Genomic DNA, 50,197 nt, shown 5'->3' on the forward strand with positions numbered 1-50,197 from the left:
GAAACCATAAGCCGCCATTACCGCAGCAACGGATATGTACTCAATCAAAAAAGCTCAAAGCTCAAAGCCTGAAATGCCCCACCATCCCCTTCAACTCAACCCCCAACTGCGCCAGCTCGATACTCGACGCCGCATTCCCCTGCATCGCTAGTGAAGACTGATCAGCACTGGCCCGAATACTCGTGACACTGCGATTGATCTCCTCGGCCACCGAACTCTGCTCCTCGGCGGCCGCCGCGATCTGCTGGTTCATCTGCTGAATCAACGACACCGCTGCCGCGATACTGCCCAACGCACTCTCGGTCTGCAGCGCATCACTGACCGCCAGTTTCACCAACTCGCCACTGTTCTGGATCTGCTGCACCGACGCCTGCGCCGCCGAGCGCAAGGCGCTGACCAGTCGCTCGATTTCCTCGGTCGATTGTTGAGTCCGTTTGGCCAGCGCCCGCACTTCATCAGCCACCACCGCAAAGCCCCTGCCCTGCTCGCCGGCCCGTGCGGCCTCGATGGCCGCATTGAGCGCCAGCAGGTTGGTTTGTTCTGCGACACTTTTGATCACGCCAAGCACCGTGCCGATGTTCTGGATTTCCGCGCTCAGGCTTTCAATGCTCGAACTGGCCGATGTAGCCGAATCCGCCAGTTGCTCGATCCGCGCCATGCTCTGGCGCACCACATGCTGACCGCTTTCAACCTTGCCATCCGCCGTTTGCGCCGCCACGGCGGCTTCCTCGGCGTTGCGCGCGACATCGTGTACCGTGGCCGTCATCTGGTTCATCGCGGTGGCGACCTGCTCGGTTTCTTCCTTCTGGCTGCTGACTTCGAGGTTGGTCTGTTCAGTCACCGCCGAAAGCGAATGCGCTGAAGTCGCCAGTTGCTCGATGCCCGCCTGCAAGCCGCTGACGATATGGCTCAGCCCCACACCCATCTGTTGCATGGCTTGCATCAACTGACCAATCTCGTCGCGGCGGGTAACTTCGATCGTCCCGCTCAAATCCCCCGAGGCGATCTGTTGCGCGACAGAAATCACACTGCGCAGCGGCCCCACAATCAACCGGGTGATGACCCACGCGGCAATCAGCCCGACCAGCAACGCCAGCGCGGAGGAGCCAATAATCAGCAGCGAATTCTTTTTCAGCTCTGCCTGCATCGACTGGTCTTCAGCGACATAGGCCTGATCCACCCGCTCCACCACCTGGGCAGCGCGTTGATGCAATTGCTGATAGACGGTTTTTTCCTGCTCCAGCAGGCCGGTGTATTCGGTGAGCTTGTCGCTGAAACTGGAGATATGGCCGATCACTTCATTGAGGACGGTCTGGTAGCCCTCATCCTTGACCGTGGTTTTCAGTTGTTCAGCCTGGGTCAGTGCCTGACTGGCCTGCTCGATCTTGCCTTGCCCCGCGCTGTCGTCGCCCTTGCGGCTCTGATCCAGACGCACGCGCGCTTCGTTCATGGCTTGCAGCATCAACCGGGAGACCTGACTGACCTGGTTGGCTTGCTCGACGAATTGCGCGCCGTCCTTGCCCTCGGAATCCTTCAGCGTATAGGTGCCGTCATCGGCAAGCCCGGCCTGCAACACGTCAAGGTTGTTGGCCACGCTGGACACCGACCAACTGGCCATTTCCAGTGCGAGGTCCTTGGCCTGACTGAGCGAAACAAACTCGTCGAATGCCTTGCGATAGGCGCCGAGGGACTGTTCGACATCATTCATCACCGGCACATTCGCCGCAGACGCGGCCTTGAGTTCGTTCGCCAGGGCGATCAAGCCGTCGACACCTTGGTGCAGGGCTTCGACGGTTTTCGGGTTGCCGTGCAAGGCATACTCCTGCTCCAGCAGGCGCACCTTCAGCAGACCGCTGTTGAGCGACGACATCTGCTTGAGCCCGTCGAAACGATGGCTGATGGTTTGCAGGGACCAGACGCCGATGGCCGCCACCAGGGCAGTCAACAACAGCACCAGTAGAAACCCGATACCCATTTTTTTTGCCATACCGAGGTTGGCAAAACGTCCTTGCGCGGCCGAAATCATTGCACTTAGTCCCCTGCCATTATCTGTAGACGCAGATTCGCAACGGGCCTGTGGCAACACAAGTCTCTGGCGTCGGAATAATGGCAAAAAGCTACGCCTGCGTCGTTTTCAGAACGCTTGAGGTCGATCCCGAGCGGTGGCCTGAAAAAATGCCCGCGCTCGCGGATCACAGGCACACGCCACATTGATGCGCAGCCATTCATTGGCCGCGCCGGCGGGATCAAATGCCGTCGCCGATGACAGCTCGACGCCGAACCGTCGGGCCTGTATTCGCACCTGAGCGTAGTCCGACATCCGCGACCGCGCCCAGATGAACAGACCTCCCGTGGGCTTGCCGAAAACCTCCCATTCGGCGTCTTCGAGCTGCTGCAATGCCGCTTGTCGATCGGTGTTCAAGCGCTGCCGCTGGCGCTGCACCAATTTGCGATAGGCGCCATTGGCCAACAGGCAGGCCAGCACTGACTCGCAAAATCTTGAGGCGCCCATGCTGCTGATCATCTTGACCTCGGCCAGTCGCGCGATCACCTCGGTGCTGGCCACCACAAAACCGACTCGCAGGGAGCTGCTGAGGGTTTTGGAATAGCTTCCAACGTAGATCACGCAGTCATCCAGTGCCGCGAGGCGCTTGCCGGGGCCATTGTGCAAGTCTGCATAGACGTCGTCCTCGATCACCAGCACACCGTGCTCTTTCGCCAGTTGCAGCACCTGCTGCGCCACCCCTGCCGTCAGGCTGCAGCCGGTAGGGTTATGGTGGAAGCTATTGATGAACAGTCCGCGCGGCCGGTGCTTCAGCAGCAACGCTGCCAGCGCTGCAACGTCCGGCCCCTGCGGCGTTCGTGGTACTTCGAGCATGCTGACACCGTGCAACCTGAGCAGATCGAACAGCATGGGGTAACCGGGGTTTTCCACCACCACGCTTTCACCCGGTTTGAACAACGCTCGCACGATCAAATCCAGGGCCTGGCTGGCACCCGAGGTCGTCAGGATTTGACTGTCCTCAACGCTGATATCCAGCCGTTTCAGGCGCTTGAGAATTTGCCCGCGCAAGGCAGGCAAACCCAGCGGCGTGCTGTAGTTGAACAGGCCGGCCATGTCGGTGCGACTGACCTGACGGATCGCGTAAGCCAGATCGTCCGTTTCACGCCAGCTTTCGGGCAGCCCTCCACCACCCAGTTGCAACTCACACGAGGACCCGCCCTCCTTGTCTTCAGCGCCTTCGAGCCACACAGCCTCCGTATGCGCAATCGCAGCTGTGGCCGCCACGACAAAACCAGCGCCATGACGCGACGCCAGCACCCCCTGCGCGACAAGACGCTCACAGGCCTCGACGACACAAGACTGACTGAGCAGGTTGATCCGCGCGATTTGTCGTACCGAAGGCAATCGCGCACCCGGCTCCAAACCATTGCAACGGAGCCAACAGGTTAGCGCTTCGACAATTTGCTGTATGACCGGCACGGGGGCCTGTCGATCGATTCTCAATTCCATGAGCAAGAAAACTCCTGTGCATTCTGCGCGAAGCAGTTAATCACAGGAGCGCTCCAAGGGATGTGCGACAACGCCGCCAAAACCCTTGGTTTTAACCATTTGAAACACACTGCCGGGATGCTCAAGGCAAACAAAAAACCTGTGGGAGCGAGCTTGCTCGCGATGACGGCGGCACATCCAACATCGATGTGACAGACATACCGTCATCGCGAGCAAGCTCAGCTCCTACAGGTTTCGTGTTTACTCTGGATTTAGTGTCTCGTTTTAAAACGCCGTCACACCACCATCCACAGCCAGCGAATGCCCCGTGGTGAATGCAGCACCGTCGCTGCACAGGTACAGCACCGCGCTGGCGATTTCCTCGACCTTGCCGATGCGACCCACCGGGTGCATGGCGTTGGCGAATTCGCCTTTCTTCGGGTCGGCTTCATAGGCGCGGCGGAACATGTCGGTGTCGATCACCGCCGGGCATACGGCATTGACGCGGATTTTTTTCTTCGCGTATTCGATGGCGGCGGATTTGGTCAGGCCGATCACCGCATGTTTGGAGGCGGCATAGATGCTCATCTTCGGCGCAGCGCCAAGCCCCGCCACCGAGGCCGTGTTGACGATCGCGCCGCCACCCTGTGCCAGCAGCAACGGCAACTGGTATTTCATGCACAGCCATACACCTTTGACGTTGACGCCCATGATCGCATCGAACTCGTCGACAGTACCCTCGGCCAACTTGCCCTTCTCGATCTCGATGCCGGCATTGTTGAAGGCATAGTCGAGGCGGCCGTAGGTATTGACCACTTCATCCATCAGATTCTTTACATCGCTTTCCAGCGTAACGTTGCAACGCACGAAGGTCGCTTCGCCGCCCGCCGTACGAATCAGCGCCACGGTACCTTCGCCGCCCGCCGTGTCCATGTCGGCCACCACCACTTTCAGACCTTCAGCGGCGAACGCCTGGGCAGTTGCCCGGCCGATACCATTGGCGGCGCCCGTGACTACGGCGACCTGGCCGGAAAACGTCATGCTCATTGTTAAGTCCTCGAAGAGAAGTTTTGCGGGGGATCGCGTTTTTTCCCAGTCTAGCCACAGCTACCCATGACGCGGCAGCACTATCAGAAGGCCGGTTGGGTGCCCATGAGTTGCAGTGATGGAACTGCCGTACCAACTATCACTGCACTGGATCAGCCTGCATTCGCCGCATCAGCCAAACTTGCGGCATCGTCCATGAAGGTCTATCAACAAGGCTTCATTCATCTTGAGTGCCTGCCATGACTTCACAGACCAATCGCCAGTTCCTGCTCGCCAAACGCCCGGTGGGCGCCGCGACCCGCGAGACATTCACTTATCAGGAAGTACCGGTCGGCGAACCGGCGGCAGGTCAGATCCTGGTCAAGAACGAATACCTGTCCCTGGACCCGGCCATGCGTGGCTGGATGAACGAAGGCAAGTCCTACATTCCACCGGTCGGTCTTGGTGAGGTGATGCGCGCGCTGGGTGTAGGCAAAGTCATCGCTTCGAACAATCCGGGCTTCGCGGTCGGCGACTACGTCAACGGCGCCTTGGGTGTGCAGGATTACTTCCTCGGAGAGCCACGCGGTTTCTACAAGGTCGATCCGAAACTGGCACCACTTCCGCGCTATCTGTCCGCACTGGGCATGACCGGCATGACCGCTTACTTCGCCCTGCTCGATGTCGGCGCGCCAAAGGCCGGTGACACCGTGGTGTTGTCGGGTGCAGCCGGTGCGGTGGGCAGCATTGCCGGGCAGATCGCCAAGATCAAAGGATGTCGGGTGGTCGGCATCGCTGGCGGCGCGGACAAATGCAAGTTCCTGATCGACGAACTGGGTTTTGACGGCGTCATCGACTACAAGAACGAAGATGTGATCGCCGGCCTCAAGCGTGAATGCCCGAAAGGTGTCGACGTGTATTTCGATAACGTCGGCGGCGACATTCTCGACGCGGTGCTGAGCCGTCTGAACATGAAGGCGCGAGTAGTGATTTGCGGCGCCATCAGCCAGTACAACAACAAGGAAGCGGTCAAAGGCCCGGCCAACTACCTGTCACTGCTGGTCAACCGCGCGCGCATGGAAGGCTTTGTGGTGATGGACTACGCGGCACAGTTCGCCTCTGCCGGCCAGGAAATGGCTGGCTGGATGGCCAAGGGGCAGCTCAAGAGCAAGGAAGATATCGTCGAAGGCCTGGAGACCTTCCCGGAGACGCTGATGAAATTGTTCAGCGGGGAGAATTTCGGGAAATTGGTGTTGAAGGTTTAAAGCAAAAGATCAAAAGATCGCAGGCTGCGCCAGCTCCTACATGGGATTGGATTCCCCTGTAGGAGCTGGCGCAGCCTGCGATCTTTTTACGCCAGTTCGGCCACCACCGAAGCCAACGCCTTGGCCGGATCGGCCGCCTGGCTGATCGGACGGCCGATCACCAGATAGTCGGAACCGGCGTCCAGCGCCTGACGCGGGGTCAGGATGCGGCGTTGGTCGTCCTGGGCGCTGCCCGCCGGACGAATCCCCGGGGTCACCAGTTGCAGCGACGGGTGCGCCGATTTCAGGGCCTGGGCTTCCAGGGCCGAGCACACCAGACCATCCATCCCGGCTTTTTCCGCCAGTGCGGCCAGGCGCAGCACCTGCTCCTGCGGCTCGATATCCAGGCCGATGCCCGCCAGATCCTCACGCTCCATACTGGTCAGCACGGTCACGCCGATCAGCAACGGCTGCGGGCCGCTGCGCTTGTCCAGCACTTCACGGCAGGCCGCCATCATGCGCAGGCCACCGGAGCAGTGCACGTTGACCATCCACACGCCCATCTCCGCTGCCGCTTTAACGGCCATGGCGGTGGTGTTCGGAATATCGTGGAACTTGAGGTCCAGGAACACTTCGAAACCCTTGTCGCGCAAGGTGCCGACGATTTCCGAGGCGCAGCTGGTGAAGAGTTCTTTACCGACTTTGACCCGGCACAGCTTCGGGTCCAACTGATCGGCCAGCTTCAGTGCGGCGTCACGGGTGGGGAAATCCAGGGCGACGATGATGGGAGTCTGGCAGGCGGACATGAGTGGGCTCTCAGGCAAGTCGAAATCGGCGCGCATTGTAGCGGAACCAAGGGCGCTGCGGGACCCGATGATCGGTAAATCGTCGATAACGCTCAGGCAAGACTAGCCTTTGCAGCAATTGTGTCGAGCTCGGTACATTCCCGACACGCCCACAACACCCTCGCCCGCTACCCTCGCCACCCGCAATACGTCCTTACAACAGCACTTCCCGCCTCCGGGCCGGACGCCTATGCTGAAACCACAACCTCGCAGCCCATCTTTGTGGTTGGCAGCTACCTGGCAGATGAATGCACGCATGCACAACACCCAAGCTCCCGTGAACGACGATCAAAAAGCACTCGGCGACGACAAACGCTGGAGCATTCGCGCCCTGATCGTCGACGATGACGTCCCGATCCGCGAACTGATGATCGACTACCTGGCCCGGTTCAACATCCACGCCAGCGGCGTCACCGATGGCGCCGCCATGCGCCAGGCCATGCAAGCGGAGCATTTCGACGTGGTGGTCCTCGACCTGATGCTGCCTGGCGAAGACGGCCTGTCGCTGTGCCGCTGGCTGCGTGCCGAGTCGGACATCCCGATCCTGATGCTCACCGCCCGCTGCGAACCCACCGACCGGATCATCGGCCTGGAACTGGGCGCCGACGACTACATGGCCAAGCCGTTCGAGCCACGAGAACTGGTGGCGCGTATCCAGACCATCCTGCGCCGAGTGCGCGATGACCGTAGCGAACAACGGGCGAACATCCGTTTCGACAACTGGCGCCTGAACAGCGTGCTGCGCCAATTGATCGCCGCCGATGGCCTGGTGGTACCGCTGTCGAATGCCGAATTCCGCCTGCTCTGGGTGTTCATCGAGCGTCCACGCCGGGTCTTGAGCCGCGAACAATTGCTGGACGCCGCCCGAGGTCGTTCGATCGAAGCCTTCGATCGCAGCATTGACCTGCTGGTGTCGCGCTTGCGGCAGAAACTCGGTGACGATCCGAAAGCACCACAACTGATCAAAACCGTACGCGGTGAAGGCTACCTGTTCGATGCGCGAGACATCGGCTGATGCGCGGGCGCTTCGATACGCTATTCGGTCGCCTGTTTGGCGTGCTGCTGATCGCGATTATCCTGGCGCACCTGCTGGCGTTTGCCTGGTTTCACTATTACGGCCCGCCACCTCCGCCACCACCACCAGAGTTTTCCGAAGAGTTCGACGGACAGCCTCCGCCAGTGGACCCGCGTTTCAAAAACCGTTCACCACGACCGTGGTTTGGCGGTCCGGTGGTGCCGCTGACCTTTCAACTGATCTCGCTGATCATCGCGGCCTGGTACGGCGCCAAACTGCTGAGCCGGCCGATCCAGCGCCTGAGCGACGCCGCCGAACGCCTGAGTGAAAACCTCGACAGCGAACCTCTCGACGAATCCGGCCCGCGGGAGGCGCGGCAGGCGGCCCATACCTTCAACAAGATGCAGCGCCGAATCATCGAGCAGGTCAAGCAACGCTCACGAATGCTCGGCGCGGTGTCCCACGACCTGCGCACGCCGCTGTCACGGTTGAAGCTACGGCTGGAACAGATCGACGACAATAAACTGCAAGGCCAGATGCGCCAGGATCTGGACGACATGATAAGCATGCTCGACGCCACCCTCACCTATCTGCACGAGCAACGCACCAGCGAGGCGCCGCAATGGATGGATGTGCAGGCACTGGTCGAGTCGCTGAGCGAAAACGCCCAGGACCAGGGCGCCGATGTTCAGGCCAGCGGCCATTGTGCGCCCCTGCAAGTGCAACCGATGGCGTTGCGCTCCTGCGTCAACAACCTGCTGGACAATGCCTTGCGCTATGCCGGGCAGGCGCTGATAACGCTGGAAGACCATCGTGAACAATTGATCATCCGGGTCATCGACCACGGACCGGGAATTGCGGCGGAACAACGCGAAGCGGTGTTTGAACCGTTCTTCCGTCTGGAGGGCTCGCGTAATCGAAATTCGGGGGGCGTTGGTCTGGGGATGACCATTGCTCGTGAGGCGGCTGAGCGCTTGGGCGGGCAATTAAGCCTGGAAGATACGCCGGGAGGCGGGCTGACCGCGATCATCCGCCTGCCGCGAACCTGAATATCGCGGCGATCCACTGTAGGAGTGAGCCTGCTCGCGATGGCGTAGTGTCAGCCAACATACATGTTAATGACACACCGCCATCGCGAGCAGGCTCACTCCTACAGGGATCCGCGTAGAGCGCTAACTCAGCGCTTGCGCAGAATCACGCTACCGATCGAATAACCGGCGCCGAACGAACTCAGTACCGCCAGCGAACCGGCAGGCAGGTCGTCCTGGTTCTTGTGGAACGAAATCACCGAACCTGCGGAACTGGTGTTGGCATAAGTGTCGAGAATCACCGGCGCTTCCTGTTCGGTGGCGTCGCGACCGAGCAGTTTCTTGACGATCAGGTGGTTCATGCTGAGGTTGGCCTGGTGCAGCCAGAAACGCTTCACGTCGCTGACGTTGAGCTGGTTTTCTTGCAGATGCTCACCAATCAGCTCGGCCACCATCGGGCAGACTTCCTTGAACACCTTGCGGCCTTCCTGGACGAACAGCTTGTCCTTGGCACCGATGCCCTCTTCCGCAGCGCGGTTGAGGAAGCCGAAGTTGTTGCGGATGTTGTTGGAGAACTTGGTCAGCAGCTTGGTGCTGACGATGTCGAACTGGTACTTGGACGTAGCCAGATCAGCACGTTCAATGATAACGGCGGTGGCCGCATCGCCGAAGATGAAGTGGCTGTCGCGGTCGCGGAAGTTCAGGTGACCGGTGCAGACTTCCGGGTTGACCATCAGGATCGCCCGGGCCTGGCCCAACTGGATGCTGTTGGCGGCGGTCTGGATGCCGAAGGTCGCCGAAGAACAAGCCACGTTCATGTCGAAACCAAAACCCTGGATGCCCAGCGCTTCCTGCACTTCGATGGCAATCGCCGGGTAGGCGCGTTGCAGGTTGGAGCAGGCGACGATCACGCCGTCGATGTCCGCGGCGGTTTTGCCAGCGCGTTGCAAGGCTTGTTCAGCAGCGCCGATAGCCATCTGGCACAGCACCGACCATTCGTCGTTCGAGCGCTCCGGCAGGCGTGGCGCCATGCGTTGCGGGTCGAGGATGCCTTCCTTGTCCATGACAAAGCGGCTCTTGATGCCGGACGCTTTTTCGATGAACGCTGCGCTGGACTCGGTCAATGCTTCGATTTCACCGCTCGCGATGGCTTCGGCGTTATCGGCGTTGAATTGCGCCACATAAGCATTGAAAGACTGCACCAGCTCTTCGTTGGAGATGCTGTTGGCCGGGGTGTACAGGCCGGTGCCACTGATGACGACGTTATGCATGGTCGTGTCTCTAATCTGTTCAGGCAGAAAGCATTGGCACCGACGTACCAACACACAAAGGGTCTATTCCCATCCGGGGGACGCAAACCTGGCATCGCTTTATTCCGACCTGCCCGCGGCGGCGAAGGCTCAAAACCGCGGGGCCGGCGTTTATAGGCGCGAAGTTTGCCATAAACACGGGATTTTGGCGCCTTTTTGCTGGATGAAGCGCTTGCCAAATGCATCACACAAAACCTGTAGGAGCACGGCTTGCCGGCGATGGCGTCCTTGAGACCGCTATCGCGAGCAAACTTTGCTCCTACAGGCTTATGGTTCGACTTGGCTCCACTGCTTGTTCAATCGCTTATCGGAGATCGGCACCTTGGTCCCCAATTGCTGGGCGAACAGCGACACACGATATTCCTCCAGCCACCAGCGATACAGTTCCAGTTGCGGATCGCGCTTGCCTTCCTGGGCATGCTTGCTGGCGCGGGTCTGGTACTGCGTCCACAGGCCGGACAATTCACCACTCCAGACCCGATCCCGTTGCACTTGGGCGCCGATTTTTTCGAAACGCTGCTCGATGGCCTTGAGATAACGCGGCAGTTCCTTGAGCCATTGCATCGGCGTTTCCCGGACAAAGCCCGGATACACCAATTGGCTGAGTTGCTGCTTGATGTCGTTCAGGGCCACGGCTTGCGCCAGATCGATCTTGCCCTTGAAGCGTTTTTGCAGGCCGTGCCAGAGCTTGAGGATTTCCAGTGTCAGCTTGGCTACACGTTCGGCATGTTCGGTCCAGCCGCCACGCTTGCGTTCGGCCAACGACGCCAACCCGGCACCGTCACGGGGCAACGGGTCTTCGCCTTCGAGAATGCAGCTGTCGAGGCTGGCCAGCAGAATGTCTTCCACCAGCGCATCGACGCGGCCCATGTCGCGGTACAGCAGGCCCAGTTCGGTCAGGCCCGGCAATTTGCCGCGCAGGAACTTCGCCGATTCGGCCAATTGCTGCATCAGCAGACGCTGCAAGGCACGGCGATGCTGGAACTCGGCCTCGGCCGGCGTCGAGAAACGTCCTTCCTTGACCGTACCGCCCTCTTCCACCAACGCCGGATAGACCGTCATCGACAACCCGGCTATCTTCTGCTGGGTTTTCTCGGCGACGGCGGCAAATACTTTCGGCTCGACCGGCTGCTGGCTTTTCGCGGTTTGCGGCACGGCCAATGCGGCCTGGCTCGCTTCGGCGAAACGCGCGGTCAGCTCGGCCAGATCACGGCCTTCGCCGAGGAACTTGCCCTGGGCATCGACGATTTCCAGATTCATCCGCAGATGGCTTTCAACCTGCTGCGCCGCCTCGCTCCAAGCTTCGTCACTGACGCGCGCGCCAGTCATGCGCAGCAACTCACGGCCCAATGCCTGAGGCAGCGAGCCCTCGGCAAAGGTCATGCGTTGCAGCGCGGCTTTGACAAAGTCCGGCACCGGCACGAAGTTCTTGCGCAAGGCTTTGGGCAGGTTGCGCACCAACGCAATGCACTTGGCTTCGATGACACCCGGCACCAGCCATTCCAGGCGCTCCGGCGGCAACATCGGCAGCAACGGCGCCGGCACGCGCAACGTCACGCCATCGCGCGGATGGTTCGGTTCGAAGTGGTAGCTCAGGGACAATTCCAGATCGCCGATGTGCAAGGTGTCCGGGTAATGCTGGGCAGTGACTTCGCTGGCTTCGCGGGCCAGCACGTCTTCTTCGCGCATGATCAGCAGTTGCGGATCTTTCTGGCTGTTGATCCGGTACCAACTGTCGAAGGTCGCGGTCTGGTGGATCTCCGCTGGCAATCTTGCGTCGTAGAAGGCGTACAGGGTTTCTTCGTCGGCGAGAATGTCGCGACGGCGAGCCTTGGCTTCCAGTTCGTCGAGCTGTTCCAGCAGTTGTTTGTTGGCTGTCAGGCACTTGGCCTTGGACTGGATTTCGCCACGCACCAGCGCTTCGCGGATGAACAACTCGCGGGACACCACCGGGTCGACCGGGCCGTAATGCACCGGCCGACGACCGACCACAATCAAGCCGAACAGGGTGATCTGCTCGAATGCCACGACCTGCCCGCGCTTCTTCTCCCAATGCGGTTCGAAGTGGTTTTTCTTGATCAGGTGCCCGGCCAGCGGCTCGATCCAGTCGGCATCGATTTTCGCCACCATGCGCGCGTAGAGCTTGGTGGTTTCCACCAGTTCAGCGGCCATCAGCCACTGTGGGCGCTTCTTGCCGATGCCCGACGACGGATGAATCCAGAAGCGCCGCTGACGTGCGCCGAGGTAATCGCCGTCTTCGGTTTTCTGGCCGATCTGGCTGAGCAGGCCGACCAGCACCGCTTTGTGCAGCTTCGGATAATCCGCCGGCTCTTTGTTGAGGCTCAGCTGCATGTCGCGGCAGATCAGGCTCAACTGGCGATGGGAATCACGCCATTCGCGCAGGCGCAGGTAATTCAGGAAATTCTTGCGGCACCAGTTACGCAGCGGACTGGCGGTCAGCGCCTGGCGCTGCTCTTCGAAACCGCGCCACAGATTGACCAGTCCGGCGAAATCCGAGTCGGCATCTTTCCATTGTGCATGGGCTTGATCCGCCGCTTGTTGACGCTCCGGCGGACGCTCGCGCGGGTCCTGGATCGACATGGCGCTGGCGACGATCAGCACTTCCTGCAAGCTGCCCAGTTTGGCCGCTTCCAGCAACATGCGGCCCATGCGCGGGTCCACCGGCAACCGCGCCAGTTGCCGACCGAGCGGGGTCAGCTGGCTGTTGCGATCCACCGCCGAGAGTTCTTGCAGCAGGTTGTAACCGTCGCTGATCGCTTTGCCGTCAGGCGGCTCGATAAACGGGAACGCGGTGACTTCGCCGAGGCGCAGATGCAGCATCTGCAAAATAACGGCGGCGAGGTTGGTGCGGAGGATTTCCGGATCGGTAAATTCTGGACGCCCAAGAAAATCTTCTTCGCTGTAAAGGCGGATGCAGATACCCGGCTCGACCCGCCCGCAGCGGCCTTTACGCTGGTTGGCGCTCGCTTGGGAAACGGCTTCGATCGGCAGGCGCTGAACCTTGGCGCGATAGCTGTAGCGACTGATGCGCGCGGTACCGCTGTCGATCACGTAGCGGATACCCGGAACGGTCAGCGAGGTTTCCGCGACGTTGGTCGCCAGCACCACGCGACGCCCTGGGTGTGACTGGAAAATCCGCTGCTGCTCGGCCGGCGACAAGCGCGCGTACAACGGCAGGATTTCGGTGTGTTTGAGCTGTGCCTTGCGCAGCATGTCGGCCGCATCGCGAATCTCGCGCTCGCCCGGCAGGAACACCAGCACGTCACCGGGACTGCGGCGTTCGCTGCGCTCATAGGCGGCGATTTCGTCGAGGGTGGCGAGAATTGCCTGATCCACGGTCAAGTCGTCCTCGACCCGATTGCCCTCTTCGTCTTGCTCAAGCGTCAGCGGGCGATACCAGGTGTCCACCGGGAAGGTGCGACCGGAGACTTCGACAATCGGCGCATCGTCGAAATGCTTGGAGAAGCGTTCGAGGTCGATGGTCGCCGAAGTGATGATGACCTTCAGGTCCGGACGGCGCGGCAGCAGGGTTTTCAGATAGCCGAGGAGGAAGTCGATATTAAGGCTGCGTTCGTGGGCTTCGTCGACGATGATCGTGTCGTAGCGTTCCAGGTAACGGTCGTTCTGGGTTTCCGCCAGCAGGATGCCGTCGGTCATCAATTTGATCAGCGTGTTGGAATCGCTCTGGTCCTCGAAGCGCACCTGATAGCCGACCAATGCGCCCAGTGGCGTACCGAGTTCTTCAGCGACCCGGGCAGCCACGCTGCGTGCAGCGATTCGCCGTGGTTGGGTGTGGCCGATCAGGCCATGTTGGCCGCGACCGATTTCCAGGCAGATCTTCGGCAACTGGGTGGTTTTACCCGAACCGGTTTCGCCAGCGATGATCAGCACCTGATGCTTTTCCAGCGCCTTCTTGATTTCGTCGCGCTTGGCGGCGATCGGCAGGCTGTCGTCGTAACGAATCACCGGCAGGCTGGCCTTGCGCGCCAGTACCTGATCGCAGGACGCCTGCATGCGCGCCACCCACTGGGCCAGCTTGGCCTCGTCGGGTTTCTTGCGCAGTTCAAGCAACTGCCGCCGCAGCCGGTGGCGGTCGGCGAGCATGGCGTGATCGAGGTTTTTCAGCAGTTTGTCGATGGAGGTCGATTCGTCGGTCATCGGGTACGCAATTCAGTCGTCTAGTGGCGCAGATTGCCGATTGTCGCAGATTTGCCATGGATTGGCTGTTTCTCCTGTAGGAGCTGTCGAGTGAAACGAGGCTGCGATCTTTTGATTTCAAGATCAAAAGATCGCGCCCTTCGGCAGCTCCTACAGGGTCAGTTTTCGGCGCTTTTGCGCCGATACGGAAACACATCAATCACCTTCCCCGCCCGAATCGCTTCCTGCAAGCTCTTCCAGTAATCGGCGTTGTACAACTCGCCATGCAACTGATCGAACAACTTGCGCTGGCCGGAATCGGCAAACAGGAACGGCGGAAATTCTTCCGGGAACACGTCCAGCGGCCCGATCGAGTACCACGGTTCGGAAGCCATTTCGTCTTCCGGCGTGCGCGGTTGCGGGATGTGGCGGAAGTTGGCTTCGGTCAGGAAGCAGATCTCGTCGTAGTCGTAGAACACCACGCGACCGTGACGAGTGACGCCGAAGTTCTTCAGCAGCATGTCGCCGGGAAAAATGTTGGCCGCCGCCAGTTGCTTGATCGCCAGGCCGTAATCTTCAAGGGCTTCGCGCACCTGCGCTTCGTTGGCGTTTTCCAGGTACAGGTTCAGCGGCGTCATTCGGCGCTCAGTCCAGCAGTGACGGATCAACACCGTGTCGCCTTCCACCGAGACCGTGGATGGCGCGACTTCAAGCAGCTCTTCCAGGCATGCCGGATCGAACTTGCTGAGCGGAAAACGGAAGTCGGCGAACTCCTGGGTATCGGCCATGCGCCCGACGCGGTCGACGCTTTTAACCAAGCGGTATTTCTCGATCACCGTCGCGCGGTCGACGTTTTTCGACGGCGAGAAACGGTCCTTGATGATTTTGAAAACGGTGTTGAAGCCCGGCAGAGTAAACACGCTCATGACCATGCCACGCACGCCGGGGGCCATGATGAACTGGTCGTCGGTGTTGGCCAGGTGATTAATCAGCGCCCGGTAGAACTCGGACTTGCCGTGCTTGTAGAAGCCGATCGAGGTGTACAGCTCGGCGATGTGCTTGCCCGGCAGGATTCGCTTGAGGAAACCGATGAACTCCGCCGGCACCGGCACATCCACCATGAAATACGAGCGGGTGAACGAGAAGATGATCGACACGTCCGCCTCGTCGGTAATCAGCGCATCGATCTGGATGCCGCGACCTTCGAGGTGCAGCAGTGGAATCGCCAGCGGCCATTGTTCATCGGCGGTGTAGATGCGGCCCACCAGGTACGCGCCCTTGTTGCGGTACAGCACCGAGGAAAACAGCTCGACGCTCAACTCCGGGTCCTTGCACACCCAGTCCGGCAGATTCTCGCGCAGTTGTGCTTCGAGACGCTTCAGGTCGCCGGGCAAGTCGGCGTATTCCTCGCTGAAACGGTAGTCGCCAAAAATGCTCGCGAGCATGCCGGACAACTGGCCCTGAGGCTTGTAAGTGCGGGTTTGTGCAGCGCGGGCCCGACGCAGGCTCGGCCGGGTGGTGTGGATGAACATGCAACCGTCGCTGATCAGGTCATGGCTGAACAGCCCGCAGAAGATCGAGTTGTACCAGGTCTCGGACAGTTCATCGTCGAAGCGCAGGTCGATCAGGCTGATGTAGGCGCTTTTGACCAGCGGCCAACAGCTGACGTCCAGCGTGTCGGTATCGAACGCGGTGCGCAGGCGCTCCACGGTTTCACTGACTTTTTCTTCGTACAGATTGATCCGCGCCGCCGACGCCGATTGCGTCTCCTGCCACTTGGCCTGTTCGAAACGCGCCCGTGCGCCGTCGGTGATCTGGCGAAAATGCTCGCGGTAATCGTCAAAGCCATCGAGGATCAAGCGGGCGATATCGGCGGCTGGCCATTGCTGCGGCATGGTGAGACCTCTGCGGGAATTCGTGAGCCCTGAGCTTAGCCAGTGAAGCGGGTGCAGGAGAAGTGTAATTTTCCGGGCGCCGCGCCATCGACACCCTGGAGAGTTCAATGCTCGTTTTTCGGTTGCCATCATTCAGGCGCTCGGCAACACTCTCGCTCCCATCAAGGAAGGAAACGCGCTGTGAACCCCGTCGATATTTTCCGTTTACTGTCCCTGGCGGCCATTTGGGGTGCGAGTTTCCTGTTCATGCGCATCATCGCCCCGGTGATTGGCAGCATTCCCACCGCTTTTTTTCGCGTATCTATCGCTGCTGCCGGACTGCTGGTGATTCTTGGGCTGATGCGCATCAGTTGGGATTTCAAGGGCAAACTGAAAACCGTGATGCTGCTCGGGGTGATCAACTCCGGGATTCCGGCAACGCTCTATTCGGTGGCCGCGCAGGTGCTGCCCGCTGGTTATTCATCGATTTTCAATGCCACGACACCTTTGATGGGCGTGCTGATCGGCGGCCTGTTTTTCCATGAAAGGCTCACTGGCGCCAAGCTCGGCGGCGTGTTCCTCGGGCTGTTCGGCGTGGGCGTGCTGACCCGTGCCGGTCCGGTGGCGTTCGATATGGAATTGCTGATGGGTGCCGTCGCCTGCCTGCTCGCGACCACCTGCTACGGGTTTGCCGGGTTTTTGGCCCGCCGCTGGCTCGATCAGGCCGGAGGTCTGGACAGCCGTTTGTCGGCACTGGGCAGCATGCTCGGCGCGACGTTGTTCCTGTTGCCACTGTTCGGTTACAGCGTGATCAGCCAACCACCTGCGAGCTGGGGCGGCTGGAGCGTGTGGCTATCGTTGCTGGGGTTGGGCCTGGGATGCACGGCGTTTGCCTACATTATTTACTTCCGGCTGCTGAGCTCGATTGGTCCGGTGAAATCGATGACCACGACCTTTTTGATCCCGTTGTTCGGGGTGTTGTGGGGTGGGCTGTTTCTCGATGAGCCGCTGTCGATGGCGCATGTGTATGGCGGGGTGTTGATTGCGGTGGCGTTGTGGTTGGTGTTGAAGCCGGCGGTGTTGAAGGTGGCTGAGGTGACTGCCAAGTAGTTCGGTGGTGTTGCTGATGACGCCATCGCTGGCAAGCCAGCTCCCACAGGGTTCGGTGTTGTACGCAAAACATATGTACGACACCCATCACTGTGGGAGCGGGCTTGCCCGCGATGGCGTCCGCTCAGGCACTACAAGGCTGAAGCACTGACCTCCCCATCCACCAACCGCCGAATCCCCAGCGGATTGGCGTTCTGCAACGCCTCGGGCAGCAACGCATCCGGGTAATTCTGGAAACACACCGGCCGCAGGAAACGATCAATCGCCAAGGTACCAACCGACGTACCGCGAGAATCCGACGTCGCCGGATACGGTCCGCCATGCACCATCGCGTCACACACCTCGACCCCGGTCGGATAGCCGTTGAGCAAAATCCGCCCGACTTTCTCCTGCAGTATTTCAGCCAGCCAGCGGTATTCCAGCAACTCTTCGGCCTCGCCAATCAGCGTCGCCGTCAATTGCCCGCGCAGGCCATGCAGCGCCGCCGCCAACTGCGCGCGATCCTCGACTTCGATGACGATAGTGGTCGGCCCGAACACTTCCTCCTGCAACAACTCATCGCCCTTGAGCAACAGGCTGACATCAGCCTTGAACACTTGCGGCTGCGCTTGATTGCCCTGCTGCGGCTTGCCCGCCAAATGAGTCAGCCCCGGATGTTCGTGCAACTCACCCAGGCCTCGGCTGTAGCTGGCCAACGCGCCGGTGTTGAGCATGGTTTGTGGCGGTTGCTGGTTCATGCTCGCGCAGAAGGTTTCCAGGAACGTGCTGAACTGCGGCGAACGCAAACCGATGACCAGCCCGGGATTGGTACAGAACTGACCGCAACCCAACGTCACCGAACCGGCCAGTTGCGCCGCGATCTGCTCGCCGCGCACCACCAATGCTTCGGGCAGCAGGAACACCGGATTGATGCTCGACATCTCGGCAAACACCGGGATGGGTTGTGGTCGGGTCGCGGCCATGTGGCTCAAGGCATTGCCGCCCTTGAGCGAACCGGTGAAGCCCACCGCCTGAATCGCCGGATGCTTGACCAGCCATTCGCCGACGCCACCGCCATAAATCATGTTGAACACACCCGCCGGCATTTCCGTGCGTTCAGCGGCGCGGATGATCGCGTCCGCCACCCACTCGGCGGTCGCCATGTGCCCGCTGTGCGCCTTGAACACCACCGGGCAACCGGCGGCCAGTGCCGAGGCGGTATCGCCACCAGCGGTGGAAAATGCCAACGGAAAATTGCTGGCACCGAACACCGCGACCGGCCCGAGGGCGATGCGGTACTGACGCAGGTCCGGACGTGGCAACGGCTGGCGATCCGGCAATGCCCGGTCGATGCGCGCGCCATAGAAATCACCGCGACGCAGCACCTTGGCGAACAGGCGCAACTGGCCGCTGGTGCGACCGCGCTCACCTTGAATACGCCCGGCAGGCAACGCGGTTTCGCGGCATACGGTGGCGACGAAATCATCGCCTAGCACATCGATTTCATCGGCGATGGCATCGAGAAAGGTTGCGCGCTTTTCTGCGCTCAAGTTTCGGTAGATCGGGTAAGCGGCGGCGGCGGCTTTGGCGGCGGCATCCACTTCGGCTTCCGATGCCTGGACGAAAGTCCCCGGCAATGGCTCACCTGTGGTCGCGTCGAGGCTTTGCAGGCGCAGCGTGCCATTGGCGCTACGACGACCGCCGATGTAGTTGTGTCCAAGTAACGTGGTCATGTGGAGTTCCTTGAGCGTCGGATTCACTGTAGGAGCGAGCCTGCTCGCGAAGGTCGTCAACGATGACGCGCCCATTCTGGTTTAACGCGGTGTCGTTGCATTTTTCGCGAGCAGGCTCGCTCCTACAGGGGGGGCGGGCGGTTAGAGCTGGCGTACGTTACCGATGGCCAGCGGCTGGGCACTCTCGCCGATACCGTTGACCAACGGCGCGCCGAACTCATCGAGGCTGATCTGGAAGCGATCCCCCGGCTGGGTCTTCACACCGTCGGCAAACGACAGCGTCGCGGTGCCGAAGTAATGCACGTGAACATCACCGGGACGCAAAAACTGCGCGTATTTGAAGTGGTGAAATTCGAGGTTGGCCAGGCTATGGCACATGTTGTCTTCGCCGCTGAGAAATTCCTTTTCCCAAATCGTTTCGCCGTTGCGCTTGATGCGGCTGGTGCCGACCAGATGCTTGGGTAACTCTCCGACGCGCAACTCGGGACCGTAGGAGCAACTGCGCAGTTTCGAATGGGCGAGGTACAGGTAGTTGCGCCGTTCCATGACATGGTCGGAGAATTCATTACCCAGTGCATAACCGACGCGGTACGGCTGGCCATCGTCGCCAATCACGTAGAGGCCGGTCAGCTCCGGTTCTTCGCCGGCATCTTCGGCAAATGGTGGCACCGGAAAGTCTGCGCCGGGGCGTACGACGATGCTGCCGTCACCCTTGTAGAACCACTCCGGTTGCGCACCGACCTGCCCCGCCGCAGGTTTGCCACCTTCAAGGCCCCATTTGAAGATGCGCATGGTGTCGGTCATGCCGGCTTCGACCTCACCGTCATGCTGGTGCATTTTGTCCCGTGCCGACGCGCTGCCCAGATGAGTCAGGCCGGTGCCGCTGATCAGGCAATGGGCCGGGTCTTCGTGGTCCAGCGGTGGCAGGACTTTGCCCTGCTGCAATAGCGTCGCGTAATCCGGTCCCGGTTCGGTGCCGCGCAAGGCGACTTCCTCTTGCAGATTGCGTTGCGCACGAATCGCCGCCAGTGCCAGTTCACGGGTGCTACGGGTGTCGCGCACCAGCAGAATCTGCGCCCCGGCGACCAGCCCGACCTGACGCTCGCCCTCAGTGTTTTCAAATTGAATCAGGTGCATGGTGTACCTCCAATCAGTCAACCGAACGCCGCCCGAAGGCGGCGCTTGAGGGTCATTCGATGATGTTGAAATCGCTCAGGTACTCATCGGAGATTTCCAGGCCCAGGCCCGGTTTGTTGTCGTCGAGCTGGATGTAGCCGTTGACCGGTTGTGGCTCGCCCTTGAACACGTAGTAGAAGAGTTCGTTGCCGACTTCGACGTCGAACACCGGGAAGAACTCGGCCATCGGCGAAGCGGTGGTGGACATGGTCAGGTGGTAGTTGTGCATCTGCCCGGCATGCGGGATGACCGGCACCGACCAGGCCTCGGCCATGGCGTTGATCTTGCGCGCGGCGGTGATGCCGCCGACGCGGTTGGTGTCGTACTGGATCACGTCGACGGCGCGGCGTTCCAGCAGGTCTTTGAAGCCGTAGGAGGTGAATTCGTGTTCGCCGCCGGAGATCGGCATGATCCCCATTTTCTTCAGCTCGATGTAGCCTTCAATGTCGTCGGCGATCACCGGTTCTTCGAGCCAGCGCGGCTCGAACTCGGCCAGTTTCGGCAACATGCGGCGCGCATATTCCAGGGTCCAGCCCATGTAGCATTCGAGCATGATGTCGACGTCAGGGCCGGCCAGTTCACGCAGGGCACGCACTTGTTCGATGTTGCGGCGCATGCCCGCCGGGCCGTCTTTCGGACCGTAGCCGAAGCGCATTTTCAGCGCAGTGAAACCTTGGTTCAGATAGCCCTGGGCTTCTTCGAGGAACAGATCGAGATTGTCGTTGGCGTAGAGCTTGGACGCGTAGGTCCAGATCTTTTCCTTGGTGCGCCCGCCGAGCAGTTTGAATACCGGCTTGTTTACCGCTTTGCCCATGATGTCCCAGATGGCGATGTCGATCGCCGAGATCGCCGCCATGCCGATGCCTTTGCGGCCCCAGGCGTGGCTCTGGCGGTACATTTTCTGCCAGATGTATTCGTTGTCGAACGGGTCTTCGCCAATGGCGATCGGTGCCAGGTAAGTGTCGATGATTTCCTTGGCTACACGCGGTGCCAGGGCGCAGTTACCGATGCCGACAAGACCGGTATCGGTCTCGACTTCCACCACCAGCCAGCCGTGGAAACGGAACGAGCCCATGGCGTCGCCGCGTTCGAACAGGATGTCGCTGGCGTTGGTGCAGAAGTGCGCTTGAGGCGGAACGACTTTGCCTTTCCACTCGAAAACGCGGGTACGGATCGCTTTGATTTTCATGAATACAGTTCCTTGGGCTGCCGGATTCTCGTAGTTGTCGGTCGTGTGCGCAGAGCTTGTTTCGGATGGGCTCCTGCATTCGATGGACCGACTTTAGCCAGCGCCCGGGGGCTGCGGATAATCACTTATGCACATCCGTCGATAACCTGGGGTGATAGCAAAAACCGATTAATGCCTTGATCGGGTTATCAGCCGAAAAACAAAAAGATCGCAGCCTCCGGCAGCTCCTACAGAAAAATGCGATCCCCTGTAGGAGCTGCCGAAGGCTGCGATCTTTTGACCCTCAGCGCTTAGTAGCTGTGGGCGCCCATTCGGCAGGCAATCTCGAACGCCTGACGTGTCGCACCGACGTTCGCCTTGCCCTGCCCGGCGATATCGAATGCAGTACCGTGGGCCGGTGTGGTGATCGGGATCGGCAAGCCGCCCTGCACCGTCACGCCACGGGAGAAGCCCATCAGTTTGATCGCGATCTGGCCCTGGTCGTGATACATGGTCACGACCGCGTCAAAGGCACTCGCATCGCCCTGGACCTTGAGGAAAATCGTGTCTCCCGGATACGGTCCTTCCGCAGCAATTCCCAACGCCTGCGCAGAGCGTACAGCCGGGCCGATGATGTCCAGCTCTTCGCGGCCGAACGAGCCGTTGTCACCATTGTGCGGATTCAAGCCGCAGACGCCGATGCGCGGTTTCTCCAGGCCGTTGCGCTTGAGCGCTGTATCGATCAGTTGAATCGCTTCCACCACCCGCTGCTGACTGAGCAGGCCTGAAACTTCGGCCAAGGCCACATGGGAAGTCACCCGTGACGTCCACAAATTGTCGAGCACGTTGAATTCGCAGAACGGCCCGTGGAAACCCAGCAACTCGGCGAACCAGTGCAACTCGTCGTTGTGCGCCATGCCGGCCATGTGCAACGAGGTCTTGTTCAGCGGCCCGAACAGGATTGCATCGGTGGTGCCGGCCTCGGTCAGGCGCAGGGCTTTTTCCAGGGTGTCGAGGCTGTAGCGACCGCCAATCACACTGGCTTCGCTGCGTGGGAATTCACCAACGGTGTCACCACGAAAGTCATAGAACAGCGGTGTGTCATCGGCAAATTCCAGCCCCTCCAAAGAGTCCACGCGCCGATAGGGAAATTCAGCGCCGGCGATGCGCATGCCGCGACGCATTTCCGCCTCGTCGGCGATCAGGATCACGTTGGCCTTGTTGCGCACTTCAGGCTCGGCGAGCAGACGTGCGATCAATTCAGGACCGATGCCCGCAGGGTCACCAAGGACCATGGCGATGGTGGATTTTTTCATGCTTCACTCCTCAAGGGTTCAGGCCACGCCCGGTCAATGGCGCAAGGCTCGCAGCGATAAACGCGCTGCGCGTTGCTGTAGAACAGTCGCTCCTGATCGGCCAGCGGCAGATCGGCGACGATGGATTTGAAACCGCTGTAGATGTCATCGAACGAGCCGCACAGGCTGTCCACCGGAAAGTTGCTGGCAAACATCGCCCGGTCGGCTCCAAACATGGCGATCACTTCGCGCACGATCCAGGCATTGTCTTTGGCGCGCCAGCGTTGGCCGCCCTGCCCCAGTCCGGAAATCTTCACCTGCACGTTCGGCCACTGGGCCAGCCGCGCCATCGCCAGGCGCCAACCGGCCAGGCCTTCGCCGCTGCGGTCGTTGGGCAATCCCGCGTGGTTGATAATCAGGGTGATGCCGGGAAAGTCCCGGGCCAACCGTTCGGCTTCGTGCATGTTCCACCACGGTGTCTGCAAATCGAAATGCAGACCCAAACCTTCAAGTGCGGCGTAACTGCGGCGCCAGTGTTCGTCACTCATCAGACTGCGCAAGCGCCCGACCTGCTCCGGCACGGTCGGGCCGCCGGGCTTGTGGCGAACGCTGCGTACGCACTTGAAACTGGCCTGCTCGGTCAGCACATCGATAGCGTCCGGATGATCGAGCCAGGCTTGCGCGACGATTGCATTCGGCACGCCATAACGGGCAGCCAGTTGCTCGATGAAACGGGTTTCGCCAATCGGGTCCTGCGGGTTCCATTCGGTCTCGACGTACACCGTTTGCACGACGTTGTGGGAACCTGCATCGGCGAAGTAGTCCTCGGGAAAATAGCGACGCTTGATCGCGCTGTAGTCACCGTAGCGAAACGGGATATTGGCTTCGGGGGCGAGCCACGGGTGATCGTTGAGGGTCGGGTCCCAGAAATGATGATGGGCGTCGATGATCGGGCCGCTCCACAACTTAGTCATGACGCACCTCGTCGAGGCTGATAAACAACGTCGCCAGCACGAACACCGCCGAGCATGCCGCGAAGAACCCCAGCACCGGGGCAAAACCACCGGACATTTGCAGGATCACCCCCACCAGGATCGGCACCGCGATGCCGCCGGTGCTGCCGGCCATGTTCATCACACCGCCGATCAAACCGACCCGCGCCGGTGCTGCCAGCAGCGCCGGGAAACTCCAGTAGAGGCTGCCCCACATCAGGAAAAACGCGGTCATGGCCAACAACGCCACTGCCGCAAAAGGATTGCTCAGGGTCGGCAGCAACAGGAACGCGCCGAGCGCTACCAGACCGGAAAACGCCAGCAGGCTCTTGACCGCCACTGCGCGACTCACGCCTTTGCGGATCAAGCCGTCGCAGAGGAAGCCACCGGTCAACGAACCCAGCGCACCGCAGACGAAAATCACAAATGTCGCCGCGCCAATGCCCTTGATATCAAACCCGCGAGCCTGGGACAGATAGCTCGGCCCCCAGGTCAGCAGTCCAAAATACACCATCGCCCAACTGGCCCGCCCGATCAGCAAACCGCTCAAAGAACGGGCGGCAATGCCCAGGCCTTTGACCGGTGCACGTGCGGCTTCGGCGGCGGGCGTGGCACGTCCGGCGTTGATTTTCTCAAGCTCCCGTTCATTCACCTGCGAATGGCTGGCCGGGTCGTCACGCAGATACCGCCGCGCCAGCCACGCCAGCACCAGAGTTGCGATACCGGCAATGACAAAAGCCAACCGCCAGGAGTCCAGCGACGCAATCAGATAAGCAATGATCAACCCGCCCAGCGCCACACCGAGCGGGCTGCCGCTGTCCATCAGCACCGCGCCGCGACTGCGTTCGCCTGGGGCCAGCCATAGCGAAATCAGCTTGCCGCCCGATGGGAACAAAGGCGCTTCGGCGGCGCCCAACGCAACCCGTGCAAACAACAATGACAAGCCGCCGGTGGCAAATGCCGCCAACACCTGGAAAGTGCCCCACAATCCAGTGGACCAACTGATGACGCGGTGCGGACCGAAACGATCGATCATCCAGCCACCGGGAATTTGCAACAGTGCATAGGCCCAAAAAAAGCTACTGAGGATCAGGCCCTGCATGCTCGGTGACAGCGAGAATTCATTGGCGATGGTCGGCATCGCGATGGACAGCGACACCCGGTCGATCAGGTTGACCATGGTCAGCGCGAAAATGATCGCGAAGATCCGCCAACGAACATTGCTGGCCTTGGCGGTTGCAGCCAGCGGTTTCGCCGCCGCTGCGGGCGAAGCATCTGCGCCAGGTAGATGCAGGGAAGCACTGGAACGAGCCATGGTGCGTACCTCGTTTTATTATTTTTGTGGAGACTGCAGCGCCACTTCATCGCGGCGGTTTGTGAGCACTATCGAAGGCTCAGTGATAACCGTCTAATCAAAACTTGAAATCGGGTGATAGCCCCGGGTTATGTCATGCCCAGCTTTCAACATTGCACGCATTTTTTCTGTAGGAGCGAGCTTGCTCGCGATGGTCTTCAACGAATACGCGTGTTTCCTGAATTAGCCCAGCGCCCTTGAGTCCATCGCGAGCAAGCTCGCTCCTACAGTGACGAGGTATAACCCCAGGCTATCGGTGTATGTATTGTTTTGACTAGACGCGGCGACGGCTCGTTCCCACACTCAGGCCAGGCTTGCGGCTTCACAGCGCAGACAAGTCACTCATAACAAATACAAAAAACGAGGCTCTTCCATCATGCGAAATGCATTCGTCCGTCGCACATCCCGTCTGTTTCTTGGCTGCACCCTGATCGCCGCTGGCGCGCTCCCTCTGCTCGCTCAAGCAGCCTGGCAACCGGACAAGAACGTCGAAATCGTCGTAGCCGGCGGCCCCGGTGGCGGCACCGACCAACTCGGTCGGCTGATCCAGTCGATCATCACCACCCACAAGCTGCTCGACGTCAACACCATCGTCCTCAACAAGGGCGGCGGCAACGGCGCCGAAGCCTTTCTCGACATGAAGATGAACAAGGGCGATGCCGAAAAACTGGTGATCGGCACTAACAACATCTACCTGTTGCCGCTGGTGTCCAAGCTCGGTTACCAGTGGCAGGAACTGACGCCGATTGCCGCCGTGGCCGAAGACGACTTCATCCTCTGGAGCTACAAAGGCGCGCCGTGGAAGGACGCAAAAAGCTTCTACGAAGCGGTTAAGACTGACCCGTCGAACCTGCGCATGGGCGGCAGCCAGTCCAAGGATGTCGACCAGACCCTGACCCTGCTGCTCAACCAGACCACCAACAGCAAACTGGTGTACATCCCGTTCAAGAGCGGCAGCGAAGCCGCGACCCAACTGGCCGGCAAACACATCGCCGCCAACGTCAACAACCCCAGCGAAAGCATCAGCCAATGGCGCGGCGACCAGGTCGAACCGCTCTGCGTCTTCAGTAAAGAGCGCATGGCCTACACTGAAAAAGTCGCCGGCGACAAATCCTGGGCCGATGTTCCGACCTGTCATGAACAAGGCCTGGGCATCGATCAATACCGCTTCCCGCGCACTGTGTTCATGCCCGGCGATATCAGCGCCGAACAGCGGGCGTTCTACGTCGAGCTGATGCGCAAAGTCACCCAGACCGATGAGTTCAAGGCCTACGTCAAACAGAACGCGCTAGTGCCAACCTTCCTCGAAGGCGAACCGTTGACCGCTTACATCGAAAAAGACACCGCCCGCGTCACCCCGGTATTCAAAGAAGCCGGCTGGCTGAAAAACTGAAGTTGCCAGGGCCGCTCGCCCAAGGGCGGCCGTCACCTGCTGGAGGTGTTTCATGTCCCATTCTTCGGATTCACCGGCGCTGGTCGGTACCCGTTGGGTCGAACTCGGCCTGGCGCTGTTCACCACCCTGATCGGCGCCGTGGTGATGTTCGGCAGCGTCGAACAAGGCATCGGTTGGGGTGATGCCGGCCCCGAGCCGGGTTACTTCCCCTTTTACATCGGCCTGATGTTGAGCGCCGCGAGCGTAGCCAATGGCGTGCTGACCCTGGTGCGCTGGAAAGCTTTGAGCGTCGCGTTCGTCAGTCGCAGTGCTTTCAAACAAGTGATGTCAGTGTTCGTGCCGATTGCGCTGTTCGTCGGTGCGATGCCGTTCACCGGCATTTACATCGCCTCGGCGGCGTTCATTGCCTGGTTCATGTGGCGTGACAAAGTCCGCGCCAAGCCCTACGGCAAATGGATGATCGGCAGCGTGTCCCTCGGCGCGGTGCTGGCCAGTTACCTGATTTTCGCGTTGTGGTTCAAGGTGCCGCTGGATGCCGGCCCAATGGGCGACTGGATTGCCCTGGCCGGGAGAAATTTCAAATGAGCGAATTCGATTCCCTGTTGCAAGGCATGAACCTGATCCTGACCCCGGGCCATATTGGCCTGATGGTGATCGGCGTGCTGCTGGGCATTCTGGTCGGCGTTTTGCCCGGCCTCGGTGCCCCCAATGGCGTGGCGTTGCTGCTGCCACTGACGTTCACCATGTCGCCGGTGTCGGCGATCATTCTGCTGTCGTGCATGTATTGGGGCGCGCTGTTCGGTGGCTCGATCACCTCGATCCTGTTCAACATTCCCGGTGAACCCTCATCGGTGGCGACCACCTTCGACGGCTATCCGATGGCCCGCGAAGGCCGCGCCGCCGAAGCCCTGACCGCCGCGTTCAGCTCGGCGCTGATCGGTGCCCTGTGCGGCGTATTGTTGCTGACATTCCTGTCGACGAAGATTGCCGCGTTCGCCATGTCGTTCAGTTCGCCGGAGTTCTTCGCGGTGTATCTGTTGGCGTTCTGCACCTTCATCGGCATGAGCAAGAACCCACCGTTGAAAACCGTGGTGGCGATGATGATCGGTTTCGCCATGGCGGCGGTCGGTATGGACACCGTATCGGGCAACCTGCGCCTGACGTTCGACCAACCGATTCTGATGACCGGCATCAGTTTTGAAGTAGCAGTGATCGGCCTGTTCGGCATCGGTGAAATCCTCTGCACCGTGGAGGAAGGCCTGGTGTTCCGTGGCGAACACGCACGCATTACGCCGATGGTGATCTTGCGCACCTGGGCCAAGTTGCCGCGTTACTGGTGGACGATTGTGCGCAGCACGCTGGTCGGTTGCTGGATGGGCATCACGCCTGGCGGGCCGACTGCGGCATCGTTCATGAGCTACAGCCTGGCGCGGCGTTTTTCGAAGAACCGCGAGAACTTCGGCAAAGGCGAAATCGAAGGCGTGATCGCTCCCGAGACTGCCGACCACGCGGCCGGCACCAGCGCCCTGCTGCCGATGCTGACCCTGGGCATTCCAGGTTCGGCCACCGCTGCGGTGATGCTCGGCGGTTTGATGATTTGGGGCCTGCACCCTGGGCCGACGCTGTTCGTCGAGCAACACGATTTTGTCTGGGGCCTGATCGCCAGCATGTACCTGGGCAACGTGGTGAGCCTGATCGTGGTGTTGGCCACCGTGCCGCTGTTTGCCTCGATTCTGCGCATACCGTTCTCGATCATCGCGCCGATCATCATCATGGTGTGCGCCATCGGCGCGTACTCGGTGCACAACTCGTTTTTCGACGTGGTGTTGATGCTCGGTTTCGGCGCACTGGGTTATCTGTTCAAGAAACTCGGTTACCCGATTGCGCCGCTGGTATTGGCGGCGGTGCTGGGCGACAAAGCGGAAGATGCGTTCCGCCAGTCGATGCTGTTCTCGGACGGGCAACTGGGGATTTTCTGGTCCAACCCATTGGTCGGCAGCCTGACCACGGCGGCGCTGCTGATGCTGTTCTGGCCGTTGATTTCCAAGGCGCTGAGCGCGCTGTTGGGCCTGCGTAAATCCCACGTCGCCAAAGCAAAATCGGTGCTGTGACACAGCAATGCTGGCAACGCCTGACAATTGTTGTCAGGCTTGCCGCAGACTTTCTTGCGAGCGCGGCCCATGACCCGAATTCCTGTTGCCAATGTGATCCACAGTCGATTGCGTCTGCGCCAACTGCGGTTGATGCTGGCGTTGCAGGAACTCGGCTCGCTGCGCCGCGCCGCCGATCACATCGGCATGACCCAACCCGCCGCCACCAAAATGCTGCACGAAGCCGAGGACTTGCTCGGTGTCGAACTCTTCGAACGCCTGCCCCGCGGCATGCGCTCTACCCCGTTCGGGGAAACCGTCATCTACTACGCGCGCATGGTCTTCGCCGAACTCAGCGGCATGCGCGAAGAACTGGTGGCGCTTGAATCCGGCAACCTTGGCCGGGTTGCGGTCGGCGCCATTCCGGCACTCGCATCGGGCCTGCTGACCCGCACCATCGCGACCTTGAAACAAAGCCATCCACGGTTGTCCATGAGCATTCAGGTCGATACTAGCGACGTGCTGGTACAGGCGCTTTTACAGGATCAATTGGACATTGTATTGGGGCGGATTCCTCCAGGTGCCCGGGCCGAAGAGTTGCTGTTCGACAGTCTCGGTGAAGAGGCTTTGTGCGTGATTGCAGGGGCACAGCATCCATTGGCTAAAGCCACGCAATTGAGCTGGGCCGAATTGCAGAACATGACCTGGGTACTGCAACAGCATCCGAGCCCGATGCGCGCGATCATCAATCAGGTGTTCCACAACGCGCGGGTCGACATCCCCAGCAGCATCGTCGAAACCACCTCGATCATGACCTTGCTCTCGTTGATTCAGCAGACCGATATGCTCGGCGTCACGCCGGTATCGGTAGTTGAGGATTATCCGGGGCGTGACCTGCTGGCGGTGCTGCCGATCAAGTTCGAGGCTCGATTGCCGCCGTATGGCTTGATCACCCGACGTCATCGCATTCAGTCGTCGGCGATGCAGGCATTCATGAATTCGGTGCGGGCCGAGCATGCGCTGAGCAAATAAAAAAGGCCCGGAGCAATGCTCCGGGCCTTTTCAGGTTTACGCGGTTTTACGAAATACAAACACCAGACCGACGATGATCAACAGCATGCCGAGCATGCTCAGCGTCGCCAATCGGTTGCCGAAAAACACGTAGTCCATCACCGCCGTCACCGCAGGCACCAGGTAAAACAGACTGGTGACATTCACCAGATTGCCCCGCGCAATCAAACGATACAGCAGCAATGTCGCCAAAACTGACACCACCAGCCCCATCCACAACACCGGCACGACAAACCCGATGCTGTGTTCGAAGTGAAACGGCTGGAATGGCACGAAGATCCCGCAGAGCAAAAGCCCGGCGAGGTATTGCACAGGCAGCGTGCCGAGAGGATTGTCGGTGATGCGCTTTTGCATGATCGAGCCGAACGTCATGCTCGCCAGCGCCAGCAAACCAAAGAGCATCCCGGCCAACGACATGCCGGCCAGGCCGATGCCCTGATACACCACCATGATCAACCCGGCCAAACCAAGTGAAAGACCGAACATCCGGCTCCAGGAACGCTGACGCTCCATCAGCACCACAGTGAGGATCGGTTGCACGCCCATGATTGTCGCCATGACACCCGGCGTGACTTTCAGGTCCAGGGCCAGCAGATAGAAAATCTGATAAGCCCCCAGCAACACCACGCCCGTGGCCATCGCATACAGCATCGGCCTGCCGCCCTTGGGCAATTTCAGTTTGAACAACGGCACCAAAAGCACCAGACCGCACAAGGCAATGACGAAGCGAAACAACAGAAACGCAAAGGGTGACGCGTGGGCCAGGCCCCATTTGGAAAAGATCGCCCCGCTGCTCCACAGCAAGACGAACAGGCTCGTGGATGCGGCCGCGAGCGCGGATTTTTTCGAAAGAACAAACATGAATACCACCTGTAGTCAGGCAAAAAGCCAACTCAGCCGAAGCTGAAATTCAGTTGTTTTCAGGTGTGCGCCGGGTTCAGCAGAAAATGCTGATCAGCCCGAAACGCCAACACCCGGCGGCGAGACCACCGCGCAAACCGGCGTGCGACTGACAGGAGGGGGGTAATGACTGATCTGCCCCGGCTGCTGATTCCCGCACGGCACGACGCCAGCGTTGACCGCTGAATCGACTACCGCGTTGATGTGGGATGCAGGCATTGGGCTGATCTTTATTTGGGGGATAAAAAAGTGAGTCCTGAAACTCACTGTGCGCCGACTATAACCAGTGGGCGACACGGTTTGCAATGACTTGGTCAAAGGGCCAGTAACGACAGGCAGGAGGGTGCTGTCTAGGATTGAGATTAACGGCGACACACGGCGAGGTAGACATGGAATGCAAGAGAGCACATGCCAAGGGAACGGACTCATCTTCGATATCAGTTGTACAGGTCACAGGCAAGAAAGCTCGTTGGCGCCAGCATTGCCCAACTACCACTCGAACTGGAACGGGCCGACCCTACCGCTCGCGATTTATCAAACGTGCGTTTTGAACCCATTGACGCCCAAGCGCTGAACGCTTTTGAGCAATGGGAAGATCCACATTTTTCATGGAATGAAGTCATTGGATGGAAAGCACGAGAACCGCTGGCTTTGGATATTGCCATCTGGTTCGGGGAAGAACTGTGTGGGATGTGTATCGCGAACCCGAACAAAAGTAGGCATCGTATTCGGATCGTGCGATTGGAGGGGCGCCCAGGTATGTTTCATCCGTTGAAAAAACGTATTGCCCCTCTGTCCCTATCTGTCATCGAACAATATGCCCAAATAATCGGCAGCAGGATTATCGAGGTTCAGGAACCGTTGGCAGGTGCAGTTTCGACCTATCAACGGCTCGGCTTTGAATTCGATGGCGAAGGCCGACTTGTCAAATCAATGGAGAGCCTAGTATTGTGAAAACTGCTCAAGAAACGACCAATACCGGAGGGAGCATGCGCAAGGTAGCTAAAAAATCCCCCACGCCGAAAAGCTCGTCTTCGGCAAAGAACAGGCTCGCAACCGTTGAACTGACGGCCAGCCAGCGCCACCTGCTCCAACTCATCGTTACAGGCATCGAAGAAGAGCCTGATGGCGTCCTCGCAGGCGCGTCATTCAAATTTTCGCAATAAAAAAAACCGCTCCCTGGGAGCGGTTTTTTCATGTAGACAATCACCCAAACAACCAGTACCCCAACAACGCCAGCACCACCACCGCCAACACCGGCCGCAGCACGCGATAAGCCTTGGGATTACGGCGCTTCCACTGTTTGACGGCACCGCTGATTTTGTCGCTGGAGTTCTTGCTCCACGCATACGCCTGATTGATTCCGCCAACACGTTCGTCATCGAGGTTTTGCGGTGCGGTGGCGCGGCCCAAAAAAGCACTGATCGAACGGTTGATGCGCGTCATCAGGCGATTGCTCAGCGGTCGCTCGATGTCACAAAACAGGATGACCCGGGTCTGGTCGGTTTCGTTCTTGACCCAATGCACATAGGTTTCATCGAACATCACATCTTCACCGTCGCGCCAGGCATACACCTGACCGTCGACAAAAATGCGGCAATCATCGGAATTGGGGGTCGACAGGCCCAGGTGATAACGCAGGGAACCGGCGAACGGATCGCGGTGCGGGTTGAGGTGACTGCCGCCCGGGAGCAGCGCAAACATTGCGCCCTTGATGTTGGGAATGCTGCTGACCAACGCTACGGTTTTCGGGCATAACAGCTCGGCCGATGGCAATGGTTTGTCGTACCACTTGAGGTAGAAACGCTTCCAGCCTTTCTTGAAGAACGAACCGAAACCGGCGTCGTTGTTCTTTTCGGCGGCGCGGATGTAGCCCTCGTCGAACAAGTGCATCGCTTCGTCGCGAATGGCTTCCCAGTTGTTCTTGAGTACATCCAGCTCAGGAAACCGGCTGCGGTCCAGATAAGGCTTGGAGGGCACGCTGGAGAACAGGTACATCAAGGCGTTGTAAGGTGCAAATAGCGCAGAGTGGTTTACGAACTGACGCAGAACCGGCAAACGGGCCTTGCCACGTAAATGCACATAGAGGGTGCTGCCGAGAAACAGCAACAACAACGACGCCTTCGCGGCAAAGGATAAAGTCATCTACGGCTCCTTGGTAACAGACACGTTGCACAACGCCATTTACCCGACGTCGCTGTTGGCATGATAAACACTGCCAACCCAGGGAAAAACCCGTCTAAACCAACATTCAGTGTTAACGATTGCGCAACAACGCATTAGTTAACACAACGCACCTGAACACGGGCTGACGTGAATCAGCCCTGCTGGAGAAGGCATTTACGCCCTTCTCCACCATCGCCCGAAACCTGACCGTTACTGCTGGTTCTCCTGCTCGGTAAACAGATCGCTGAACAGCATGCTCGACAGGTAACGCTCACCGGAATCCGGCAGGATGACCACGATGGTCTTGCCCTGCATTTCCGGTGTCTCGGCCAGCCGCACCGCCACCGCCATCGCCGCCCCGCAGGAGATGCCGCACAGAATTCCTTCCTCCTGCATCAAACGCAGCGCCATGGCCTTGGACTCGTCGTCGCTGACCAGTTCCACCCGATCAACGATAGACAGATCCAGGTTCTTCGGCACGAAACCGGCACCGATACCCTGGATTTTGTGCGGGCTCGGCTTGATTTCTTCACCGGCCAGCGCCTGGGTAATCACCGGCGATACGATCGGCTCCACCGCCACCGAGATGATCGGTTTGCCTTGGGTATTCTTGATATACCGCGAGACGCCGGTAATGGTTCCGCCAGTTCCGACGCCTGCCACCAAAACATCCACTGCGCCGTCCGTATCGTTCCAGATTTCCGGACCAGTGGTTTTTTCGTGGATGGCCGGATTGGCCGGGTTATCGAATTGCGCCGGCATAAAGTATCTGGACGAATCGCTGGCAACGATTTCTCCCGCCTTCTCGATCGCACCCTTCATGCCCTTGGCCGGTTCCGTCAGTACCAGTTCCGCGCCCAGCGCCTTGAGTACCTTGCGTCGCTCGATGCTCATGGAAGAAGGCATGGTCAGCATCAGTTTGTAGCCCCGCGCGGCAGCGACGAAGGCCAGGCCGATGCCGGTATTGCCGGAGGTCGGTTCGACAATGGTCATGCCTGGCTTGAGTTTGCCGGTGCTTTCGGCATCCCAGATCATGTTTGCGCCGATACGGCACTTGACCGAGTAACCGGGGTTGCGCCCTTCGATCTTCGCCAGGATGGTCACACCACGCGGGGCGATGCGGTTGATCTGCACCAGCGGTGTATTGCCGATGGAATGGGCGTTGTCAGCGAAAATACGGCTCATGGCTGGGTCCTTAACGACAGCATTGAAATAGGGCATCAAGGTAAGCCTCTTGCCCTTGGGCGTCCAGTCAGGTCGAACGTCCGGTTACCAGCGCAGTCAATGGCTTTAGATCGCCAGAGATTTGCCACTATGAAACGTCGTTACAGTTGGCCGCTGTGGACCTTCGCCGGCCTCGTTGTGCTGCTGATTGCCCTGCACTTCGCCCTGCCCTACCTGGTGCGCGACTACCTCAATGACAGGCTGGCGGACATGGGCGACTACCGCGGCCAGATCACCGATGTGGACCTGGCCCTGTGGCGCGGCGCCTATAAAATCAATGGCCTGAAAATCGTCAAGGTCGATGGCAAAGTACCGGTGCCGTTCGTCAACGCGCCGTTGATCGACCTTTCCGTCAGTTGGCATTCGCTCTGGTACGACCACGCGGTGGTGGCCGAAGTCCAGTTCATCAATCCCGAAGTGAATTTCGTTGACGGCGGCGCGAATAAACAGAATTCACAAACCGGTCAGGGCACCGACTGGCGCGCGCAACTGGGAAAACTGTTGCCCATCACCCTGAATGAAGTGCGGATAAATGACGGCAAGATCAGCTTTCGCAATTTCAATTCGAAACCGCCGGTGAACATGAACGCCACCAAAATCGACGCGAGCATTTACAACCTGACCAACGTTGTCGACACCGAAGGCAAGCGCGATGCCCGTTTCGAAGGCAAGGCGCTGTTGCTGGGGCATGCGCCACTGGAAAGCACTGCGACGTTTGATCCACTGAGCAACTTCGAAGAATTCGAGTTTCGTCTGCGGGCCAAGGACATCGAGCTCAAACGCATGAACGACTTCGCCTCGGCCTACGGCAAATTCGACTTCAACGCCGGCCACGGCGACGTGGTGATCGAAGCCAAAGCCAATAAGGGGCGACTCACCGGCTACATCAAACCGCTGCTGCGTGATGTGGATGTCTTCAACTGGCAGCAAGATGTGCAAAACGAGAAAAAGGGCTTGTTCCGCTCGGTGTGGGAAGCGCTCGTCGGCGGCACCGAAACCGTGTTGAAAAACCAGGGCAAAAACCAGTTCGCCACACGGGTTGAACTCAGCGGTAGCGTACATCAGCAAAATATCAGCGCGTTCGAAGCGTTTTTGCAGATTTTGCGTAATGGTTTCGTTCAGGCGTTCAATGCGCGGTATGAACGGCCGAAACCGGATGATGGTTAACGTTTGCGCGTGACGGTGTACCGCCCGGTCTCTTCCGCTGCCCTTGGCGAGTTCGCTTGCAGTTGCAGAAAGTCCCAGCCGAGACAGGCCAGAGCCAAGGATCGCGGCACAGCTTCCCGACCGCTGCTGTAGCGAGTGATGCTCCGGGTGCTGACCCCCAACGCCTCGGCGGCCTGATTCAGTGGCAGGCCGGTGCGAGCGCGCCAATCGATGAAGATCCGGGTATTTTCGTCGGACGCGTTTTGCGCGAGTGCATCCAGATACAAGGTGTCGGCGCCGATCTGGATATCCACCTCGGGCCATTCGACGCACCAGCCATCATCACCGAGCTCTGCGACCTCGAAAGCGCTTCCCCGCAATGGTTGTAACCCGGGAAAGGCTTGCAGGTCATGGCTCAAATCAAGGGTCAGTTGTTGGCCGTCAATGAAGGTCAGCGCCAGTCGGTAATCTGGCAATGCCTGCACCGCCGACAACCTTGGTCGCTTCATGGGTAACATCGTTTCCAATCCTCCAGCAATTGCGTCTGATGGGCCCTGACCCATTCCAGCGCTTCCTTGATGATCAGCGGCGGCGGATGATCCTTTTCCCGCAACTGAATGCGATACGTATCTCGAAATCGGTATTTAGTAGACATGTCTCGCAAGCTATCGCCAATATGGCGATAGCTCAATACTGGCCACGCGCCGAGACTGAGTCAAGATGTGACGCTCCATTCAGAGACTGAATAAGCCGTCTGCGTTCACAGTCGACCGGGCAGCGCGTTATAGTCGGGGCTGACCATTTTATTGCGCCCCGCCCTGCCTCGTTCAGGTCGGCGTTACCGTTCGAGGATTAGCAGATGAAGTTCGAAGGCACCCAGGCCTACGTCGCCACCGATGACCTGAAGCTGGCGGTCAACGCCGCCATCACCCTGGAGCGGCCGTTGCTGGTCAAGGGCGAACCGGGCACCGGCAAGACCATGCTCGCCGAGCAACTGGCCGAATCCTTTGGCGCCAAGCTGATTACCTGGCACATCAAATCCACCACCAAGGCCCATCAAGGCCTGTACGAGTACGACGCGGTCAGCCGCCTGCGCGATTCGCAGCTGGGCACGGAAAAGGTCCACGACGTTCGCAACTACCTGAAAAAGGGCAAGCTCTGGGAAGCCTTCGAGTCCGAAGAGCGGGTGATCCTGCTGATCGACGAAATCGACAAGGCCGACATCGAGTTCCCCAACGATCTGCTGCAAGAACTCGACAAGATGGAGTTCTACGTTTACGAGATAGACGAGACCATCAAGGCCAAGAAACGCCCGATCATCATCATTACCTCCAACAACGAGAAAGAGCTGCCGGACGCCTTCCTGCGCCGCTGCTTCTTCCATTACATCGCCTTCCCGGATCGCACCACGATGCAACGGATCGTCGACGTGCACTACCCGAACATCAAGAAAGACCTGGTCAGCGAAGCGCTGGATGTGTTCTTCGACGTGCGCAAGGTGCCGGGCCTGAAGAAGAAGCCATCGACCTCCGAACTGGTGGACTGGCTGAAGCTGCTGATGGCCGACAACATCGGTGAAGCGGTGCTGCGTGAACGCGATCCGACCAAGGCCATCCCGCCGCTGGCCGGTGCGCTGGTGAAAAACGAACAGGACGTGCAACTGCTGGAGCGCCTGGCGTTCATGAGCCGTCGCGGCACCCGCTAAGAGGCTGATGCCATGCTGCTCAACCTGTTCAATGAAATGCGCGCAGCCAAGGTGCCGGTTTCGGTACGCGAGCTGCTGGACCTTATCAACGCGCTGAAACAGCGCGTGACCTTTGCCGACATGGACGAGTTTTACTACCTGTCCCGGGCGATTCTGGTGAAGGACGAAAAGCATTTCGACAAGTTCGACCGAGCCTTCGGTGCCTATTTCAACGGTCTGGAAAAACTCGACGATCATCTTCAGGCGTTAATTCCCGAAGACTGGCTGCGCAAGGAGTTCGAGCGTTCGCTGACCGACGAAGAGCGGGCGGCGATCCAGTCTCTGGGCGGCCTCGACAAGCTGATCGAAGAGTTCAAGAAACGCCTGGAAGAACAGAAGGAACGCCATGCCGGTGGCAACAAATGGATCGGCACCGGTGGCACCAGCCCGTTCGGTTCCGGTGGCTTCAACCCGGAAGGCATTCGGGTTGGCGATGCCGGCAAACGCCAAGGCAAAGCAGTCAAGGTCTGGGATCAGCGCGAGTACAAGAACCTCGACGATTCGGTGGAACTGGGCACGCGCAACATCAAGGTCGCCCTGCGCCGCTTGCGCAAGTTCGCTCGCCAGGGTGCGGCGGAAGAGCTGGACATCGACGGCACCATCGACCACACCGCCAAGGATGCCGGCCTGCTGAACATCCAGATGCGGCCGGAGCGGCGCAACACCGTCAAGCTGTTGCTGCTGTTCGACATCGGCGGTTCGATGGACGCCCACGTGAAGATTTGCGAGGAGTTGTTTTCGGCCTGCAAGACCGAGTTCAAGCATCTGGAGTACTTCTACTTCCACAACTTCATTTATGAATCAGTGTGGAAGAACAACATGCGCCGCACCTCCGAGCGCACCTCGACCATGGACCTGCTGCACAAGTACGGCGCCGATTACAAAGTGATCTTCATTGGTGACGCTGCGATGGCGCCCTACGAAATCACCCAGGCCGGCGGCAGCGTCGAGCACTGGAACGAAGAAGCCGGTTACGTGTGGATGCAACGGTTCAAGGAGAAGTACAAGAAGCTCATCTGGATCAACCCGTATCCGAAGGACACGTGGGGCTATACCTCGTCGACCAATATCGTGAGGGATTTGATCGAGGACCAGATGTATCCGCTGACCCTGCGGGGGTTGGAGGAAGGGATGCGGTTTCTTTCCAAATAAACATGTCGCCCTAAAAGATCGCAGCCTGCGGCAGCTCCTACAGAGATCGGTGTAGGAGCTGCCGCAGGCTGCGATCTTTTGATTTTCACACCTTCAAACAGCGCAAATACTCGACTTGTTCGCGGTGCGCCACATCCTGCACCACCGGCTTCAACCGCACCTGCGCCCCCGGCAGACACTGCGCCAACCGAGCCAACGCCAACGGCGTCAACGCCCCCAATCGCGGATACCCACCAATGGTCTGCCGATCATTGAGCAATACAATCGGCTGCCCGTCCGGTGGCACCTGGACCGCCCCAAGCGGAATGCCCTCGGAAATCATCGGCTTGCCCTGGTACTGCAACGCCGTGCCCAACAGGCGAATGCCCATCCTGTCCGCACGGCTGTCGAGGCTCCAAACGCTGTTGAACGCATCGAACAGACTCTGCCCGCTGAATTCACCGATTTGTGCTCCGAGCACCAGATCCAACGGCGCATCAAGATTCAGATTCGGCCGCTGGTCCGCGGTCAACTCCCGCAACAACATCACTGAGTTGCCTGAGTAGCTCAAACCCGCGCCTTTGCTCAGCGCGCGACCCATGCCATCCAGTCCCCCGAGTTCTTCACGGATCACCGTCGCGCTGCTGCCCAACACCTTCGGCGCATCGAAGCCACCCGGTGCGGCCAGATAAGCGCGTGCGCCAAGCAACGGCTGGGTGAACTGCAAACGCTGACCTTTTTGCAGCCTGAAACTGCGCCACGGCGCCAATGGCTCGCCATCGATGTGTGCGCCAAGGTCCGCGCCGGCCAGCGCCAATACGCAATCTTCCTCGGCCACGACGGTAAACCCACCAAGGGTGATTTCGATCACAGGCGCATCCAATCCGTTGCCCAACAGCCAGTTAGCCCACGACATCGAACGCCAATCGGCCGCGCCGCCCTGGGTCACACCCAGATGACGTACACCGAAACGCCCGGCGTCCTGCAACAGGCAGAGCGGCGTGCTCGCCTCTATCGTCAAACGGCTCATGCCTGGACCTCCAGTGGCGTATCGTCACCGCCCAGGTTGATGAATTCGGCACGGCCGACCGCTTCGAAGCGCACGGTGTCGCCCGGTTGCATCAGGCTGTAGCCGTCACGGTTGCGGTCGAACAATTTGGCCGGTGTGCGACCGATCAGGTTCCAGCCACCCGGCGATACCACCGGATAAGCCGCCGTTTGCCGTTCAGCGATGCCTACACTGCCGGCGGCGACTTTCTTGCGTGGCGTGTTCAGACGTGGCGCGGCCAGCACGTCTTCCACCAACCCCATGAAGGCGAAGCCCGGCGCAAAGCCCAGGGCAAACACCTGATACTCACGCTCGCTGTGACGACGGATCACCTCTTCCACCGCCAGGCCGCTGCGCTGCGACAGCAGGCTCAGCTCGGGCCCGACGCTCAAGTCGTACCACACCGGCAACACATGACAGGTGCCGCGAGTGCGCGCGTTGGGCGACAGATCAATCAGCGCTTGGGCGATTAACTCCCGGGCTTGGGTCGGGCTCAACGCGGTCAGATCGTAATGCACCATCAAGGTTGTGTAGGACGGCACCAGATCGATCAGATGTTCAGCAAACGTCGCCCGTAGACTCTCGCTGGCCGCCAGCATCCACGGCATGTTGGTTTCAGCAATTTCATCGAACAAGCGCACCATCAGACAATCCAGCGCGACCACTTCCACCCGCAGTTTCATGACGCGCTCTGCCGGTTCAAGGCTTCACGGATTCGCTGCACGGCGGCGACCGAACTGGCGTTGTCGCCATGCACGCAGAGGGTGTTGGCCTGCAAATGCAGGGCGCTGCCGTCACTGGCGGTGAGGTTGTCGCCACGGGCGATGGTCAGCGCTTGGTCGATGATTTTTTCCGGATCGTGATGCACCGCGCCCGGTAGTTGCCGCGAGACCAACATGCCGGCGCTGTCGTAGGCGCGATCGGCGAAGACCTCGAACCACAGGGTCACACCGTATTCATCGCCCAACTGCTGCGCCGCGCTGTTGTCTTTGGTCGCCATCAGCATCAACGGCAGGTTGCGGTCATAGGACGCCACCGCTTGCAGCACGGCGCGCAATTGCGCCGGGTTGGCCATCATGTCGTTGTACATCGCACCGTGGGGTTTGACGTAGCTGACCCGCCCGCCCTGGGCCCGGCAGATGCCATCGAGGGCGCCGATCTGGTAATGCAGGATGTCCTGAAGTTCCTGGGTGGCATACGCCATGGAGCGACGGCCGAAACCCACCAGATCCTGATAGGCCGGATGAGCGCCGATCTTCACGCCATGACTGAGGGCCAGGCTGACGGTCTTGCGCATGATGCTCGGGTCGCCGGCGTGAAAACCGCAGGCGATGTTGGCGCAATCGATGAAGGGCATGACTTCCGCGTCCAGACCCATGGTCCAGTTACCGAAACTCTCGCCGATGTCGCAGTTCAATAGCAGGCGGCTCACGATGAACACTCCTGTAGGCTTTATTCTTTTTAGCTGCGGGACATATCTGTAGAACAGCCCCGCAGATTATCAGTTACTGGGCGTCGAGTTGTTTGCCACGGGTTTCCGGCAGGCTCAGGGCCGCGAGGATCACCACGCCGTAGGACACCGCCGCAAAGGCACCGATGCCGACGCTCAGCGGCACGGTCTGGCTGAGCAGGCCGATCAGCAGCGGAAACAACGCCGCCAGCGCCCGGCCGATGTTGTAGCAGAAGCCCTGGCCCGAACCGCGAATACGCGTCGGGAACAACTCGGTCAGGAACGCGCCCATGCCGCTGAAAATCCCCGAGGCGAAGAAGCCCAGCGGAAAGCCCAGCCACAGCATCACGCCGTTGCTGACGGGCAGTTGGGTGTAGAGCAACACGATGGTGAACGAGCCCACCGCGAACAGAATGAAGTTTTTCTTGCGGCCGAGGATGTCAGTCAAATAAGCGCTGATGACATAGCCGACGTAGGAACCGACGATCACCATCGCCAGATAACCGCCAGTACCCAGTACGCTCAAGCCGCGTTCGTTCTTCAGGAAAGTCGGCAGCCAGGAAGTGATCGCGTAGTAACCGCCCAGCGCACCGGTGGTCAGCAACGAAGCGCGAATCGTGGTGAAGAGCATGCCGGGGGCGAAGATCTCGTAAAACTTCGACGGATTGCTCGGCTCTTGCCTGGCTTTGGCTTCGCGGTAGATTTCCGGGTCCTTGACCAGACGGCGGACGAAAATTACAAAAATCGCCGGCACGATGCCGAGAATGAACAGTGCACGCCAGGCATCTTCCGGCGGCATGATCGAGAACAGCAGCGCATACAGAATCGCCGTCAGGCCCCAGCCCAATGCCCAGCCGGATTGCACCATGCCCACGGCCTTGCCGCGGTCCTGGGCACGAATGACTTCACCGATCAGCACCGCACCGGCCGTCCATTCACCACCGAAACCGAAGCCCATCAGGGTGCGGGCGATCAACAGTTGTTCGTAGTTCTGCGCGAAACCGCAGAGGAAGGTGAAGAAGGCGAACCACAATACGGTCAATTGCAGTGTGCGCACCCGGCCAATGCGGTCGGAGAGAATCCCCGCCACCCAGCCACCGATGGCCGAAGCGATCAGCGTGCTGGTGTGTATCAGCCCGGCCTGCCCGGTGGTGATGCCCCACATGGCAATCAGAGTCGGCACCACGAAGCTGAGCATCTGGGTGTCCATGCCGTCCAGGCCATAGCCGATCTTGCAGCTCCAGAAGGTGCGGCGTTCCTGCTGATTGATGTTGCGATACCAGTCGAAAGGTCCCGGGCGAGCCGATGCTTTCGGGATGGCGGTGGTGTCGGGCGCACTCATGGCAAATCTCCGCGCTGATTTTATTGGTATTGTTCTGAGCCCCGACGACGCCTATCGTGGGAACCGGATGCGTCGATTTTTGGTCGCGCCACCCTGTCGCGTCCAACTAATAAAAACCCGTCCTAGCCATAAGAAAAACTTGATCCCATGAACCTGAAGTTTCTCGAGACCTTTGTCTGGGTCGCCCGACTCAAGAGTTTTCGCCTGACCGCCGACAAACTCTTCACCACCCAGGCGTCGATTTCCAGCCGCATTGCCGTGCTTGAAAGCGAGCTCGGCGTGAAGCTTTTCCTGCGTGATTCGCGTGGCGTGAGCCTGACGCCCGAAGGCTTGAAAGTGCTCGATTACGCCGAGCAGATGATGGACACCATGCAGGCGCTCAAGCAGTCGATCGAAACCCGTTCGAGCAAGGCCGGACGTGTGCGCATTGGCGTGATGGACACCGTGATCCACACCTGGCTCAGCCCGCTGGTGGCGCAGATGACCGATCACTATCCGCTCGTGGAAATCGAGTTGGTGGCCGATACCTCGCTGAACCTCTGCGATCAGCTGCAAAAAGGCTTCCTCGATGTGATCCTGCAAACCGACCTGCTGCGCCAGGAAAGTGTGCGCAGCCTGGAACTGGCGAGCCATCCGATGGGCTGGATCGTCGCCAGCAATTCGCTGTACAACCGTGAGTATTCAGGCGTGGTCGATCTGGCGAATGAGCGGATCATCACCTACTCGAAAAACTCCCATCCGCATCAGGAAGTGCTGGCACTGATGCAGGCCAACGGCGTAACGGCGCCGCGACTCAATTGTGTGAATTCGGTGTCGGCGATTACCCGGTTGTTGCGTGACGGCTTCGGCATCGGCGCGTTGCCGCCGGTGCTGGTGGCCGAGGAACTGGCGCGCGGGGAATTGACCTTGCTGGATATCGATCAGCGGCCACCGGACTTGCAGGTGGTGGTGTCGTGGCGGGTGGGCGTTGAGTGGGTCGAGGAGATTGTTGCGTTGTGTCAGCAGGTGTTGGAGGGGTATGCGCAGAAGGTGGGTGAGAATTACATCGTGTTGGCTAATTGACAGTTGGTGGGGACAAATCCGATCCGTAGGAGCAAGGCTTGCCCGCGATGGCGTCCTTGAAGTTGCTATCGCGGGCAAGCCTTGCTCCTACAAAAAGCGCCATCCACAGTGAACAGGAATGGGTCAAAGCCCGCGCAAATCCCGCTCTTCGATCGGCCGGCTCTGGCGCAGGCGTTTGCCGCCCAACACCACCCAATCGATCAAACGGAACAGGCACTCAATCCCGAACGACAACAGCAGCGCGCCGCTCATGCCCCAGATCATCGCTTCCGGGGTCAACAGGATCTGGTAGCTGTAGCCATTCCAGGTTTCCTTGCGAATATCCGGATCCGCCGCCAGCACCACTTGCAGGAAGCGGATGTACCACGGGCCCTGCATCGCCTGGAACTGTTTATCCAGCGCCACCTGACGGGTCAGCAAGTTGCTGAGGCTATCGGCATCACTGCGAAAAATCGGGTCTTCGCTGGCACGGTAATGAGCGACCAGCGCCTGCATATCACCCTTGAAGAACTGATTGGCGGTGTTCTGAAACCCGCTCAAACCGGTTTGCGCCTCAATCAGATGCGCTTCGATCCGCTTGGCGTAATCGTTGATGAACCCCGGCACCTGGACACCGATCAACAGGCCCGCCGCGAATAACACCAGCCGTAGATAACTGAGCAACATGGGGAGCAGATCCTTATTCGGTCATGCCCTGGCTGACGCATTCACCGCGTCGCCACAGGCTCCATTGGCCCGGTTCATAGCGGGTCCAGGTTTCGTTTTCGGTCAGGGGTTCAGTGGCGATCACGGTGACCACGTCGTTGGGCGTGGTTTCGGCCTGGAAGTCGACGATCACATCGACGTCCTTCAAGCGCGCCGGGCCGAACGGGGCGCGACGGGTAATCTGCGCCAGTTTGGTCGAGCAGTAGCAGAACAACCAGTCGCCATCGCTGAGCAAGCAGTTGAACACGCCTTTGTTGCGGTATTCGGCGCAGGCAGCGACCAGTTCCGGCAGCAACTCTTCGACCTCGACCGGCTCGGGAAACGCAGCGCGTACGCGGTTGAGCAAATCGCAAAATGCCGCTTCGCTGTCGGTATCGCCAACCGGGCGATAAAAACTGGCCTTCGGCTGAAAGTCGGCCAATTGGCCGTTATGGGCGAAACACCAATTGCGCCCCCACAACTCTCGGACGAACGGATGGGTATTGGACAGGCAGACCTTGCCGACGTTGGCCTGGCGGATGTGCCCGATCACCACTTCGCTCTTGATCGGATAACGCTGCACCAGGTTCGCGACTTCCGACTCGCAGCTCGCCGCCGGGTCCTGGAACAGTCGCAGCCCGCGACCTTCATAGAAGGCAATACCCCAGCCATCGCGATGCGGACCAGTGCGGCCACCGCGCTGCATCAGCCCGGTAAAGCTGAACACGATATCGGTCGGGACATTGGCGCTCATGCCCAATAACTCACACATGCTCGGACTCTCGCTCAATGGCAGGGGGCAAGGTTACAGACGAGGTTCGACCCGCATGCGCTGGGGATTGCTCGGCAACGGCGGACGGCCGTAGCGATCATCGCCGGCACCGCCGAACGGATGATCCTCTTCCGGTTCGTCGGCACGGGCGGCGGCCTTGGCGGCGGCGGCCTGTTCCTTGCGGGCATTGGCGGCGCGCTCGATGGGGAAGCGGATCGCCACGATCACCAGGTAGATGCCGAAAGCGATCATGCCGTACATGAACAGATCGGAAATCGCCCGCCACGCGTTGTTGCCGACCTTGAACAGCAGGTCCAGGGCGGTAATGGCGATGGCCGGGGCGACCTTTTCCTTTACCGGGTCAATGATGGTCGGGCTGAACAGCAGCACCGCCACCAGCAACCGCAGCGGCTCACGCAGCCAACGCCACATCCAGCGGGTAATGCGCATCCACACCAACAGGCAGCCCAAAGCGGCAAAGGCGTAGAGGCCCCAAGCGATCAGATAGTCGTTCTCGGTCATGGTGTCCATGGCAAGGCAGGCAAAGAGGCGCTTATGATAACGGCTTTTCGCCCGTCAGGCTCCTTCATGTAGGAGCTGGCGAAGGCTGCGATCTTTTGATCTTAAAAAATCAGGATCAAAAGATCGCAGCCTTCGGCAGCTCCTACAGGTTGCCAACCCTTATTCAGTACCTGTCCGAGAGCCCTTCATGCCCCTATCCGCCAACATTTGCGACGCCCCGATCGCCCACAAGGCCGAAGGTTCCGACCCGTATGCCTGGCTGCAGGAGCGCGACACCGCTGCGGTGCTCGACTACCTCAAGGCTGAAAACAGTTATCAGGAAGCACAAACCGCCGATCAGGCCGGACTGCGTGAAACCCTGTTCGAGGAAATCAAGGGCCGTATTCTCGAAACCGACCTGTCCCTGCCTTCACCGTGGGGACCGTATCTGTATTACACGCGCACCACGGCGGGTGACGAATACGCCCGCCACTACCGCTGCCCGCGCCCGGCCGACGACAGCCTGACCCTCGATGAAAGCCAGGAACAACTGCTGCTGGACCCGAATGTGCTGGCCAATGGCGGCTTCTTTTCCCTCGGTGCGTTCAGTATCAGCCCGGACCACCAGCGCCTGGCCTACAGCATCGATTCCACAGGTGACGAGATCTACACGCTGTTCGTGAAGGAATTGTCCGACGGTCGTGTCAGTGAACTGGAATTCCAGGACTGCGACGGCAGCATGACCTGGGCCAATGACAGCCTGACGCTGTTCTTCGGCGAACTGGATGACACCCATCGCCCGCACAAGCTGTACCGCTATCGTCTGGACGGCACCGCGGCCGAGGAAGTGTTCCATGAGCCGGACGGTCGCTTCTTCATGCATTGCTATCGCGCCAGTTCCGAGCAGCAACTGTTGCTGTCCGTGGGCAGCAAGACCACCAGCGAAGTCTGGGTACTCGACGCCAATCAGCCGCAGCAAGCCTTTACCTGTATTGCGCCACGAGTCGAAGACCATGAGTACGACGTCGACCACGGTGCCCTCGACGGCCAGTGGACCTGGTTCATTCGCACCAACCGCGACGGCATCAACTTCGCCCTGTACACCGCTGTCGATACCGGCTCGGCGCCGATCGAAGCCGACTGGCAAAACCTGATCCCCCACAGCGACACGGTGATGATCGATGGCATGAGCTTGAATGCCGGCGCCATGACCCTCAGCCTGCGTGAAGGTGGCCTGCCGATCATCGAAGTCCATCCGCAAGACCTGCCGAGCTACCGGGTGCAATTGCCGGACGCGGCCTACAGCCTGCACGTGCAGAACAGTCTGGAATTTGTCAGCGAGCGGATTCGCCTGCGCTATGAAGCGTTGAACCGTCCGGCGCAGATCCGCCAACTGCAACTGAGCAACGGCGAACAGCAAGTGCTCAAGCAAACCCCGGTGCTCGGCCCGTTCGACGCCGATGCCTACGTCAGCCAGCGCCTGTGGGCCACCGCGCCTGACGGCACGCAGGTGCCGATCAGCCTGGTGGTCAAGCGCGAAGCCCTCGGCAAACCGGTGCCGCTGTATCTGTACGGCTACGGCGCCTATGGCGAAAGCCTTGATCCGTGGTTCTCCCACGCACGCCTGAGCCTGCTCGATCGCGGCATGGCGTTTGCCATTGCACACGTGCGTGGCGGCGGCGAACTGGGTGAAGCCTGGTATCGCGCCGGCAAGCAGGAGCACAAGCACAACACCTTCAGCGACTTCATCGCCTGCGCCGAGCACTTGATCGCGAATGGTTTCACCACCGCGCCACAACTGGCGATCAGTGGTGGCAGTGCCGGTGGCCTGTTGATCGGCGCGGTGCTCAACCAACGGCCGGAGTTGTTCGGCGCGGCGATTGCAGAAGTGCCGTTCGTCGACGTGCTTAACACCATGCTCGACCCCGACCTGCCGCTGACCGTCACCGAATACGACGAGTGGGGCAACCCGCAGGAGCCGGACGTCTATGAGCGGCTCAAGGCCTATGCCCCGTACGAAAACGTCACGGCACAAGCCTATCCGGCCACCTTGGTGATCGCCGGCTACAACGATAGCCGCGTGCAGTACTGGGAAGCGGCCAAGTGGGTCGCGAAATTGCGCGCGACCAAAACCGACACCAATCCCCTGCTGCTCAAGACCGAACTGGGTGCCGGGCATGGCGGGATGAGCGGGCGATATCAGGGATTGCGTGACGTAGCACTCGAATATGCATTTTTGTTCAAGGTTTTGCGGATTGCCTGAGGAACTTGATCCGATGAACCGGTCTTAATTCCGTACATCGGGAGCCGATACAACACCGTCCCCTGTAGGAGCAAAGCTTGCTCGCGATGAGGCCGCCACATTCAATATCAATGTTGACTGAATCGCCGCCATCGCCAGCAAGCTGTGCTCCTACAGGGCAATGTCAAACTCGGAAACAGACACAACAAAAAAGACCGCAAAAAAATGTCAGAACCGACCTTACTCAACAACGAAATCCGCGACTGGCTGATGGACTGCGGCCTGTTCAACCAGCTATTGCCGGCAGATTTCGCCGCCGCATCGGGCTATTTCAGCATCAGCACCATTGCCCAGGGTGAACAGATTTTCCAGGAGGGCGATGCCGGCAGTTTCATGTGCATCATCCACGCCGGCCAGGTGGCGGTACAGAAATCCACCGCCGACGGACAACGGGTGACCATCGCTACCCTGCGCAGTGGCCGTTCGTTCGGCGAAATGGCGGTGCTTGACGGCGAACGTCGCTCGGCCAGTTGCGTGGCGGCGAGCAACTGCCAGTTGCTCAACCTCGGCAAGGATTCGCTGGAAAAGATGCTCAACGACGCGCCGAAAATCGCCGCCAAGATCATCCGCGCCCTCGCCGTCTCCCTGTCCAAGCGCTTGCGCATGGCCGACGGGCAACTGCTTTCGCAACAGGTCTAACCGCCGGGAGACTTGACCTTCGGCGGATTCTGTTCGATCCCGGGCACCGGCTGATCCTTGGTCGGCGGGCTCGGCCTCTCGATAGGCACCAACGGCGGACCGCCACTGCCCGGGCCGACTTTCGGCATGGGTGCGGGAGTGATTTGTGGATACGGCGTGGGGGTTGCGGTGCCGGGCGAACCGGGCATCGGCGCGGGACTGACGGGCGAAGTCTGTAGCGTCTGGGCCTGCACTGCAGTAATCGAGAGCGCGGCCAGGGCAATGACCGTTAGAATGGTGCGCTTCATCAATGGCTCCGTTGGCCTTGTTGTCATTTGCAGGCTACTCCCAACTGCGTCCGTTTGCCTTCCCCCTGTGCTGCCAATTTTCTTCAAGTGAGCCCCATGAAACGTTTCGTTCTGCTCGATACCGCCCCCATTCCCGAAAACGGCGGTGCCCTATGCCTGTTCGAGTACGGCGAGGATTTCGTCATCAAGATCCAGGGCGGCGACGGCGGGCAACTGATGAACACGCGCATGCACGGTTCCGAAGATGCCCTGGCCGAGATCCCTTGCCGCAAGGTCGCCGGTCGGCCGAATTCGCGGGTGTTGATCGGCGGCCTGGGCATGGGCTTCACCCTCGCCTCGGCGCTCAAGCACCTGGGCAAGAGCGCTGAAGTGGTGGTTGCCGAGCTGGTCCCCGGCGTCGTGGAATGGAATCGCGGGCCGTTGGGCGAGAAGGCCGGAAACCCGCTCCAGGACCCGCGCACGGTGATCCGCCTGGAAGACGTGGCCAAAGTGCTGCAAGCCGAGCCACAAGGTTTCGATGCAATCATGCTCGACGTCGACAACGGTCCCGAAGGCCTGACCCAGCGTGCCAACAGCTGGCTCTACTCCGCTGGCGGCCTGAGTGCCTGCGCCAAGGCCCTGCGGCCAAAAGGCGTGCTGGCGGTCTGGTCGGCCAGCGCGGACCGGCAGTTTTCCGACAAACTGAAAAAAGCCGGGTTCAAGGCCGAGGAAGTGCAAGTCTTCGCCCACGGCAACAAGGGCACCCGCCACACCATCTGGATTGCCGAGAAGCTCAAGGGCTGAGCTAAACTGCGTTTATACCGTCATTAGTCATTCAACAAAGGTGAACCCATGAGTTCGTCCACCCCAACCAACACGTCGAAGCTGGACCGCATCCTCGCCGACAACCAGCGCGACAAGGAAATGGGCTACCGCGACAAGGCCCTGAAGATGTACCCGCACGTATGCGGCCGCTGCGCCCGTGAATTCTCCGGCAAGCGCCTGAGCGAACTGACCGTGCACCACCGCGACCATAACCACGACAACAACCCGCAGGACGGTTCGAACTGGGAGCTGTTGTGCCTGTATTGCCACGACAACGAACACTCGCGCTATACCGACCAGCAGTACTTCGGCGAAGGCTCGCTGAGCACGCCGAAAATCGCCAAGGCGACGCATAACCCGTTTGCCGCGCTGGCCGGGTTGATGAAGAAAGAAGATTAAAAGCAAAGATCGCAGCCTGCGGCAGCTCCTACATTGGGACGTGTACACCTTGTAGGAGCTGCCGCAGGCTGCGATCTTTTGATCTTGCCACCCAACACCCTCTCTACCCAGCAATCCCCGTATAATCCCGCTTTTTTCCCGAAAGGCACCCCGCTCGTGGCAGACAAACGGTACAGCTGCATTGGTTTGTATAACCCCAAATCACCGGAGAACGTCGGTTCGGTGATGCGCGCCGCTGGCTGTTATGGCGTGGCGTCGGTGTTCTACACCGGCAAGCGTTATGAACGCGCCGCCGACTTCGTCACCGATACCAAGCGCGTCCACTACGACATCCCGCTGATCGGCATCGATGACCTGAAGAAAATCCTGCCGCTGAACTGCGTTCCGGTCGCCGTCGAACTGGTCGAAGGCGCGCGCCCATTGCCCGAGTACACCCATCCCGACCGTGCGCTGTACATCTTCGGTCCGGAAGACGGCTCGCTGGATAAAGAGATTCGCGACTGGTGCGAAGACGTGGTCTACATCCCGACCACCGGTTGCATGAACCTGGCGGCCACGGTCAACGTCGTGCTGTACGACCGCATGGCCAAGGGCCTGAATACCCGCTCGGGGCCGAAATTCCGCTAAGAGGCCGCACATCCGATGGAACAAGCTGCCTGCCCGCGTAGTCAGCTTAACTATCGATTACTTCCTGCCTGGAGACAGATCATGAGCGAACTCAAACGCGTAGAACGTATCGAATCCACACCGTTCCAGAGCCACTCCGAGCAGAACGTCGAGGGCTGGGAGCGCATCGGCTCGCTGGCGGGCGGCGTGGTGATGGTCGGCAAGGGCCTGCGTCGCGGCGGCATCTTCGGTTTGATTCAAGTGGCCATCGGCGGCGTGGCCCTGGCCCGTGGCATCACCGGCCACAGCTCGGCGAAAAGCCTGCTGGAAAAAAGCCGTCAGGACATGAACAACGTGCGGGCGAAGATTCAGCGGGCAGGTGAAGAATTGAAGGCATTGAAGGCCAATGCCGAAGCGGCGACCAAAACCGCTACGGTCACGGGGAATGATTCGTTGAAGTCGCCGAAAACCGGGGTTTGATCCTTTAAAAGCAAAAGATCGCAGCCTTCGGCAGCTCCTTGTATCTCGACTATCGCTCCATCAGGAGCGATAGTTCTCGACTGATCATCGAGGGAGGGATCTGGAAGCCGTGCAGCTCCTTAGGCTTTTTGCCTGTGACGTAGATTGTGCTCCAG

At 59.7% G+C, this 50,197-nt stretch carries 47 protein-coding genes and 1 pseudogene; 21 read left to right on the top strand and 27 right to left on the bottom strand.

Translation table 11 applies throughout. The annotated features are described in order from the left end of the window. Positions 1 to 61: 61 nt before the first annotated feature. The 3 genes and pseudogenes from ACM110_RS16700 to ACM110_RS16710 form a co-directional block, all read right to left on the bottom strand. A complete protein-coding gene (locus tag ACM110_RS16700) occupies positions 62 to 943 on the bottom strand; it encodes a methyl-accepting chemotaxis protein (protein ID WP_416128681.1) in 882 nt (293 codons plus the stop codon). After that, a pseudogene (locus ACM110_RS16705) lies at positions 932 to 2,026 on the bottom strand (HAMP domain-containing protein); the annotation flags it as partial. The pseudogene ACM110_RS16705 and the gene ACM110_RS16700, both read right to left, overlap by 12 nt. Positions 2,027 to 2,134: 108 nt before the next feature. Then, positions 2,135 to 3,514 (bottom strand): PLP-dependent aminotransferase family protein, encoded by a 1,380-nt coding sequence (locus ACM110_RS16710; protein WP_416128643.1) that lies wholly within the window; start codon positions 3,512 to 3,514, stop codon positions 2,135 to 2,137. 60 nt (positions 3,515 to 3,574) lie between these two features. Here ACM110_RS16710 and ACM110_RS16715 point away from each other — a divergent pair, with 60 nt between their 5' ends. Further along, positions 3,575 to 3,706: a hypothetical protein gene (locus tag ACM110_RS16715; protein ID WP_416128644.1), complete on the top strand. Its 132-nt coding sequence runs from the start codon at positions 3,575 to 3,577 to the stop codon at positions 3,704 to 3,706. Between the two features lie 72 nt (positions 3,707 to 3,778). Here the strand turns inward: ACM110_RS16715 and ACM110_RS16720 are convergent, their stop codons facing one another. Further along, the gene (locus ACM110_RS16720) at positions 3,779 to 4,540 is read right to left on the bottom strand and encodes an SDR family oxidoreductase (protein WP_150631761.1); all 762 of its coding nucleotides are present in this window, start codon (positions 4,538 to 4,540) and stop codon (positions 3,779 to 3,781) included. Positions 4,541 to 4,779: 239 nt separating this feature from the next. On the opposite strand from ACM110_RS16720, the gene ACM110_RS16725 reads away from it, so the two are divergent. Next, on the top strand, positions 4,780 to 5,784 hold the full coding sequence (locus tag ACM110_RS16725) for an NADP-dependent oxidoreductase (RefSeq protein WP_416128645.1): 1,005 nt from the start codon (positions 4,780 to 4,782) through the stop codon (positions 5,782 to 5,784). A gap of 86 nt (positions 5,785 to 5,870) precedes the next feature. Here the strand turns inward: ACM110_RS16725 and pyrF are convergent, their stop codons facing one another. After that, the gene (gene pyrF / locus ACM110_RS16730) at positions 5,871 to 6,569 is read right to left on the bottom strand and encodes an orotidine-5'-phosphate decarboxylase (RefSeq protein ID WP_172668695.1); all 699 of its coding nucleotides are present in this window, start codon (positions 6,567 to 6,569) and stop codon (positions 5,871 to 5,873) included. A gap of 295 nt (positions 6,570 to 6,864) precedes the next feature. Here pyrF and ACM110_RS16735 point away from each other — a divergent pair, with 295 nt between their 5' ends. Together ACM110_RS16735 and ACM110_RS16740 are read left to right on the top strand one after the other, a co-directional pair. Then, the gene (locus ACM110_RS16735; RefSeq protein ID WP_416128646.1) at positions 6,865 to 7,623 is read left to right on the top strand and encodes a response regulator; all 759 of its coding nucleotides are present in this window, start codon (positions 6,865 to 6,867) and stop codon (positions 7,621 to 7,623) included. Next, positions 7,623 to 8,672, top strand: coding sequence for a sensor histidine kinase (locus tag ACM110_RS16740; RefSeq protein WP_416128647.1), 1,050 nt, complete (start codon positions 7,623 to 7,625; stop codon positions 8,670 to 8,672). The genes ACM110_RS16735 and ACM110_RS16740 overlap by 1 nt, the downstream gene beginning before the upstream one ends. Positions 8,673 to 8,800: 128 nt before the next feature. Here ACM110_RS16740 and ACM110_RS16745 read toward each other — a convergent pair whose 3' ends face one another. The 3 genes from ACM110_RS16745 to aceK all read right to left on the bottom strand — a co-directional run bounded on the left by ACM110_RS16745 (position 8,801) and on the right by aceK (position 16,014). After that, entirely contained in the window at positions 8,801 to 9,922 is a 1,122-nt protein-coding gene (locus tag ACM110_RS16745; protein ID WP_416128648.1) for a beta-ketoacyl-ACP synthase III, read from the bottom strand. A 306-nt stretch (positions 9,923 to 10,228) separates the two neighbouring features. After that, on the bottom strand, positions 10,229 to 14,140 hold the full coding sequence (gene hrpA / locus ACM110_RS16750) for an ATP-dependent RNA helicase HrpA (RefSeq protein ID WP_416128649.1): 3,912 nt from the start codon (positions 14,138 to 14,140) through the stop codon (positions 10,229 to 10,231). Positions 14,141 to 14,298: 158 nt separating this feature from the next. After that, entirely contained in the window at positions 14,299 to 16,014 is a 1,716-nt protein-coding gene (aceK, locus tag ACM110_RS16755; protein ID WP_416128650.1) for a bifunctional isocitrate dehydrogenase kinase/phosphatase, read from the bottom strand. Positions 16,015 to 16,194: 180 nt separating this feature from the next. Between aceK and ACM110_RS16760 the strand changes: the two genes are divergently transcribed. Next, positions 16,195 to 17,103: a DMT family transporter gene (locus ACM110_RS16760; RefSeq protein WP_416128651.1), complete on the top strand. Its 909-nt coding sequence runs from the start codon at positions 16,195 to 16,197 to the stop codon at positions 17,101 to 17,103. A 131-nt stretch (positions 17,104 to 17,234) separates the two neighbouring features. Here ACM110_RS16760 and ACM110_RS16765 read toward each other — a convergent pair whose 3' ends face one another. From ACM110_RS16765 to ACM110_RS16790, 6 genes are all read right to left on the bottom strand, one after another. After that, entirely contained in the window at positions 17,235 to 18,815 is a 1,581-nt protein-coding gene (locus ACM110_RS16765) for an aldehyde dehydrogenase (NADP(+)) (protein ID WP_416128652.1), read from the bottom strand. A 141-nt stretch (positions 18,816 to 18,956) separates the two neighbouring features. Further along, the gene (gene araD1 / locus ACM110_RS16770; protein ID WP_416128653.1) at positions 18,957 to 19,952 is read right to left on the bottom strand and encodes an AraD1 family protein; all 996 of its coding nucleotides are present in this window, start codon (positions 19,950 to 19,952) and stop codon (positions 18,957 to 18,959) included. A 52-nt stretch (positions 19,953 to 20,004) separates the two neighbouring features. Beyond that, positions 20,005 to 21,180 carry an L-rhamnonate dehydratase gene (locus ACM110_RS16775; RefSeq protein ID WP_007972458.1) on the bottom strand — a complete coding sequence of 392 codons (1,176 nt, stop codon included), beginning with the start codon at positions 21,178 to 21,180 and terminating at the stop codon, positions 20,005 to 20,007. A gap of 290 nt (positions 21,181 to 21,470) precedes the next feature. Continuing rightward, positions 21,471 to 22,475, bottom strand: coding sequence for a 4-hydroxythreonine-4-phosphate dehydrogenase PdxA (locus ACM110_RS16780; protein ID WP_416128654.1), 1,005 nt, complete (start codon positions 22,473 to 22,475; stop codon positions 21,471 to 21,473). After that, the gene (locus ACM110_RS16785) at positions 22,472 to 23,428 is read right to left on the bottom strand and encodes an amidohydrolase family protein (protein ID WP_416128655.1); all 957 of its coding nucleotides are present in this window, start codon (positions 23,426 to 23,428) and stop codon (positions 22,472 to 22,474) included. Before ACM110_RS16785 ends, ACM110_RS16780 begins: the two co-directional genes overlap by 4 nt. Next, the gene (locus ACM110_RS16790) at positions 23,421 to 24,761 is read right to left on the bottom strand and encodes an MFS transporter (protein WP_416128656.1); all 1,341 of its coding nucleotides are present in this window, start codon (positions 24,759 to 24,761) and stop codon (positions 23,421 to 23,423) included. Before ACM110_RS16790 ends, ACM110_RS16785 begins: the two co-directional genes overlap by 8 nt. Before the next feature lie 415 nt (positions 24,762 to 25,176). Between ACM110_RS16790 and ACM110_RS16795 the strand changes: the two genes are divergently transcribed. From ACM110_RS16795 to ACM110_RS16810, 4 genes are all read left to right on the top strand, one after another. Beyond that, a complete protein-coding gene (locus ACM110_RS16795; protein WP_416128657.1) occupies positions 25,177 to 26,193 on the top strand; it encodes a Bug family tripartite tricarboxylate transporter substrate binding protein in 1,017 nt (338 codons plus the stop codon). 52 nt (positions 26,194 to 26,245) lie between these two features. Continuing rightward, on the top strand, positions 26,246 to 26,779 hold the full coding sequence (locus ACM110_RS16800) for a tripartite tricarboxylate transporter TctB family protein (RefSeq protein WP_416128658.1): 534 nt from the start codon (positions 26,246 to 26,248) through the stop codon (positions 26,777 to 26,779). Continuing rightward, positions 26,776 to 28,305: a tripartite tricarboxylate transporter permease gene (locus tag ACM110_RS16805; protein ID WP_416128659.1), complete on the top strand. Its 1,530-nt coding sequence runs from the start codon at positions 26,776 to 26,778 to the stop codon at positions 28,303 to 28,305. The genes ACM110_RS16800 and ACM110_RS16805 overlap by 4 nt, the downstream gene beginning before the upstream one ends. A gap of 69 nt (positions 28,306 to 28,374) precedes the next feature. Continuing rightward, positions 28,375 to 29,316: a LysR family transcriptional regulator gene (locus ACM110_RS16810; RefSeq protein WP_416128660.1), complete on the top strand. Its 942-nt coding sequence runs from the start codon at positions 28,375 to 28,377 to the stop codon at positions 29,314 to 29,316. Between the two features lie 36 nt (positions 29,317 to 29,352). Here ACM110_RS16810 and ACM110_RS16815 read toward each other — a convergent pair whose 3' ends face one another. Together ACM110_RS16815 and ACM110_RS16820 are read right to left on the bottom strand one after the other, a co-directional pair. Beyond that, positions 29,353 to 30,216: a DMT family transporter gene (locus ACM110_RS16815; protein ID WP_416128661.1), complete on the bottom strand. Its 864-nt coding sequence runs from the start codon at positions 30,214 to 30,216 to the stop codon at positions 29,353 to 29,355. A 93-nt stretch (positions 30,217 to 30,309) separates the two neighbouring features. Beyond that, complete coding sequence (locus tag ACM110_RS16820) at positions 30,310 to 30,474, bottom strand: hypothetical protein (RefSeq protein WP_191630533.1); 165 nt, start codon at positions 30,472 to 30,474, stop codon at positions 30,310 to 30,312. A gap of 189 nt (positions 30,475 to 30,663) precedes the next feature. On the opposite strand from ACM110_RS16820, the gene ACM110_RS16825 reads away from it, so the two are divergent. Continuing rightward, on the top strand, positions 30,664 to 31,209 hold the full coding sequence (locus ACM110_RS16825; protein WP_416128662.1) for a hypothetical protein: 546 nt from the start codon (positions 30,664 to 30,666) through the stop codon (positions 31,207 to 31,209). Positions 31,210 to 31,244: 35 nt separating this feature from the next. Then, positions 31,245 to 31,421 (top strand): hypothetical protein, encoded by a 177-nt coding sequence (locus tag ACM110_RS16830; RefSeq protein ID WP_416128663.1) that lies wholly within the window; start codon positions 31,245 to 31,247, stop codon positions 31,419 to 31,421. A 40-nt stretch (positions 31,422 to 31,461) separates the two neighbouring features. Here ACM110_RS16830 and ACM110_RS16835 read toward each other — a convergent pair whose 3' ends face one another. Continuing rightward, positions 31,462 to 32,400: an aspartyl/asparaginyl beta-hydroxylase domain-containing protein gene (locus ACM110_RS16835; protein ID WP_416128664.1), complete on the bottom strand. Its 939-nt coding sequence runs from the start codon at positions 32,398 to 32,400 to the stop codon at positions 31,462 to 31,464. Between the two features lie 231 nt (positions 32,401 to 32,631). Beyond that, positions 32,632 to 33,606, bottom strand: coding sequence for a cysteine synthase A (gene cysK / locus ACM110_RS16840; RefSeq protein ID WP_416128665.1), 975 nt, complete (start codon positions 33,604 to 33,606; stop codon positions 32,632 to 32,634). A 129-nt stretch (positions 33,607 to 33,735) separates the two neighbouring features. Between cysK and ACM110_RS16845 the strand changes: the two genes are divergently transcribed. Then, complete coding sequence (locus tag ACM110_RS16845) at positions 33,736 to 34,812, top strand: DUF748 domain-containing protein (protein WP_416128666.1); 1,077 nt, start codon at positions 33,736 to 33,738, stop codon at positions 34,810 to 34,812. Here ACM110_RS16845 and ACM110_RS16850 read toward each other — a convergent pair. Beyond that, positions 34,809 to 35,309 carry a DUF2442 domain-containing protein gene (locus ACM110_RS16850; RefSeq protein WP_416128667.1) on the bottom strand — a complete coding sequence of 167 codons (501 nt, stop codon included), beginning with the start codon at positions 35,307 to 35,309 and terminating at the stop codon, positions 34,809 to 34,811. The genes ACM110_RS16845 and ACM110_RS16850 overlap by 4 nt on opposite strands. Before the next feature lie 341 nt (positions 35,310 to 35,650). On the opposite strand from ACM110_RS16850, the gene ACM110_RS16855 reads away from it, so the two are divergent. Beyond that, complete coding sequence (locus ACM110_RS16855; protein ID WP_008153159.1) at positions 35,651 to 36,496, top strand: AAA family ATPase; 846 nt, start codon at positions 35,651 to 35,653, stop codon at positions 36,494 to 36,496. A 12-nt stretch (positions 36,497 to 36,508) separates the two neighbouring features. Then, the gene (locus tag ACM110_RS16860; protein ID WP_008055445.1) at positions 36,509 to 37,687 is read left to right on the top strand and encodes a vWA domain-containing protein; all 1,179 of its coding nucleotides are present in this window, start codon (positions 36,509 to 36,511) and stop codon (positions 37,685 to 37,687) included. Positions 37,688 to 37,772: 85 nt separating this feature from the next. Here the strand turns inward: ACM110_RS16860 and ACM110_RS16865 are convergent, their stop codons facing one another. The 4 genes from ACM110_RS16865 to ACM110_RS16880 form a co-directional block, all read right to left on the bottom strand. Beyond that, positions 37,773 to 38,696 carry a biotin-dependent carboxyltransferase family protein gene (locus ACM110_RS16865; RefSeq protein ID WP_416128668.1) on the bottom strand — a complete coding sequence of 308 codons (924 nt, stop codon included), beginning with the start codon at positions 38,694 to 38,696 and terminating at the stop codon, positions 37,773 to 37,775. Continuing rightward, positions 38,693 to 39,397 carry a 5-oxoprolinase subunit PxpB gene (pxpB, locus tag ACM110_RS16870; RefSeq protein ID WP_416128669.1) on the bottom strand — a complete coding sequence of 235 codons (705 nt, stop codon included), beginning with the start codon at positions 39,395 to 39,397 and terminating at the stop codon, positions 38,693 to 38,695. The genes ACM110_RS16865 and pxpB overlap by 4 nt, the downstream gene beginning before the upstream one ends. Then, the gene (locus ACM110_RS16875) at positions 39,394 to 40,146 is read right to left on the bottom strand and encodes a 5-oxoprolinase subunit PxpA (protein WP_416128670.1); all 753 of its coding nucleotides are present in this window, start codon (positions 40,144 to 40,146) and stop codon (positions 39,394 to 39,396) included. Before ACM110_RS16875 ends, pxpB begins: the two co-directional genes overlap by 4 nt. Before the next feature lie 73 nt (positions 40,147 to 40,219). Continuing rightward, the gene (locus ACM110_RS16880) at positions 40,220 to 41,506 is read right to left on the bottom strand and encodes an MFS transporter (RefSeq protein ID WP_416128671.1); all 1,287 of its coding nucleotides are present in this window, start codon (positions 41,504 to 41,506) and stop codon (positions 40,220 to 40,222) included. Between the two features lie 147 nt (positions 41,507 to 41,653). On the opposite strand from ACM110_RS16880, the gene ACM110_RS16885 reads away from it, so the two are divergent. Then, positions 41,654 to 42,568, top strand: coding sequence for a LysR family transcriptional regulator (locus ACM110_RS16885; protein WP_416128672.1), 915 nt, complete (start codon positions 41,654 to 41,656; stop codon positions 42,566 to 42,568). A 123-nt stretch (positions 42,569 to 42,691) separates the two neighbouring features. On the opposite strand, the gene ACM110_RS16890 is transcribed toward ACM110_RS16885, so the two are convergent. From ACM110_RS16890 to ACM110_RS16900, 3 genes are read right to left on the bottom strand one after another with little or no spacing between them, the layout of a single operon-like run. Further along, a complete protein-coding gene (locus ACM110_RS16890) occupies positions 42,692 to 43,234 on the bottom strand; it encodes a DUF2937 family protein (RefSeq protein WP_416128673.1) in 543 nt (180 codons plus the stop codon). Positions 43,235 to 43,247: 13 nt separating this feature from the next. After that, positions 43,248 to 44,024 carry a class II glutamine amidotransferase gene (locus tag ACM110_RS16895; protein WP_416128674.1) on the bottom strand — a complete coding sequence of 259 codons (777 nt, stop codon included), beginning with the start codon at positions 44,022 to 44,024 and terminating at the stop codon, positions 43,248 to 43,250. A 33-nt stretch (positions 44,025 to 44,057) separates the two neighbouring features. After that, entirely contained in the window at positions 44,058 to 44,555 is a 498-nt protein-coding gene (locus ACM110_RS16900; protein WP_416128675.1) for an MFS transporter, read from the bottom strand. Positions 44,556 to 44,733: 178 nt separating this feature from the next. Here ACM110_RS16900 and ACM110_RS16905 point away from each other — a divergent pair, with 178 nt between their 5' ends. Together ACM110_RS16905 and ACM110_RS16910 are read left to right on the top strand one after the other, a co-directional pair. Further along, positions 44,734 to 46,788, top strand: coding sequence for a S9 family peptidase (locus tag ACM110_RS16905; RefSeq protein ID WP_416128676.1), 2,055 nt, complete (start codon positions 44,734 to 44,736; stop codon positions 46,786 to 46,788). Between the two features lie 204 nt (positions 46,789 to 46,992). After that, positions 46,993 to 47,466 (top strand): cyclic nucleotide-binding domain-containing protein, encoded by a 474-nt coding sequence (locus ACM110_RS16910; protein ID WP_416128677.1) that lies wholly within the window; start codon positions 46,993 to 46,995, stop codon positions 47,464 to 47,466. On the opposite strand, the gene ACM110_RS16915 is transcribed toward ACM110_RS16910, so the two are convergent. Further along, on the bottom strand, positions 47,463 to 47,753 hold the full coding sequence (locus tag ACM110_RS16915; RefSeq protein WP_338585243.1) for a hypothetical protein: 291 nt from the start codon (positions 47,751 to 47,753) through the stop codon (positions 47,463 to 47,465). The two genes, ACM110_RS16910 and ACM110_RS16915, sit on opposite strands and share 4 nt — an antisense overlap. Positions 47,754 to 47,849: 96 nt before the next feature. On the opposite strand from ACM110_RS16915, the gene ACM110_RS16920 reads away from it, so the two are divergent. From ACM110_RS16920 to ACM110_RS16935, 4 genes are all read left to right on the top strand, one after another. Next, positions 47,850 to 48,536, top strand: a complete 687-nt coding sequence (locus ACM110_RS16920) for a spermidine synthase (protein ID WP_046816779.1) — start codon at positions 47,850 to 47,852, stop codon at positions 48,534 to 48,536. Between the two features lie 48 nt (positions 48,537 to 48,584). Next, the gene (locus ACM110_RS16925) at positions 48,585 to 48,956 is read left to right on the top strand and encodes a YajD family HNH nuclease (protein WP_007944009.1); all 372 of its coding nucleotides are present in this window, start codon (positions 48,585 to 48,587) and stop codon (positions 48,954 to 48,956) included. A 156-nt stretch (positions 48,957 to 49,112) separates the two neighbouring features. Next, positions 49,113 to 49,583, top strand: a complete 471-nt coding sequence (locus tag ACM110_RS16930; protein WP_007911337.1) for an RNA methyltransferase — start codon at positions 49,113 to 49,115, stop codon at positions 49,581 to 49,583. An 81-nt stretch (positions 49,584 to 49,664) separates the two neighbouring features. Next, positions 49,665 to 50,042 (top strand): DUF2892 domain-containing protein, encoded by a 378-nt coding sequence (locus ACM110_RS16935; protein WP_416128678.1) that lies wholly within the window; start codon positions 49,665 to 49,667, stop codon positions 50,040 to 50,042. Positions 50,043 to 50,197 lie beyond the last annotated feature (155 nt).

The sequence above is a fragment of the Pseudomonas sp. NFX98 genome, assembly GCF_047784845.1.
Taxonomy (GTDB): domain Bacteria; phylum Pseudomonadota; class Gammaproteobacteria; order Pseudomonadales; family Pseudomonadaceae; genus Aquipseudomonas.

What these genes read in the sequence shown, in the direction of transcription:
- ACM110_RS16700 (WP_416128681.1), bottom strand. Translation starts at nt 943, where the DNA reads ATGCAAGCCATGCAACAGATGGGTGTGGGGCTGAGCCATATCGTCAGC.
- ACM110_RS16710 (WP_416128643.1), bottom strand. Translation starts at nt 3,514, where the DNA reads ATGGAATTGAGAATCGATCGACAGGCCCCCGTGCCGGTCATACAGCAA.
- ACM110_RS16715 (WP_416128644.1), top strand. Translation starts at nt 3,575, where the DNA reads ATGTGCGACAACGCCGCCAAAACCCTTGGTTTTAACCATTTGAAACAC.
- ACM110_RS16720 (WP_150631761.1), bottom strand. Translation starts at nt 4,540, where the DNA reads ATGAGCATGACGTTTTCCGGCCAGGTCGCCGTAGTCACGGGCGCCGCC.
- ACM110_RS16725 (WP_416128645.1), top strand. Translation starts at nt 4,780, where the DNA reads ATGACTTCACAGACCAATCGCCAGTTCCTGCTCGCCAAACGCCCGGTG.
- pyrF (WP_172668695.1), bottom strand. Translation starts at nt 6,569, where the DNA reads ATGTCCGCCTGCCAGACTCCCATCATCGTCGCCCTGGATTTCCCCACC.
- ACM110_RS16735 (WP_416128646.1), top strand. Translation starts at nt 6,865, where the DNA reads ATGCACAACACCCAAGCTCCCGTGAACGACGATCAAAAAGCACTCGGC.
- ACM110_RS16740 (WP_416128647.1), top strand. Translation starts at nt 7,623, where the DNA reads ATGCGCGGGCGCTTCGATACGCTATTCGGTCGCCTGTTTGGCGTGCTG.
- ACM110_RS16745 (WP_416128648.1), bottom strand. Translation starts at nt 9,922, where the DNA reads ATGCATAACGTCGTCATCAGTGGCACCGGCCTGTACACCCCGGCCAAC.
- hrpA (WP_416128649.1), bottom strand. Translation starts at nt 14,140, where the DNA reads ATGACCGACGAATCGACCTCCATCGACAAACTGCTGAAAAACCTCGAT.
- aceK (WP_416128650.1), bottom strand. Translation starts at nt 16,014, where the DNA reads ATGCCGCAGCAATGGCCAGCCGCCGATATCGCCCGCTTGATCCTCGAT.
- ACM110_RS16765 (WP_416128652.1), bottom strand. Translation starts at nt 18,815, where the DNA reads ATGACCACGTTACTTGGACACAACTACATCGGCGGTCGTCGTAGCGCC.
- araD1 (WP_416128653.1), bottom strand. Translation starts at nt 19,952, where the DNA reads ATGCACCTGATTCAATTTGAAAACACTGAGGGCGAGCGTCAGGTCGGG.
- ACM110_RS16775 (WP_007972458.1), bottom strand. Translation starts at nt 21,180, where the DNA reads ATGAAAATCAAAGCGATCCGTACCCGCGTTTTCGAGTGGAAAGGCAAA.
- ACM110_RS16780 (WP_416128654.1), bottom strand. Translation starts at nt 22,475, where the DNA reads ATGAAAAAATCCACCATCGCCATGGTCCTTGGTGACCCTGCGGGCATC.
- ACM110_RS16785 (WP_416128655.1), bottom strand. Translation starts at nt 23,428, where the DNA reads ATGACTAAGTTGTGGAGCGGCCCGATCATCGACGCCCATCATCATTTC.
- ACM110_RS16790 (WP_416128656.1), bottom strand. Translation starts at nt 24,761, where the DNA reads ATGGCTCGTTCCAGTGCTTCCCTGCATCTACCTGGCGCAGATGCTTCG.
- ACM110_RS16795 (WP_416128657.1), top strand. Translation starts at nt 25,177, where the DNA reads ATGCGAAATGCATTCGTCCGTCGCACATCCCGTCTGTTTCTTGGCTGC.
- ACM110_RS16800 (WP_416128658.1), top strand. Translation starts at nt 26,246, where the DNA reads ATGTCCCATTCTTCGGATTCACCGGCGCTGGTCGGTACCCGTTGGGTC.
- ACM110_RS16805 (WP_416128659.1), top strand. Translation starts at nt 26,776, where the DNA reads ATGAGCGAATTCGATTCCCTGTTGCAAGGCATGAACCTGATCCTGACC.
- ACM110_RS16810 (WP_416128660.1), top strand. Translation starts at nt 28,375, where the DNA reads ATGACCCGAATTCCTGTTGCCAATGTGATCCACAGTCGATTGCGTCTG.
- ACM110_RS16815 (WP_416128661.1), bottom strand. Translation starts at nt 30,216, where the DNA reads ATGTTTGTTCTTTCGAAAAAATCCGCGCTCGCGGCCGCATCCACGAGC.
- ACM110_RS16820 (WP_191630533.1), bottom strand. Translation starts at nt 30,474, where the DNA reads ATGCCTGCATCCCACATCAACGCGGTAGTCGATTCAGCGGTCAACGCT.
- ACM110_RS16825 (WP_416128662.1), top strand. Translation starts at nt 30,664, where the DNA reads ATGCCAAGGGAACGGACTCATCTTCGATATCAGTTGTACAGGTCACAG.
- ACM110_RS16830 (WP_416128663.1), top strand. Translation starts at nt 31,245, where the DNA reads ATGCGCAAGGTAGCTAAAAAATCCCCCACGCCGAAAAGCTCGTCTTCG.
- ACM110_RS16835 (WP_416128664.1), bottom strand. Translation starts at nt 32,400, where the DNA reads ATGACTTTATCCTTTGCCGCGAAGGCGTCGTTGTTGTTGCTGTTTCTC.
- cysK (WP_416128665.1), bottom strand. Translation starts at nt 33,606, where the DNA reads ATGAGCCGTATTTTCGCTGACAACGCCCATTCCATCGGCAATACACCG.
- ACM110_RS16845 (WP_416128666.1), top strand. Translation starts at nt 33,736, where the DNA reads ATGAAACGTCGTTACAGTTGGCCGCTGTGGACCTTCGCCGGCCTCGTT.
- ACM110_RS16850 (WP_416128667.1), bottom strand. Translation starts at nt 35,309, where the DNA reads ATGTTACCCATGAAGCGACCAAGGTTGTCGGCGGTGCAGGCATTGCCA.
- ACM110_RS16855 (WP_008153159.1), top strand. Translation starts at nt 35,651, where the DNA reads ATGAAGTTCGAAGGCACCCAGGCCTACGTCGCCACCGATGACCTGAAG.
- ACM110_RS16860 (WP_008055445.1), top strand. Translation starts at nt 36,509, where the DNA reads ATGCTGCTCAACCTGTTCAATGAAATGCGCGCAGCCAAGGTGCCGGTT.
- ACM110_RS16865 (WP_416128668.1), bottom strand. Translation starts at nt 38,696, where the DNA reads ATGAGCCGTTTGACGATAGAGGCGAGCACGCCGCTCTGCCTGTTGCAG.
- pxpB (WP_416128669.1), bottom strand. Translation starts at nt 39,397, where the DNA reads ATGAAACTGCGGGTGGAAGTGGTCGCGCTGGATTGTCTGATGGTGCGC.
- ACM110_RS16880 (WP_416128671.1), bottom strand. Translation starts at nt 41,506, where the DNA reads ATGAGTGCGCCCGACACCACCGCCATCCCGAAAGCATCGGCTCGCCCG.
- ACM110_RS16885 (WP_416128672.1), top strand. Translation starts at nt 41,654, where the DNA reads ATGAACCTGAAGTTTCTCGAGACCTTTGTCTGGGTCGCCCGACTCAAG.
- ACM110_RS16890 (WP_416128673.1), bottom strand. Translation starts at nt 43,234, where the DNA reads ATGTTGCTCAGTTATCTACGGCTGGTGTTATTCGCGGCGGGCCTGTTG.
- ACM110_RS16895 (WP_416128674.1), bottom strand. Translation starts at nt 44,024, where the DNA reads ATGTGTGAGTTATTGGGCATGAGCGCCAATGTCCCGACCGATATCGTG.
- ACM110_RS16900 (WP_416128675.1), bottom strand. Translation starts at nt 44,555, where the DNA reads ATGGACACCATGACCGAGAACGACTATCTGATCGCTTGGGGCCTCTAC.
- ACM110_RS16905 (WP_416128676.1), top strand. Translation starts at nt 44,734, where the DNA reads ATGCCCCTATCCGCCAACATTTGCGACGCCCCGATCGCCCACAAGGCC.
- ACM110_RS16910 (WP_416128677.1), top strand. Translation starts at nt 46,993, where the DNA reads ATGTCAGAACCGACCTTACTCAACAACGAAATCCGCGACTGGCTGATG.
- ACM110_RS16915 (WP_338585243.1), bottom strand. Translation starts at nt 47,753, where the DNA reads ATGAAGCGCACCATTCTAACGGTCATTGCCCTGGCCGCGCTCTCGATT.
- ACM110_RS16920 (WP_046816779.1), top strand. Translation starts at nt 47,850, where the DNA reads ATGAAACGTTTCGTTCTGCTCGATACCGCCCCCATTCCCGAAAACGGC.
- ACM110_RS16925 (WP_007944009.1), top strand. Translation starts at nt 48,585, where the DNA reads ATGAGTTCGTCCACCCCAACCAACACGTCGAAGCTGGACCGCATCCTC.
- ACM110_RS16935 (WP_416128678.1), top strand. Translation starts at nt 49,665, where the DNA reads ATGAGCGAACTCAAACGCGTAGAACGTATCGAATCCACACCGTTCCAG.